51 protein-coding genes and 1 tRNA gene (1 of these 52 running past the window's edge) are annotated in these 57,671 nt (G+C 47.1%); 23 read left to right on the forward strand and 29 right to left on the reverse strand.

The annotated features are described in order from the left end of the window. Window positions 1-146: 146 nt before the first annotated feature. A complete protein-coding gene (locus M2137_RS12130) occupies window positions 147-467 on the reverse strand; it encodes a heavy metal-binding domain-containing protein (RefSeq protein WP_280766713.1) in 321 nt (106 codons plus the stop codon). A 173-nt stretch (window positions 468-640) separates the two neighbouring features. Between M2137_RS12130 and rpoN the strand changes: the two genes are divergently transcribed. The 9 genes from rpoN (at window position 641) to M2137_RS12175 (ending at window position 9,912) form a co-directional block, all read left to right on the forward strand. Next, window positions 641-2,080 (forward strand): RNA polymerase factor sigma-54, encoded by a 1,440-nt coding sequence (gene rpoN / locus M2137_RS12135; RefSeq protein WP_280766714.1) that lies wholly within the window; start codon window positions 641-643, stop codon window positions 2,078-2,080. 12 nt (window positions 2,081-2,092) lie between these two features. Next, entirely contained in the window at window positions 2,093-2,716 is a 624-nt protein-coding gene (locus M2137_RS12140; protein WP_280766715.1) for a hypothetical protein, read from the forward strand. A gap of 14 nt (window positions 2,717-2,730) precedes the next feature. Beyond that, on the forward strand, window positions 2,731-3,111 hold the full coding sequence (gene gcvH / locus M2137_RS12145; protein ID WP_280766716.1) for a glycine cleavage system protein GcvH: 381 nt from the start codon (window positions 2,731-2,733) through the stop codon (window positions 3,109-3,111). Then, window positions 3,108-3,614, forward strand: coding sequence for a 5-(carboxyamino)imidazole ribonucleotide mutase (purE, locus tag M2137_RS12150; RefSeq protein WP_280766717.1), 507 nt, complete (start codon window positions 3,108-3,110; stop codon window positions 3,612-3,614). Before gcvH ends, purE begins: the two co-directional genes overlap by 4 nt. Before the next feature lie 101 nt (window positions 3,615-3,715). Continuing rightward, the gene (locus M2137_RS12155; protein ID WP_280766718.1) at window positions 3,716-5,548 is read left to right on the forward strand and encodes a 4-hydroxy-3-methylbut-2-en-1-yl diphosphate synthase; all 1,833 of its coding nucleotides are present in this window, start codon (window positions 3,716-3,718) and stop codon (window positions 5,546-5,548) included. 66 nt (window positions 5,549-5,614) lie between these two features. Then, window positions 5,615-6,049, forward strand: a complete 435-nt coding sequence (dut, locus tag M2137_RS12160; RefSeq protein WP_280766719.1) for a dUTP diphosphatase — start codon at window positions 5,615-5,617, stop codon at window positions 6,047-6,049. A gap of 16 nt (window positions 6,050-6,065) precedes the next feature. Next, window positions 6,066-7,802, forward strand: a complete 1,737-nt coding sequence (locus M2137_RS12165; protein WP_280766720.1) for a tetratricopeptide repeat protein — start codon at window positions 6,066-6,068, stop codon at window positions 7,800-7,802. A 9-nt stretch (window positions 7,803-7,811) separates the two neighbouring features. Beyond that, on the forward strand, window positions 7,812-8,657 hold the full coding sequence (locus tag M2137_RS12170) for a DUF4292 domain-containing protein (protein ID WP_280766721.1): 846 nt from the start codon (window positions 7,812-7,814) through the stop codon (window positions 8,655-8,657). Between the two features lie 4 nt (window positions 8,658-8,661). Beyond that, on the forward strand, window positions 8,662-9,912 hold the full coding sequence (locus M2137_RS12175; protein ID WP_280766722.1) for a peptidoglycan DD-metalloendopeptidase family protein: 1,251 nt from the start codon (window positions 8,662-8,664) through the stop codon (window positions 9,910-9,912). 316 nt (window positions 9,913-10,228) lie between these two features. On the opposite strand, the gene M2137_RS12180 is transcribed toward M2137_RS12175, so the two are convergent. The 8 genes from M2137_RS12180 to purN form a co-directional block, all read right to left on the reverse strand. Further along, complete coding sequence (locus tag M2137_RS12180) at window positions 10,229-11,332, reverse strand: 6-bladed beta-propeller (RefSeq protein ID WP_280766723.1); 1,104 nt, start codon at window positions 11,330-11,332, stop codon at window positions 10,229-10,231. Continuing rightward, entirely contained in the window at window positions 11,322-12,524 is a 1,203-nt protein-coding gene (locus tag M2137_RS12185) for a 6-bladed beta-propeller (RefSeq protein WP_280766724.1), read from the reverse strand. The genes M2137_RS12180 and M2137_RS12185 overlap by 11 nt, the downstream gene beginning before the upstream one ends. 75 nt (window positions 12,525-12,599) lie before the next feature. Further along, complete coding sequence (locus M2137_RS12190) at window positions 12,600-13,817, reverse strand: 6-bladed beta-propeller (protein ID WP_280766725.1); 1,218 nt, start codon at window positions 13,815-13,817, stop codon at window positions 12,600-12,602. A 131-nt stretch (window positions 13,818-13,948) separates the two neighbouring features. Then, window positions 13,949-15,397 (reverse strand): family 43 glycosylhydrolase, encoded by a 1,449-nt coding sequence (locus tag M2137_RS12195; RefSeq protein WP_280766726.1) that lies wholly within the window; start codon window positions 15,395-15,397, stop codon window positions 13,949-13,951. Between the two features lie 8 nt (window positions 15,398-15,405). After that, window positions 15,406-16,152 (reverse strand): acetylxylan esterase, encoded by a 747-nt coding sequence (locus tag M2137_RS12200; protein ID WP_280766727.1) that lies wholly within the window; start codon window positions 16,150-16,152, stop codon window positions 15,406-15,408. Between the two features lie 29 nt (window positions 16,153-16,181). Continuing rightward, window positions 16,182-17,342, reverse strand: coding sequence for an alpha/beta hydrolase-fold protein (locus tag M2137_RS12205; RefSeq protein ID WP_280766728.1), 1,161 nt, complete (start codon window positions 17,340-17,342; stop codon window positions 16,182-16,184). 39 nt (window positions 17,343-17,381) lie between these two features. After that, window positions 17,382-18,509 carry an alpha/beta hydrolase-fold protein gene (locus M2137_RS12210; RefSeq protein ID WP_280766729.1) on the reverse strand — a complete coding sequence of 376 codons (1,128 nt, stop codon included), beginning with the start codon at window positions 18,507-18,509 and terminating at the stop codon, window positions 17,382-17,384. Window positions 18,510-18,729: 220 nt separating this feature from the next. After that, window positions 18,730-19,293: a phosphoribosylglycinamide formyltransferase gene (gene purN, locus M2137_RS12215; RefSeq protein WP_280766730.1), complete on the reverse strand. Its 564-nt coding sequence runs from the start codon at window positions 19,291-19,293 to the stop codon at window positions 18,730-18,732. Window positions 19,294-19,449: 156 nt separating this feature from the next. On the opposite strand from purN, the gene M2137_RS12220 reads away from it, so the two are divergent. Genes M2137_RS12220 through rnc form a run of 3 tightly spaced genes read left to right on the forward strand, consistent with a single transcriptional unit; the run spans window position 19,450 to window position 21,805 of the window. Then, on the forward strand, window positions 19,450-19,686 hold the full coding sequence (locus tag M2137_RS12220) for an acyl carrier protein (protein WP_009860668.1): 237 nt from the start codon (window positions 19,450-19,452) through the stop codon (window positions 19,684-19,686). 19 nt (window positions 19,687-19,705) lie between these two features. Next, window positions 19,706-20,962 (forward strand): beta-ketoacyl-ACP synthase II, encoded by a 1,257-nt coding sequence (gene fabF, locus M2137_RS12225; protein WP_280766731.1) that lies wholly within the window; start codon window positions 19,706-19,708, stop codon window positions 20,960-20,962. After that, window positions 20,963-21,805 (forward strand): ribonuclease III, encoded by an 843-nt coding sequence (gene rnc, locus M2137_RS12230; RefSeq protein WP_280766732.1) that lies wholly within the window; start codon window positions 20,963-20,965, stop codon window positions 21,803-21,805. A 41-nt stretch (window positions 21,806-21,846) separates the two neighbouring features. On the opposite strand, the gene zupT is transcribed toward rnc, so the two are convergent. From zupT to M2137_RS12250, 4 genes are all read right to left on the reverse strand, one after another. Beyond that, window positions 21,847-22,653, reverse strand: coding sequence for a zinc transporter ZupT (zupT, locus tag M2137_RS12235; RefSeq protein ID WP_280766733.1), 807 nt, complete (start codon window positions 22,651-22,653; stop codon window positions 21,847-21,849). A 42-nt stretch (window positions 22,654-22,695) separates the two neighbouring features. After that, window positions 22,696-23,286 (reverse strand): epoxyqueuosine reductase QueH, encoded by a 591-nt coding sequence (locus M2137_RS12240; protein WP_280766734.1) that lies wholly within the window; start codon window positions 23,284-23,286, stop codon window positions 22,696-22,698. 5 nt (window positions 23,287-23,291) lie between these two features. Further along, a complete protein-coding gene (locus M2137_RS12245; protein WP_280766735.1) occupies window positions 23,292-24,233 on the reverse strand; it encodes a cation diffusion facilitator family transporter in 942 nt (313 codons plus the stop codon). A gap of 163 nt (window positions 24,234-24,396) precedes the next feature. Continuing rightward, window positions 24,397-24,468, reverse strand: a tRNA-Arg gene (locus M2137_RS12250). Between the two features lie 195 nt (window positions 24,469-24,663). Between M2137_RS12250 and asnA the strand changes: the two genes are divergently transcribed. From asnA to M2137_RS12265, 3 genes are all read left to right on the forward strand, one after another. Next, window positions 24,664-25,701: an aspartate--ammonia ligase gene (gene asnA / locus M2137_RS12255; RefSeq protein ID WP_280766736.1), complete on the forward strand. Its 1,038-nt coding sequence runs from the start codon at window positions 24,664-24,666 to the stop codon at window positions 25,699-25,701. An 85-nt stretch (window positions 25,702-25,786) separates the two neighbouring features. After that, the gene (locus M2137_RS12260; RefSeq protein WP_280766737.1) at window positions 25,787-26,449 is read left to right on the forward strand and encodes a uracil-DNA glycosylase; all 663 of its coding nucleotides are present in this window, start codon (window positions 25,787-25,789) and stop codon (window positions 26,447-26,449) included. Window positions 26,450-26,559: 110 nt separating this feature from the next. Beyond that, on the forward strand, window positions 26,560-27,753 hold the full coding sequence (locus tag M2137_RS12265; RefSeq protein ID WP_280766738.1) for a 6-bladed beta-propeller: 1,194 nt from the start codon (window positions 26,560-26,562) through the stop codon (window positions 27,751-27,753). 241 nt (window positions 27,754-27,994) lie between these two features. On the opposite strand, the gene M2137_RS12270 is transcribed toward M2137_RS12265, so the two are convergent. The 16 genes from M2137_RS12270 to M2137_RS12345 form a co-directional block, all read right to left on the reverse strand. Further along, window positions 27,995-29,221 (reverse strand): MFS transporter, encoded by a 1,227-nt coding sequence (locus tag M2137_RS12270; protein WP_280766739.1) that lies wholly within the window; start codon window positions 29,219-29,221, stop codon window positions 27,995-27,997. 16 nt (window positions 29,222-29,237) lie between these two features. Then, window positions 29,238-30,014, reverse strand: coding sequence for a malonyl-ACP O-methyltransferase BioC (gene bioC, locus M2137_RS12275; protein ID WP_280766740.1), 777 nt, complete (start codon window positions 30,012-30,014; stop codon window positions 29,238-29,240). After that, a complete protein-coding gene (locus M2137_RS12280; protein WP_280766741.1) occupies window positions 30,011-30,679 on the reverse strand; it encodes a pimeloyl-ACP methyl esterase BioG family protein in 669 nt (222 codons plus the stop codon). Before M2137_RS12280 ends, bioC begins: the two co-directional genes overlap by 4 nt. 222 nt (window positions 30,680-30,901) lie before the next feature. Continuing rightward, the gene (locus M2137_RS12285; protein ID WP_280766742.1) at window positions 30,902-32,053 is read right to left on the reverse strand and encodes an 8-amino-7-oxononanoate synthase; all 1,152 of its coding nucleotides are present in this window, start codon (window positions 32,051-32,053) and stop codon (window positions 30,902-30,904) included. Then, on the reverse strand, window positions 32,050-33,336 hold the full coding sequence (gene bioA / locus M2137_RS12290) for an adenosylmethionine--8-amino-7-oxononanoate transaminase (protein ID WP_280766771.1): 1,287 nt from the start codon (window positions 33,334-33,336) through the stop codon (window positions 32,050-32,052). Before bioA ends, M2137_RS12285 begins: the two co-directional genes overlap by 4 nt. Then, window positions 33,336-34,316, reverse strand: coding sequence for a biotin synthase BioB (gene bioB, locus M2137_RS12295; protein ID WP_280766743.1), 981 nt, complete (start codon window positions 34,314-34,316; stop codon window positions 33,336-33,338). The genes bioA and bioB overlap by 1 nt, the downstream gene beginning before the upstream one ends. 5 nt (window positions 34,317-34,321) lie before the next feature. After that, window positions 34,322-34,714: a hypothetical protein gene (locus tag M2137_RS12300; protein WP_280766744.1), complete on the reverse strand. Its 393-nt coding sequence runs from the start codon at window positions 34,712-34,714 to the stop codon at window positions 34,322-34,324. An 11-nt stretch (window positions 34,715-34,725) separates the two neighbouring features. Beyond that, on the reverse strand, window positions 34,726-36,246 hold the full coding sequence (locus M2137_RS12305; protein ID WP_280766745.1) for a peptide MFS transporter: 1,521 nt from the start codon (window positions 36,244-36,246) through the stop codon (window positions 34,726-34,728). A 28-nt stretch (window positions 36,247-36,274) separates the two neighbouring features. Beyond that, window positions 36,275-37,342, reverse strand: a complete 1,068-nt coding sequence (locus M2137_RS12310) for a DUF4831 family protein (RefSeq protein WP_280766746.1) — start codon at window positions 37,340-37,342, stop codon at window positions 36,275-36,277. A 186-nt stretch (window positions 37,343-37,528) separates the two neighbouring features. After that, complete coding sequence (locus tag M2137_RS12315; RefSeq protein ID WP_280766747.1) at window positions 37,529-37,945, reverse strand: hypothetical protein; 417 nt, start codon at window positions 37,943-37,945, stop codon at window positions 37,529-37,531. A gap of 91 nt (window positions 37,946-38,036) precedes the next feature. Continuing rightward, a complete protein-coding gene (locus M2137_RS12320) occupies window positions 38,037-39,548 on the reverse strand; it encodes an NAD(P)H-hydrate dehydratase (RefSeq protein WP_280766748.1) in 1,512 nt (503 codons plus the stop codon). A 107-nt stretch (window positions 39,549-39,655) separates the two neighbouring features. After that, entirely contained in the window at window positions 39,656-40,672 is a 1,017-nt protein-coding gene (locus tag M2137_RS12325) for a S41 family peptidase (protein ID WP_280766749.1), read from the reverse strand. 4 nt (window positions 40,673-40,676) lie between these two features. Then, complete coding sequence (locus tag M2137_RS12330) at window positions 40,677-41,534, reverse strand: DUF3316 domain-containing protein (protein WP_280766750.1); 858 nt, start codon at window positions 41,532-41,534, stop codon at window positions 40,677-40,679. Window positions 41,535-41,539: 5 nt separating this feature from the next. Beyond that, window positions 41,540-44,263 (reverse strand): DNA gyrase/topoisomerase IV subunit A, encoded by a 2,724-nt coding sequence (locus tag M2137_RS12335; RefSeq protein WP_280766751.1) that lies wholly within the window; start codon window positions 44,261-44,263, stop codon window positions 41,540-41,542. Between the two features lie 164 nt (window positions 44,264-44,427). Continuing rightward, window positions 44,428-45,345, reverse strand: coding sequence for a helix-turn-helix domain-containing protein (locus tag M2137_RS12340; RefSeq protein ID WP_280766752.1), 918 nt, complete (start codon window positions 45,343-45,345; stop codon window positions 44,428-44,430). 13 nt (window positions 45,346-45,358) lie between these two features. Then, entirely contained in the window at window positions 45,359-45,958 is a 600-nt protein-coding gene (locus tag M2137_RS12345; RefSeq protein ID WP_280766753.1) for a TetR/AcrR family transcriptional regulator, read from the reverse strand. A gap of 689 nt (window positions 45,959-46,647) precedes the next feature. Here M2137_RS12345 and pckA point away from each other — a divergent pair. The 8 genes from pckA to M2137_RS12385 all read left to right on the forward strand — a co-directional run. Next, window positions 46,648-48,255 (forward strand): phosphoenolpyruvate carboxykinase (ATP), encoded by a 1,608-nt coding sequence (gene pckA / locus M2137_RS12350; protein WP_280766754.1) that lies wholly within the window; start codon window positions 46,648-46,650, stop codon window positions 48,253-48,255. A 138-nt stretch (window positions 48,256-48,393) separates the two neighbouring features. Further along, window positions 48,394-49,104 (forward strand): DUF5020 family protein, encoded by a 711-nt coding sequence (locus M2137_RS12355; protein ID WP_280766755.1) that lies wholly within the window; start codon window positions 48,394-48,396, stop codon window positions 49,102-49,104. 14 nt (window positions 49,105-49,118) lie between these two features. Further along, the gene (locus M2137_RS12360) at window positions 49,119-50,441 is read left to right on the forward strand and encodes an NCS2 family permease (RefSeq protein ID WP_280766756.1); all 1,323 of its coding nucleotides are present in this window, start codon (window positions 49,119-49,121) and stop codon (window positions 50,439-50,441) included. Between the two features lie 94 nt (window positions 50,442-50,535). Then, window positions 50,536-51,657: a TlpA disulfide reductase family protein gene (locus M2137_RS12365; protein ID WP_280766757.1), complete on the forward strand. Its 1,122-nt coding sequence runs from the start codon at window positions 50,536-50,538 to the stop codon at window positions 51,655-51,657. A gap of 78 nt (window positions 51,658-51,735) precedes the next feature. Further along, the gene (locus M2137_RS12370; protein ID WP_280766758.1) at window positions 51,736-53,274 is read left to right on the forward strand and encodes a YifB family Mg chelatase-like AAA ATPase; all 1,539 of its coding nucleotides are present in this window, start codon (window positions 51,736-51,738) and stop codon (window positions 53,272-53,274) included. 397 nt (window positions 53,275-53,671) lie between these two features. Then, complete coding sequence (locus M2137_RS12375; RefSeq protein ID WP_280766759.1) at window positions 53,672-54,973, forward strand: phenylacetate--CoA ligase; 1,302 nt, start codon at window positions 53,672-53,674, stop codon at window positions 54,971-54,973. Window positions 54,974-55,068: 95 nt separating this feature from the next. Further along, window positions 55,069-55,494 (forward strand): amino acid-binding protein, encoded by a 426-nt coding sequence (locus M2137_RS12380; RefSeq protein WP_280766760.1) that lies wholly within the window; start codon window positions 55,069-55,071, stop codon window positions 55,492-55,494. Window positions 55,495-55,749: 255 nt separating this feature from the next. After that, a protein-coding gene (locus tag M2137_RS12385) for a TonB-dependent receptor (RefSeq protein ID WP_280766761.1) crosses the window boundary here: on the forward strand, window positions 55,750-57,671 show its 5' portion. Its footprint extends 460 nt past the window's final position; only the first 1,922 of its 2,382 coding nucleotides appear in the window; the start codon lies at window positions 55,750-55,752; its stop codon lies off the right edge, out of view.

The raw sequence follows: 57,671 nt of genomic DNA on the forward strand, positions 1-57,671 counted from the left end.
CACCACGCCGATGGTACTGCTCACAAGGTGGGAGAGTAGGTAGCTGCCGATTTAAAGTGAAAAGAGCTTGTTCTTAATTGAACAGGCTCTTTTTTGGTTTAAAGGGGCTTTAAAGGCTTAAAGGTTCTTATTTTCTTTAGCTCCTTTTAGCGATAACGTACGGCAGTGCCGGCAGCGGTAACCATCAGCATGGAGTTGCCGGAGCCTACTGTTTCATAATCGAGATCAATGCCGATAACCGCATTCGCTCCCAGACGTGCTGCCTGATCGCTCATCTCTTGTAAAGCGGCATCTTTTGCCTGCTTTAATACTTTTTCGTATGCGCCCGACCGGCCTCCGACAATATCCGTAATACCGGCGAAGAAGTCTTTCACAATGTTGGCTCCGATGATGGTCTCACCGGATACAATCCCGAAATATTCAATAATCTCTTTCCCATCCAGGGTGTTTGTGGTTGTCAGTAACATGTTTGTTTTATTTATTTAGTGAATATGATTTAGAACCTCTTCTTCAAAGATAGATAAAAACTCCTGACATCAGAACTATTTTCATATCTTGTCTACAAATAAAAAGGTAAACACCTATATTTGCATTCCAAAGCTAATGAGGAAGAGACTCCTGTAAAACGTGTTTTGTTTTTATGTTAAAACAACAATTACAACAAAAACTCCAGCAAAAACTTTCTCCGCAACAGATCCAGTTGATCCGGTTGTTGGAGTTGCCTACTATTGAGTTGGAGGAACGGGTCAAGCACGAGCTGGAGGAGAATCCTGCCTTGGAAGAGGGGAAAGAGGCGGAGGAGTTTGAAGGCATGGAAGCGGAGGATACCAATGAAGACTCGGCGGTGGATATTTCTTTAGGCGATTATCTGACGGAAGATGATATTCCCGATTACAAATTGCGTGAGATGAGTGAGCGTTCGGAGCGCAAGGAGGATGTGCCTTTCTCTATAGGCGAGTCTTTGCAGGAGGCACTTTTGCAACAATTGGGATTGCGTGAGCTGGATGAAACACAAATGAAAATAGCTGAATACATCATTGGAAATCTGGATGATGACGGCTATTTGCGCCGGGATCTGGCGGCTATTGCCGACGATCTGGTCTTCCAGGCTGGGCAAGATGTTGATGAAAAAGGAATCGAATCGATCCTGTATGTCATTCAGGATTTTGAACCGGCAGGCATCGGTGCCCGCAATCTGCAGGAATGTCTCTTATTGCAATTAGACAGGAGGACGAAAACACCTGCTGTTACATTAGCCATTCGCCTGCTCTCCGATTATTTCGATGACTTCACGCGAAAGCATTACGACAAGATATTACGTGGATTGTCCGTAGACGAGTCTGCCTTGAAAGCGGCTATTCAGGAAATCACTTCGTTGAATCCCAAGCCAGGAAGTAGTTGGGGCAGCTCGTTGGAGACGGCGATGAACCTGGTTATCCCGGATTTTATCGTAGAGGCACATAATGGTGAGCTGATATTAAGCATGAATAGTCGGGGAGTGCCCGACCTGCATATCAACCGCGAATATGCGGAGATGTTTCAGGATTATGTTGGCAATAAGGCCAACCAGACCTCCGAAATGCGTGATGCGGTGCAGTTTGTCAAACAAAAATTAGACTCTGCCCAGTGGTTTATCGAAGCGATCAAACAGCGACAGGAGACATTGCGGCGTACGATGGAGGTGATTATCCTGTTGCAACAGGAATTTTTCTTTACGGGCGACGATGCCAGCCTGCGTCCGATGATACTGAAAGATGTTGCGGAGAAGACAGGTTATGATATCTCTACCATCTCACGTGTGAGCAATAGCAAATATGTGCAGACCAATTTCGGTGTTTACCCTCTTAAATATTTCTTTTCGGAATCCATGCAAACCGATACGGGCGAAGAGATTTCTACCCGTGAAGTGAAGAAGATTATGAAGGAACATATAGAGGCGGAAGATAAGCGTAAGCCGCTGACAGACGAGGAGCTGGCAAAGATACTGAAAGAAAAGGGGTATATCATCGCCCGGCGGACTGTTGCAAAATATCGCGAACAATTAGGGATACCGGTTGCCCGCCTCAGAAAAGAAATATAACTTTGTAACCTGATGAAGATACTATCGAATATAATCTCAATTCTTTTCCATCCGTTACTGGTTGTCACGTATGGAGTCCTTCTTGCATTGACGCAGACCTATCTGGCGGAATACCCTACTTCAGTCAAGTTGGCAATCCTGGGTGGCACCTTTCTGACCACGGCACTGATCCCGGGTCTTTTTATTTTACTGTTGATCTACAACGGTGCCGCAACAGATGCCGAATTGACCGATCGGAAAGAACGAGCCGTTCCTTATCTTATTATCATTATATCTATGTTGTCCTGCTTATACTATCTCTATCGGATGCGCATGCCTTTCTGGCTGATAGCGATTGTAGTCGGAGGCTGCATTGCATTGGTGTTAGCACTTTGTATCAATTTCGTCTGGAAGATAAGCGCTCATTCGTTGGGTATGGGAGGATTGCTGGGCGGAGTGATGGGCGTCTGCCGCATTCACATGATGAATCCGTATGTCGGATTTATCATTCTGATTATAGGGGCGGGGCTACTGGCTATGTCACGTATCTATCTTAAACGTCATACCCCCATGCAGACCTACGCCGGCTTTGCCTTGGGATTTGTATCTGTTTTCTCGGCTGTTTCTATGAGTTATCTACATTTATTTATCAAATAAAAACACGAAAAATTATGAATTTTCCTGCAGATTTAAAGTACACAAAGGATCATGAGTGGATCCGTGTAGAAGGTAATGATGCTTTTATCGGTATCACAGATTATGCACAAAGTGAATTAGGTGAAATCGTTTTCGTAGACATCACTACAGAAGGTGAAACCTTAGACCAAGAAGAGGTATTCGGAACAATTGAAGCTGTTAAAACGGTATCTGATCTCTTTATGCCTGTGAGCGGTAAGGTAGTAGAAGTAAACGCTGAACTGGAAGACCAACCGGAACTGGTAAATGAAGACGCTTACGGCAAAGGCTGGCTGGTGAAGGTTACTCTTTCCGACTTGTCAGAGGTAGACGCATTGCTGTCGGCCAGCGACTATGAAGCATTGATAGCGAAATGAAACCAATAGTTAGTATCATCATGGGCAGCACTTCGGATCTGCCCGTGATGGAAAAAGCCGCTGCGTTTCTCGACGAGATGGAGATTCCGTTCGAGATGCACGCACTTTCTGCCCACCGTACACCTGCCGAGGTGGAGGCTTTTGCCAAAGGAGCTAAGGAGCGGGGCATAAAGGTTATTATCGCGGCAGCCGGCATGGCCGCGCATCTGTGCGGCGTGATTGCTTCCATGACAACACTCCCGGTGATCGGCGTACCTATTAATTCGACATTGGACGGGATGGATGCCCTGTTGGCCATTGTGCAAATGCCTCCCGGCATTCCTGTGGCAACCGTAGGTATCAACGGCGCGTTGAACGCCGGTATTCTTGCCGTACAGATGTTGTCTGTAGGCGACGAAGCATTACAGGACAAACTGGCTGCCTACAAAGAAGACCTGAAGAAAAAAATCGTAAAGGCGAATGCCGAATTAGCACAAGTAAGCTATAAACACAAGACAAATTGATAATGGATAATTGATAATGGATAGTTGCTCTCACCACCCCAGAAGGAAACTGAGATAGTAATTATCAATTATCAATTATCAATTATCCATTAAATAGAGCCATGTTTAATTACACCCGCCGTACATCTTCCGAAGTACAGATAGGCACTACTCCGATGGGAGGCGTGCGTCCGATCCGCATACAATCGATGGCGAATGTGTCGACGATGGATACGGAGGCGGCTGTCGACCAGGCGGTACGCCTAATCGAAGCAGGGGCGGAATATGTTCGTTTCACAGCTCAAGGCGAGCGCGAAGCCCTTAACCTGGGAGAGATACGGAAACGATTGAACGACTTGGGTTATACGACTCCGCTGGTAGCCGATATCCATTTCAATCCGAAAGCCGCCGATGTGGCGGCCTATCAGATTGAAAAGGTGCGTATTAATCCGGGCAATTATGTGGATAGGGTGAAGACTTTCAGTCAGATCGAATACACCGATGAAGAGTACGCGGCGGAAGTGGAGAAGATCCGGAAACGTTTCCTTCCTTTTTTGGCTATCTGTAAAGCAGAACACACCGCTATCCGCATCGGAGTGAACCATGGTTCGCTCTCGGATCGCATCATGAGCCGCTACGGAGATACGCCGCAAGGCATGGTTGCCTCCTGCATGGAGTTCCTGCGTATCTGCCGGGAGGAGGAGTTTCCGAATGTGGTGATCTCGATCAAAGCCTCCAACACGGTGGTGATGGTGCAAACGGTACGCCTGCTCGTGCAGACGATGGAAGCGGAAGATATGCACTACCCCCTTCATCTGGGCGTGACGGAAGCCGGCGACGGTGAAGACGGGCGCGTCAAGAGCGCGGTAGGCATCGGAACGCTCCTGTCGGATGGGATCGGGGATACGATTCGCGTCTCACTGAGTGAAGAGCCGGAAGCGGAAATGCCCGTTGCCCGTAAACTGGTCGATTATATCCGGGAGCGGGAGGGGCACGAACCGATCGAAGGAAAACTCTCCGCCGGTTATGACCCGATCTTTCCGACAAGGCGCCTAAGCCGCGCCATCCGCAACATAGGAGGAGGGCAGCCTCCCGTTGTTATTTCTGACCGCACCCAGGGTTCTTTCGAGATGAACCCATCGCTTCTTCCCGATTATTTCTACATAGGAAAGGAAGATCCTGATAACCTGCCCGACCATTTGCCCTTACTGGTCGATTCGCATTTCTGGAAGAAACGACCCGCTTGTTATCCCTGTTTTATTGCCTGTGAGGCGGAAGAGATGAAACATTTCGAGGCGGAGATCAAATTCTTGCGCATCAATAGCCTGGAACTGACCGATTCATTGATCCGACTGATCCATGCCGATCCGCGTGTGGTCGTGATCCTGAGCACGGTGCATCGCAACGGAGTCGGCGCTCAACGGGCTGCTATGCATCGCCTGATCGGTGCCGGATGCGACGCCCCTGTTGTGTTGCAACGCGACTATTACGAACCGGATCCCGAAGCGCTACAAGTTAAAGCCGGAGCCGATCTTGGCACGCTGTTGCTCGATGGTTTCGGCGATGGTGTTATGCTACATAATGAGACCGGAGACCCTGTCGCTTTGGACAACTGCATGTTTGGCATCCTGCAGGCCGCGCGGGTGAGGATCAGCAAAACAGAATATATCTCCTGTCCGGGATGCGGTCGCACCCTGTTTAATCTGCAAGATACCATTGCCCGTGTCAAAGAGGCTACTTCCCATCTGAAAGGCCTGAAGATCGGAATTATGGGCTGTATCGTCAACGGACCGGGCGAAATGGCTGATGCCGACTATGGTTATGTGGGGGCTGGACGCAACCGGATCAGCCTGTATAAAGGGAAAGAATGTGTGTTGAAAAATATTCCCGAAGAGGAAGCCGTAGAACGTTTAGTAGCGTTAATAAAAGAGAACGGAGACTGGCATAACGAATAAATAGCTATCTTCGTGCTTCAGAACGAAATAGTCAAATCCTGTTTGACTACTTTAACTACAAAGGACATGAAAGTAAAGATAGTAAACAAGTCTCATCATCCGCTTCCTGCTTACGCAACTCCTCTATCGGCAGGAATGGATATCCGTGCCAATTTGGACGAACCCGTCGTATTGAACCCGTTGGAGCGCAAGCTGATCCCAACGGGATTATTTATATCCCTGCTCGAAGGCTATGAAGCGCAGATGCGTCCACGCAGCGGATTAGCCATCAAACATGGCATCTCCCTGCTCAATACCCCGGGCACCATCGATGCCGACTACCGGGGAGAAATAGGCATTATCTTAGTCAATCTTTCCAACGAACCGTTTACGGTGAATGATGGCGAACGTATCTGCCAGATGGTGATAACGACCCATAGCCAGGTTGCCTGGGAACCCGTAGAAGAACTCGATGAGACCGAACGCGGAGCGGGCGGTTTCGGACATACCGGAAAGAAATAAGCAAAACAACATATATATGCGTATCCTTTATATATTTCTTCTTTTAACCGTTGCCGGATCTGCTTTTTCCCCCTTATCGGCAGAAAAGGGGAAGAAGGTTGCTTTGGCTACAGCTCTCTCTATTACCGACCAGCGTAAGTTTGATTATTACTATTATGAAGGGCTTAATCTGAAAGCAGCGGGAAAATACGACGCGGCTTTCGACGCGCTTTCGCATTGCTTGTCGATCGACTCGACCGCTGCGCCGGTTTTGTATGAGCTGTCGTTCTTCTATATGCAGCTCGACCGCCCGGAGAAAACAGTAGAATACCTGCGTCGTGCCGTTGAAAATAGCTCCGACAATTACACCTACCGGATGGCCTTGGCGTCGGTCAACCGATCGCTCGGCATGTTCGACGAAGCCGTAGAAGAATACCAGAAGCTGTCTAAGCAATATCCGGAGAAGATGGAATTGGTGTTTTATCTGGCGGAAGCCTTGACGCAGAAGGGTGATATCGCGGAGTCGATCGAAGCATACGACACTCTGGAGTCGGCAGTCGGTATGAATGAGGCGCTTTCCCAACAGAAGTTCCGTCTCTATATGCAAATTGAAGAGAAGGAGAAAGCCTACAAAGAAATAGAAAAGTTAGCCGATAAATTCCCAATGGAAGCGCGTTATCCACTTATGCTGGGCGATTTATACCTGGAGAACAAAGAGATGGACAAGGCCTTGCAAAATTATGAAAAGGCTCATAAGATAGATCCGAAGAATCCCTATTATATCGTTTCCATGTCGAACTATTACGAAGCAATAGGCGATAACACCGCTTCGGAATCCTTGATCCGGGATGCGTTGGTAAACGAAAAGCTTGATGTGGAAACCAAAGTCGGTATACTTTCCCGCTATATCATCCGCCTGCAGCAGACCGAGAAGGGCATGGAGGGGGCTAATGTCATCTTTGACGAATTGATTGAGCAACACCCGGAGGATATCGACCTGAAGCTAATGTATGGAAGCTTGCTTACGGCTCAAGAGAAAAAAGAAGAAGCCGAATTCCAGTTCCAATTGGTGACCGAAATGGAACCGGCCAATCCATCGGCCTGGCAGCAGTTGCTCAACCTCGCTATGCGCCATGAAGAATTAGACGAGGTGGTTCGTATTTGCACCACCTGCATGGACATATTCCCGGGTGCGCCGGAATATTATTTCTATTTGGGCATTGCCTATTACCAGCAGGACAAATACGAAGAGGCTTTGCAGGTTTACCGCGACGGTATTGCAATTATACCTGCGGAAAACGGACGCCTGAAATCGGACTTTTACGGACAGATGGGCGATATCTATTACCAGATGAAGCAGATGGATAAGACCTATGAAGCATACGATGAAGCACTGAAATATAATGCGAACAACGTAATGGTGCTCAACAACTATGCCTACTTCCTTGCTTTAGACAAGAAAGACTTAGACAAGGCTTTGCGCATGAGTTTGCAAACAATCAATATGGAGCCTGAGAATGCGACCTACCTCGACACATACGCCTGGATCCTCTTTGTGAAGGGAGAATACAAACTGGCGAAAATCTATATTGTGCGAGCCATTGAGCGGGATGATACGAACAGCTCCGAACTGGTAGACCACTACGGGGATATCCTCTATATGATCGGTGATAAAGAAAAAGCCGTCGAACAGTGGAAGAAGGCGAAAGAGCTGGGCAAAGAAGGGGAAGTCCTGGATCGTAAGATTGCGGAAGAGACCTATTTGGAAGAATAACACGTCGATATGAGAACAATCCGATACACACTACTTTGTTTGATCGCCGCTATCGCTGTTGTATGCCTCAGCGGATGTAAATCGACCCAGAAGGTGGCGACCGTAGCGGCAGGCGAAGCCAAAGCGCATTTCGATTTCTTTGAATCCATCCGTGAGCAATCCTTCCGGTTCGAAACACTGAACGCCCGGATGAATGTCGAAGTGAAGATGCCCGGCAAAGAGTTGAGCTCACGAGCCGAATTGAAGATGGTGCGTGATAGCGCTTTTGTGCTTTCCGTTCAACCGATCATGGGCATCGAGGTGATACGCCTGGAGATGGATCGTGACAGCATTCGTTTTATCGACCGGATGAATAAACGTTACCTGGCAGAAAACTATGCCCAAATGAAAGGGCAGACCCCAATTGTTTTCAACTACAACAACCTGCAATCACTTTTTGTCAATCACTTGTTTTTCCCCGGTGAAGAGAGCCTGACTCCGGCATTGTATAACCGCTTTTTGTTGAATCAGGAAGGGAGTAGTGCAGAGATCAAAGCAACCGACAAATCGGGACTATATTATACCTTCAAAGCGGATGGAGAAGAAAAATTACTCTCCACCTTCATCACCAACCGGGAAGAGACCATGGCGCTCGAGTGGTTGTATTCCGCTTTTGTATTGACCGAAGGACAGCCGTTTCCTACGGTGATGGATGTGAAACTATTAGATAAAGGAGAAACAAAAGGTGGCTTGAAGATTCAGTTTACCCGGATACAGACCGACATCCCGGTACAGGTGGCCGGTTCGATCCCGGATAAGTATCAACGAATCACGCTGGCAGACCTCATCAAAGCATTGCAAAAAAACAACGAATAAGTATATGCGTCTTTTCTGGATCACCCTATTGCTCTCATGCGTTTTGCAGGCGGCTTACAGTCAACAGAAGTCGCCTGAAGTGCAGCGTTTGGAACAACAACGCAAAGAGGCATTGGCTGAGATCGAAATGACCAACAAACTCCTTAAAGAGACGGAGAATACGACTAAGAACTACCTGAACCGACTCAATCTTTTAGGAAACCAGATCCTTCAGCGCAAGAAAGTGATCCGCCTGCTTATGCAGGAAACGGCCGCTATCGACCAGGAAATAACCGGTTTGCGCAATGAAATCAGCCAATTGGAGAAGGAGTTGAAACAGAAACAGGACAACTACAAGCAGTCGGCTCAACGTCTGCAACGACGTGCCAATTCGCAAGACAAATTGCTTTTCGTGCTTTCGGCTGAGAACTTTTCCCAGTCGATGCGTCGTATGCGCTATCTTCGGGAGTTTGCCTACTGGCAAAAGCAACAGGCGCAAACCATTGTTGAAAAACAAAAGGAGATAACCGCCAAGCAGGCAGCCTTGCAACAAACACGTGCCGAAAAGCAGGAGCTGTTGAATGAGCGCGAAACAGAAAACAAAAAACTGGTTACCGAAGAAAGCAATCAGAAGAAAGAGGTGCAGCAGCTCAATAAGCGCCAAAAGGAACTGCAAGCGCAATTGAAGCAAAAACAACAACGAGCGCAGGCCTTAAACCGACAAATCGAGAAATTGATCGCCGAAGAGATTGCCCGGGCAGAAGCCGCCTCGAAGATGCAACCGGGAGGAAAAGAACCGACTCGCGTGGCTGACAGTAAAGGCGGTTATGCGATGACCAAAGCCGAAAAACAACTCTCGGACGACTTTGCCAGCAACCGGGGACGACTACCCTTCCCCTTAGAAGGACAATATGCCATTGTAGGCACTTTTGGCGAGCAGCAACATGCCCAATTGAAATATGTGCGCATGAATAACAGCGGAATAGATATCCAGACCTCCCCCGGCACCGATGCCTGTGCTGTGTTCAACGGTGAGGTGACCCGCGTATTTGTGGTGCCCGGTTATAATAATTCGGTAATTGTTCGCCACGGGAATTACCTGACGGTGTATAGCAATCTCAGTCAGGTCTACGTGAAAGCCGGCGATAAGGTGAAAACCCGCCAGCCCATCGGACGCATATTCAGCGACAACGAAAACGCCAACGAAACCATCCTCCACTTCCAACTCTGGAAAGAAAAAACCAAACTAAACCCCTCGCCCTGGTTGGATAAGTAAATAGATCAACCGCAATCGCAGCATAGTTACGCTATTTAAATGGTGTAAACAAATGTTAATTTGCCTGTTTTTGGCGAAACCCCTAATTTACGATTTGTAATTTCGGCGGGACTTTGCGCGCAAAAAAGCAGGACTTCGGAGACAAACTCCCGGGAGAAACACTTTTTAACGTATGGATTTGTAAGTAAAACGTCCGTTTTGCTTACAATCGCTATTTTAACATTTGGGGAGGTGGGGTGCGAAAACGAACGGTGAGATCGTTAGATTGGAAAGGCAGCCTTCGATGCTGCCAGGCCGATCTTCTCTACTCTATACATCATTTTAATTTGTATTTTACAATGACCATATTGCCATCTTCTTCTAATGGGTGAATGGCGGAGGGGTTTAATGGGTATTGCCGATCTTCGCCCTCTAAAATAGAAGTGGGACTTAATGAAGAATAGAAATAACCATCATCGTAGGTTAGTATTTTTGGAAAATAATCTTGATAGTCGTTAAATACTTTTTCTCCTGTCTCCGTGTTAAACTTGAGGAAAGCGATTTTCCCTTTGTTTACAATAAAAGCCCATAATGTACTTTCAATAACATACGCCTCTAAGAAAAAGCTGTAATTCCGTTGGTTGTTTATAAATAATTGGGGGTTAGACCAGGCCTCTCCGGGTACCGCATCATTTAATTCAAAATGAAATGATTGAATTTCCTGAATAGCATTGTAAGGAAAAAGGGAAAGAGTTGAAGTAAAGTTGTCAAAATAGGCGATCTCTTTTTTGGTGTCGATAAGTGGATTCGTGATGAAAGGAAGAAATGCTATCTGCTCAGGGGGTAAAGAGATATTTTTCCCTTTTAGGTTGAATTCTTTATCGAATGAAAACAATTGAAAAGTATTTCCTTCTTCTGTAAATATCTTTTCGTTTGTTGAACAAACAAATCCCTCTGGCGAACTGCAAATGCTCCAAAACAGCGGATCTCCTATTTTCTTTGAATGCAGGAAGCTACCAGCCATATCATAGATATAGACTAATGACGGAGTTGTTAATAAAACAATTTGCTCATTTTCTTTGTCGATTGTGAAATCTTGTATGTTAATATACTCGCCGGGACCGCTGCCTATGGATCCGATAGAGTGACTGAAAGAGCCGTCAAAATTAAAAACAAACACTTTTTTTGTTGTTATTTTATCTAATATATAATATTTGTTTTGATAGACTTGCATTTTGTCAATATCACCCATAAGGCTTGTTGATGATGCTTCCATAGGGGTACAATCAACGATTTCGAAGAGTTCATCATGTGATGTTTCCCCTTGTACTTCTTTTAAAGAAATAGTGGACTGAACAGCTTTGTCTTGCTTTTCGGTGCAGGAAGATAGCGTAATGACAATCCATAGTAACACATAGATATTTTGTGTGTTATTTTTCATAATAAATCAGTATAGGATTAGAGTCTTCAGATATTGTTTCTAATGCTTCGTAGTTTTTTATGTTTTTATTTACATATCCATCCGTTATGAAGTTTTTAAATATAGGAATGGCGTATGACGAAATGTATCCATAAACTCCATTTTTGTCTGCGCATCCTATTTTTTCAAGGAAACCATTTTTACAATAAAGTAAATCGTTTTCAACCTCATTCGTGATATTTAAGTTGTTGTTTTTACAATCGTAAAATATATATGTTTGTTTGAAGTTGTTTCTGAATCCAAAAAAGATCAAATCGCCACATTCCATAAAGTTAAATATGTCGTATGATATTTTTTTCTGATGAATTTTCTCAAGTAGGAAGTCTTCTGGTGTGTCTTCTTTGATTTTTTCAACATCCGAAACCGTCACCCATTGATTGTCTTCGAGTGTAAGGAATGAAGAGATTCCATCCTCGTTTATCCCTATGACAGTATTCATGAATAGCCTGATATATTTAGGTTGCCTGCTGTTCCGTGAATAAAAAAAACTTTCATCTTTTGTCGCTAAAGATGACCAGTTTCTCTGGTGGGCATTTGCGTCTAAAAATGTTCCGACCTGTGTTCCTGTTTTAGGATCTATTTCTTGTAGTAGATATTTTTCCTTTTTGTTCATGTCATAGAAAAAAGCATCGGCATATAGTTTGTTGTCGAAATACTGAATATGCTTGGTATTTATATCATTTTCCCCCAATTTGATGGAACGGATAAACTGGCCTGTTTGATAGTTATATATGTTTATTTTATTTGATTCAGGATCCATTAAATAAATTTCTTCATTTTGGGGATCGATGGTAAAATCAGAAACATCAATATATTCTTCAGGTCCTTGTCCGTTGCTGCCTATTCTTCGTACAAACGTTCCGTCTTTCTTGAAAGCATAAAGACTGTTTGTCCGCAGTTTGTCCAGTATAAATATGAGGCTGTCAGTCACTTGAATCCCCGAAACATCTCCAATTATAGCGTCATCATGTGTCTCTAAAACGATAGCTGTGACTTTGCTGAAATAGTCAGAGAACAAAATCTTTTCCTTTTTTTCAACATTGTTTACATTGATCGTATGTGTGGAAACCTCGATATTTCCCCCTTGCTCTTTTTTTGCATTGCATGAAAGGAATATGATCGGAATGAAAAGTGTAATATAAAATTGCTTCATTGTTGTTTTTTTTAGTGACTGCAAATTGTTATTTGTTTGTCCTATTTCGGAGCTTTAATCCGGGTAGTAGTGGTGTTATTTATCTGTTGAATAGAAAAATATTATTGGATTAGAATCTTCTTTTAAATTGGATAGAAAGTTCTCTTCTTGTATACTTTTTGACAAAAATCCATTTTGAGCTATTTCATAAAACTCATGCATTTTATGTGGATGAATATATGCATACAATCCTTTTGAGTCCGAGCAGATGAAGTTATGAAATAAGACTGCTTTTTCTGGATTTGCATATACCATATCGTCCATAATTATATCAAAAAGCATGACGGATCGATCGTTTTTATAGAATAAAATGGTATTGCCTGTAAGCCCTTCTAAGAATTGAAAGTATATGTATTGATCAGTTTCTAAGTAGTTACTTATTCTGTATATTTTATTCTTTTCATATATTTTATCCCACGCATCATTGTCATGTTTGAAGTCTAAACCTTTTAGATCATCCTTGGATATGAATTTACTACTTTTTAATACCGCGTATGGAGTCACAGAGTCGGCATTTAATGAAAGGATAGTATTCCCCCAAAAAGAGATGTATTTAGGGCTTCCATATGTTCTGGAATAAAAAGAGTCATTTGTGAGTATAATTCCACTGAAACCTTTGTTGTAATCTGTGGATTTTAAAATTTGGTGTTCTTTTTCCGGGTTGTTTAAATAGATATAATTCATCAAATATGAACCCTCGTCAAGATCTTCTTCCGAATAGTTATCCATATATAATATGTTTTCAACATACTGTATGTTAAACCGGGTTAGTCCTTCCCCGCTTACAGGTATAGACCGAATATAATCGCCACTATTCATGTCGTAACATAATACCTTCATAGAGTGGTTGTCGAAGATAAGGATCTCATGGTCGTCTTTGTTTATGGTGAAATCAGATATCGAAAGGTATTCGCCTGGTCCATGTCCTACATTCCCGTATTTCATAAAAAAAGAACCATTCTTATGAAATCCATACAACGATTCAGCATGTTTCTTGTCCAATACAAATATGTAGTCATCAGTGATTTGTATATTGCTTATTTCTCCAATCAAACAATTTTCTTTTGTCTCTAAAGGAATTGTAGTTACATCTTTGAATAAGGACGATGTTTTTATAATCCCCTCTTTTTTTACATTATCTATATCTATAATGTAGGTGTCGTTATTCGACTCCACTGTCTCAACTTCATTTTTTTTATTATTTAAAACGCATGATGACAGAACTATAAGCGCAAGTAAAATTATCTTTTTCATAAGTAAGACAAATATAACGACCATCCGGAGTATTCCAATATGTAAATCGTTAAAATACTTTTTAATACATAAAATAATCCCCTCTCGGTCGCACGACCGGGAGGGGATTATATTTTAAAGACAGGCAACTCTTAGGGATTACGGAAATTCCATTTAGAGTTATCGCTGTTCATGTCGAATTTGCCGAGTGAAGGCGTGCTGTCGCCTGCAGAAATCAATACCAGTTCTTTATCGCTGCCCGGTACTTTTTTAGGCATAATCCGATAGGTGCCGTCTGTCAACTGATCGATTCTCCACAACTGCTCGGGTGCTCCCGTAAACGTAGGAACGGCTATTACCTCTGCATCCGCTGTGGCAGCTAATGCACGATTGGTGCCTTCGATCAGAATCTTGTAATAAGGACCTCCCAGGTATCCGCCGGCTTCAGGCACAGCGGTAATAGTCCACTTCTGATGGGGGCGGAACATATAGTCACCTATTCTTACATTGATATCTCCCTGTGGCCAGGTGCTGATCACATCATTCAATGTTTGCGACTTCACAGGAGGAAGCGGGGGATCATTTGGATCTCCACCACGACGTCTAACACTCTCCATGCGTACGAAATCGACAGCAAGCTCGAGAGCATACCCTCTGCGTTCAGACTCAATCTCGTAGGTTCCATCCTTAAAGGCTTCTCCGGCTACGGGCCATCCGTTTTTCCACACGATCGGGCGTATGGCCAATACAGAACGACCGCCCTGATCGAAGTCGGCTTCGTAATGGAAAGACATCTTCTCTACGCCCTCTTCCACGATGTAACGTCCGAAGTGTCCGGGGCCGGTCTTGCGGTTTTCAGCAGCAATAACCATCTTACCACCGCCTTCCAGCATGCTTCTGCCTACATTGTCTAAGTAGGGTCCCGTTACATTGCGTGAGCGGCCTACGACAATATTATAGGTAGAGTTCGGACCGTCACAGCAGGTGCCGTGCGTACCCAATAGGTAGTACCATCCGTCGCGATACATCAGGGTGGTGGCTTCACAGTCAATGGCGATATTTATCGCTTCGTTGCCTTCCACCCGTTTGCCGGTCTTGGGATCGAGTTCCACCATTCGGATAAAGCCGAAATAGGTTCCGTAAGTACACCACAGGCGACCGTCAGGGCCGAGCAATAATCCGGCATCAATCGCGTCGCAGTCTTCGTCATCGAGCGAAGAGGCTACTTCGATCGGTTCAGTGTAGGCGAAATCAGGTGAGTTGGGATCTAATGTTTTGTTCCACATGGTAAGTACCTTGCCGGCGTGTCCGCCGCCCAATCCACCACCGGTGGCGCTGTAAGCAATCAGGTAACGATCACCGATTTTTAGAGCATCCGGTGCAGCGCCCCCACCGGGACGTACTGCTCCGCCGTTCCATGTCCAGCCGTCTTCGGAAATCAATCCGCCGCCGCCCGTTCCGAACGTATAGTATTTACCGTCGCACTCCATGATGTTGGAGGGATCGTGAATATACGGAGTACCTATTTGTGCAGATGCTTTTTCGAATGTCAATGCAGACATCAGGGCTATTGTGCCCAATAATATAGTTTTTGTTTTCATTGTCATACTCATTGATAACTGATTGTAAAGTTCTTAACAGGCTTTCCGTCCTCATCTACAAAGCGAACGCAGAAGTCACTCATACCCGGGCCATTGATAACGGCTCCGCGCAAGATGTTCCGCCCTTTCTTCAGCGTCAGCCGGTGCGACTGACCGTCATCCACCACCATGCGGCGGTCACCTGAAAGAAGCAATACCTCCTCGCCGTTCAACCACCACATAGAGGCCGAATTGGAACCTGCCGAAAAGCGAACATTCTCGATGTCTTCTTCGCATTCGATCACAGTTACCGCCCAGAATAACAGGCCATACACCTGTTTCTTAAGGCCGGCAGCAAAACGATACAGTTTCACGTTGTAAAGTTTGCTGTCCAATGCATGCCAAGCCAGTTTCTGTTTGCCTACTTTCACTTTCTCTCCATCTTTGGGTAAGATAGTGAACTGATTTTTGAAGTAGAGCGTATCGAATGCCTGGCGCAGATAGCTGTCGGTAAAGACCGTATTGGTACGATTCGGTTTGTCGATCGGTTCCAGTATCATCCAGCGGCGGATGAAACCCTTTTCATCCGGTGAGACGACACCCTTGGTCGCTTCCGTGAAATAGTCGGACAGGTTGGTTGGCGTTTGAATCTTGTAGTTTTGTCTCGGCGGCGGGAAAGCTCCCGGTGCCGGTGTCGCGTTCTGTGCAAAAGCGGACACCCCGAGTAACACGGCAAAACATATCGCCAATCCTGTTTTTCGATGGAAAATATTCATCGTTATAGTATGTTATAGTGAGTTATACATTATTTCTTTTTAAACAACAGGGGGGCAAATTCATGCAGACATCTACGCCAGGTCAGGAACTCATGCGCTGTGCCCGGTGATTCGTAATATACATTGTTGATTCCTGCTGCTTTCAATCCTTCGCTGAGGTTGCGGGTTCTCTCCGGACGTTCTTCCGAACCGATACCCAGGAAGAATACATGTACCTTCTCATTAAAGGCTTTCTTGTCTTTGAATACACCGCCGTAGGCTTCGTCTAACTGATTCAGGTTGATAGAACCGGCACCGCTGAATCCACCAATGTGAGAGAATTTATCCAGGTTGTTCAACGTAATATTAAATGTTTGAAGTCCTCCCCAGGATAGTCCTGCCATAGCGCGGTTTTCGCGATCGGTCAGGGCACGGAAGTTCGATTCGATATGCGGAATGATCTCTTTCAACAGAATGTCGGGGAAGTCGGCACCGAACTTCTGACGAGCTTGGTTAGGATCTTCGCCCGGAGCGGTCTTAAACACTTCGATATTACCATTATCCATCACAACAATCATCGGAACCGCTTTGCCTTCGGCAATCAGGTTGTCCATAATGAAGTTCATATTACCCTGTTGCGACCAGCTGGTTTCGTTTTCACCCATACCATGTTGCAGATAAAGCACCGGGTATTTCTTGTTCGGCTCTTTGTCGTAACTCGGTGGAGTATATACAAAGCAATGACGCCATTCTTTGCGGATAGTTGAATAATACCAGCTTTCATTTACTCTTCCGTGAGGTACCGCTTTCGGTTTGTAGTAGTCGACTCCTTTTTCAGGTATCTCTATACCACTCACCCATTTACCCATACCAAAGAATGGTTTACCATTCGGGTCAGCTACGCTAACGCCATCGATAATAACCTGATAATAATGGAATCCTACCACTTCCGGTCCCTTTGATACGAGTGTCCAGTGGCCGTCGTCCTCTCTGGTCATCTCACCGCGGAAACTGATCTCTACCTTTTTAGCATCCGGGGCAAAAACCCTGAAATAGGTTCGTCCGTCTTCGCCAATACGGGGGTAATCGGCCCCGTTAATATTATGGATGTTCGGTTGTGTTCCCGGAGGGAATACATGGTTTTGCTGAGCATTTACAACCAGCGGTAAAGCCATTAAGAAAAACATGGCTACTTTTAATACATTTTTCATAACTTAGAATTTTTACTCATTAATACTATTATATACTTTTCATTTAAACAATAATGGAGCAAACCGGTAGAGACTCTCGCGCCACACAGGCCAGGTGTGCCCGCCGGGTGTTTCATAATAGGTGTACTTGATGCCAATCTCATCAAAGCGCTTCATCATCACCTGGCAGTTATTATAGGCAATATCCTCCTGTCCTCCCATGGAGATCCAGAACTGTTTGAAGCCTTTGTTATACTTGTCTTTGTTTTCTTTCAACAGGGTGTAATACTGTTCGGTCGTGTCATCATTGGCTAATCCCTGCGGAGCCCTTGCCCACCAACCGGAGCTGAACACACCGACATAAGAGAACATTTCCGGACGGGAGATGCTGGCATTCAGCGTTTGAATACCACCCATCGATAATCCTGCCAACGCCCGGTAGTCTTTTCCCTTTTTCACTTTGAAAGTCTTTTCTACAAACGGGATACAGTCGTTGAACAATTCGGCGTTGAAATCGCGGCTATTGCCATCGAGCATAGCGATTACCATCGGCACGGCCTCGCCTTTTGCGATCAGATTATCCAGGATAATATCCGTACGTCCCTGGCTCGACCAGCCACTTTCGTCTTCGCCACCGCCATGTTGCAGGTAAAGCACCGGATAGGTCTGATTGCTTTGGTCGTAACCGGGAGGGGTGTACACAAACATGCGTTTCCAATCGTTCGCCGTTTGTGAGAAATAATATTTTATGCGCACATCGCCGGTAGGCACATCCTGCCGGTAGAAGTGGTTGATGCCTTCCGCATAAGGGATTTCTATCCCGCTTGACATCATGCTGCATCCGTAAAAAGAACGGCTGGCCGGATCGGCAACCGAAACACCATCGATAATCAGGAAATAATAATGGAAACCGGGGCCTAACGGATCCGTCGTACATGTCCACTCGCCATTATCATGCCGTTGCATATCATACTTTTTCCCCAAGTCGATCTGTACCTTTTGGGCATCGGGGGCTTTCACCCGGAAGGTCGCCCGGTTGCCGGGCAAAATGCGCGGATAACCAGTCGGTCTTACATTGTAATCAGAAGGCTGACCCGGAAGATCAACAGGTCGCTGTTGTGCCGTTACGGCGCTTACTAAACAGACAAAAAATAGGCAGGAAACAAGACGTTTTACCATTTTACTCATATCAATTTATTTTAGTGAAAACAGGTGTGATTTTTACAAGCGCAAGTTACCCTCTTCCGCTTCAATCTAAGCGGATAATTCTTGCAAATGGGTGGATAAATGTTACTGTCCATGCGCCTCGACAGTACTGTCGAAGCGCATGGACAGTACTGTCGATGGGCATGGACAGTACTGTCGATGCCCATCGACGATAGAATTCTCCGTATTGTTTAAAAAATAATCAGGAAAGGATTTGTTCGATCACCCGTGGATAATGGGCGTATTCAAGGGCGTGTACTTTGTTGGCTACCTCCTCCGGTGAGTCCCCGGGAGCCACTTCGCATTTTGCCTGAAAAAGGGTTTCGCCTTCGTCGTAGTGTTCATCTATATAATGTATAGTGATGCCCGTCTCTTTTTCTCCGGCGGCCACCACCGCTTCGTGTACATGCATACCATACATGCCTTTGCCGCCATATTTCGGAAGAAGAGCCGGATGGATGTTGACAATCCGACCGGGGTATGCCTGCAGGATCGGATCGGATATCTTATTCATGAAACCGGCCAATACAATCAGGTCGGTTTTGTATTCCGCCAGCTTCTGAAGCACCGGGGTTGCCTCTTCAAACTCTTCCCGTGTGAAATGGAAAGAGGGCACGTTCAGGCTTTTCGCTCTTTCGTGTACTTTCACTTTGCGGTTGTTCGATAGAACAACGGCCACTTGAATCTCAGGGTTTCCTTGAAAGTATTTAATGATGTTTTCGGCATTCGTGCCTGAACCGGAAGCGAAGATAGCGACGTTTTTCATATATTTTACCTGCTTGAATTTGCACACGAAAAGAAATTATGTGCAGTTTTTCGTAATTTTAGCCAATTATATTTGCTTTGTTCGCAAAAAAATTCTTTCCTTTGCACTGCAAATTTAAGAAGTATATTCTAATTATTAATTTAAATTGAAAAAGTTATGTCTGAAGTTGCATCTAGAGTAAAGGCTATCATCGTTGACAAATTAAGTGTTGAAGAAACAGAAGTTACTAACGAAGCGAGCTTTACTAATGATTTAGGAGCAGACTCTCTTGACACCGTGGAACTGATCATGGAATTCGAAAAAGAATTCGGTATCTCTATTCCAGACGATCAAGCAGAAAAGATTACAACAGTTGGCGACGCTGTCGCTTATATCGAAGCTAACGCGAAGTAATCAACCCATTCATTAAAGTATGGAATTAAAAAGAGTTGTAGTAACAGGTCTTGGTGCTATTACTCCATTAGGTAATACCCTCTCAGAAACCTGGGAGGGTCTTATTAATGGAAAAAGTGGAGCAGGACCTATTACTCAGTTTGACGCATCTAAATTCAAGACACAATTTGCCTGCGAGGTAAGAGGGTTTGATCCGTTACAGATTATGGATCGCAAAGAAGCCCGTAAGTGTGACCGATATGCCCTGTTAGCGTTGAAAGCAGCCCAGGACGCCGTAGAAGATTCTAAGTTGGACGTAGAAAACGAAGACAAAGATCGCATCGGTGTTATTTTTGCTGCCGGTATCGGAGGGATCAAAACCTTCGAAGACGAGGTGATGGGGTATGATGCCGAGCGAGGTCCCCGCTTCAATCCGTTCTTTATCCCGAAGATGATCGCGGATATAGCAGCCGGACAAATATCCATGAAATATGGATTCCGCGGGCCTAACTTTGCGACGGTATCGGCTTGTGCCTCTTCCACCAATTCAATAGCGGACGCGTTCAATTACATTCGTTTGGGTAAAGCCAACGCCATTGTGACCGGAGGGGCGGAAGCCACGATCTCCATTGCTGCAATCGGCGGGTTTAATGCCATGAACGCCCTGTCGACCCGGAATGACGAACCTGAAACGGCCTCACGTCCGTTCAGCGCGAGCCGTGACGGATTTGTGATGGGTGAAGGCGCCGGTTGTCTTGTATTAGAAGAGATGGAACATGCTATTGCCCGTGGCGCTCACATCTATTGTGAAGTGGCCGGTGCGGGAATGTCGGCAGATGCTTATCACCTGACAGCCTCTCATCCGGAAGGATTAGGCGCGAAATTAGTGATGCGTAACGCGTTGTCTGATGCGGAAATGAGCCCCGAAGCGATTGATTATATCAACGTACACGGCACCTCTACTCCGGTAGGAGACATCTCGGAAGTAAAAGCCATCAAAGATGTATTTGGAGAACATGCCTACAAATTGAATATCAGTTCGACCAAATCGATGACAGGACACCTTTTAGGAGCCGCGGGCGCAGTCGAAGCTATTGCCTGTATCAAAGCGGTCGAAGAAGATATCGTGCCTCCAACGATCAATCATGTGGAAGGCGATAACGATCCTGAAATTGATTACAACCTGAATTATACATTCAACAAAGCACAGAAAAGAACGGTTAACGTAGCGCTTTCAAATACATTCGGATTTGGCGGGCACAACGCTTGTCTTATTGTAAAAAAGTTTGTAAAGTAAGTGTTTAGGCAATTAAATAATAAGTTAAGGCTCCTTAAGGTAAAAGATAAGGAGCCTTACCTGTCTATTTACAAAATAACCGGATACTATCCGAATAATGTCCAGTTGTATGAACAGGCCTTCCTGCATAAGTCTTCGTCGGTCGAGGCGGACGATGGCAGATGGCTCAACAACGAACGATTGGAGTTTCTGGGCGATGCCATCCTGGATTCGATCGTCGCAGACGTCGTCTACAAACATTTTCCTAACAAACGGGAAGGATTCCTGACCAACACACGCTCAAAGATTGTACAACGCGATACCCTGAACCGCGTAGCCGTGGAGCTTGGCCTCGACAAAATGGTGCGTTTCTCCGCCCGGATGAACTCACACAACAACCATGTGTATGGCAATGCACTGGAAGCCTTTATCGGCGCCGTTTACCTGGATCAGGGCTACCGGCGTTGCTTTCAGTTTGTGACCGAACGCATTATCAACAGATACATCGACCTGGATGTATTGGCCCGCAAAGAGGTCAATTTCAAATCGAGCCTGATCGAATGGAGCCAAAAGAATAAATTGGAGATCTCTTTCGACCTGATCGAAAACTTCACCGATAACGAAGGTAATCCAGTCTTCCAGACGGCGGCTTGCCTGGGCAACCGGCAAATGGGCATTGGGATCGGTTATTCCAAGAAGGAATCCCAACAGAACGCGGCTAAGATGGCTGTGAAAAAACTACGTACCGACAAAGAGTTTCAGCAATACGTATCAGACCTTAAAAACCTGAATAGCGCCAACAACGAAACGTCCACCTCGGAAGATGTTGCCAAAGAATTGGATGAATTGCCGGAAAGCGAATAGTTATGCTTTAAAGCCCCGGGCGACCTTACACTTTAACGCCCTTACGCCAGCAAAATCAAGCTGACCGCCATTATAGCCATTCCGGCTACCAATCCATAAATAGAAACATGATGTTCGCCATATTCACGGGCGGCAGGAAGCAACTCGTCTAAAGAGATGAAAACCATAATGCCGGCTACCCCGGCAAACACGCAGCCCATCATCACCGGCGACATAAAAGGCATCAGCAGCAACCAGGCTAACAGGGCGCCAACAGGCTCCGCGATACCGGAGAAAAGCGAATACAGAAAGGCCTTTTTTCGATCGCCCGTGGCATAATAAATAGGCACAGACACCGCTATCCCCTCCGGGATATTATGAATGGCAATCGCCACGGCAATCGCTATCCCCAAGGTCGGGCTTTCCACAGCCGCCATAAACGTCGCAATCCCCTCCGGAAAGTTATGGATCCCAATGGCCAGGGCGGTCATGATACCCATGCGTTTCAGTTTGGCATTCACCTGTTCCGGCCTTTGCCGCATATCCTCTACCGAACGAGCCTCGTGCGGGTTTTCGTACGAAGGAACCAATTTGTCGATCAGGGCAATCAAGCCGATCCCCAGAAAGAAGCAGACAACCGTCACCCACATCCCTTCGCGCGCGCCCAGTTCGGCCGACAGACTGTCTTCCGCGCTGCGAAGCAATTCCACGAACGAGACGTAGATCATCACCCCGGCGGATAGTCCCAGCGAGAAAGAGAGGAAGCGCTTATTGGTCTGTTTGGCAATAAAGGCAATCAAACTACCTATCCCGGTCGCCAGTCCGGCAAACAGGGTAAGCAAAAGAGGGAGTAAAATATTGGTATCCATACGATCTTAAAACAAAAGAGAGAGATAAAAAGTTGCAGGTATTTATTTTTGGCTGAACTCACATCCGCAATAGGTCTGATTATAGAAGTTGTGTTCGGCGATGATCGCTTTGCGCCGTTCGCTTAATCCGCCTTTGCGCCAGTTCTGTTCCCAGAAGAGGGTGCCCGGATGGCGCTCCATGGCATAACGCCCGGCCGCATGGATTTGCTCCAGGCTTTTCCAGCGCGATGAGGCGAGGGTAGTCGTGAAAACCTTCAAGCCTCTTTCTGCGGCATAACGGGCTGTTTCGAATAACCGCATCTGAAAACAGGAGAGGCAGCGGGAACCTCTTTCAGGTTCATGTTCCATGCCTTCCATATCGCTTCGCCAGGCAGCATGATCGTAGTCGCCATCGACAATCTCTAATCCAAGCGCCTTGGCGTAACGCGTACATTCCGCTTTGCGGATCTCATATTCTTCTAAGGGATAGATGTTGGGATTATAATAGAAAATGACCGGGCGGATCCCGTTTTCCAATAGACATTCAATAATGGCCGACGAACAAGGGGCACAACAGGTGTGCAATAAAACCTCCCGCTCTCCGCCGGGAACCTCCAGGGTGAGGTTCGTATGTCGCTGTTCGTTGGTGGTCATGCGTGTTAGTCTTTACTCAGTATCTCGCTACACTCCCCGTGGCAATGGGCGGTTGATAGCTCGAACTCCAGGGTTACATGTTGCACGCCTACGTGAAGCAGGGCGTGTTTGATCTCCTCTTTCACCTCCTCCATGTGGTCGGTATTTTCCACCACGATATGTACCGTCAGGGCTGTCTCCGTCGTACTGATACCCCATACATGCAGGTGATGCAGATCTTTCACCCCCGCCACCGAGCGGATGGTCTTTTCGATCTCTTTTACATTGGTTCCGGCCGGCACGCCGTCTAAGGAAAGACGCAGGCTGTCGCGCAAGAGCCCCCAGGTAGAGTAGACGATGACACCGGCAATCACGATGCCGATGATCGGATCGACAATATACCAGCCGGTATAGACAATGATAATGCCCGAAACAACGACTCCAACCGACACCAAGGCATCGGCCGCCATGTGCAGATAAGCGCCTTTCACATTCAGGTCTTTGTCTTTATCTTTCATGAACAGCCAGGCGGTAATGCCATTGATCACCACACCGATACCGGCCACCCAGGCGATGGCTCCCCCTTCCACCGGCTGCGGATGGAAGAATTTATCGATACTTTCGCTGATAATGATGCCCACGGCAATCAACAGGATAACGGCGTTCAACAAAGAGACTAAGATCGTACTCTTCTTCAATCCGTAGGTGTAGTTGGGCGTCGGGTTCACTTTAGCCAGCCGAAAAGCAAGCATCGCCAGTATCAGACTGGCTACATCGCTCAGGTTATGCCCGGCATCCGACAATAATCCTAAGGAATTATACCAGAATCCGGCAGCAAATTCCGCCAATACAAAGGCGATATTCAAAGAGATACCGATAATAAAAGCCCGGTTCAACGAAGTGATTTCGTGATGATGATGGTCGTGGTGATGGCCTTGTTCGTTACCATCTGCATGATGATGTCCCATAATGATTAAACATAAATTGGTTCAACATGTTCATTCTCACCACAAAGCTACGTCTTTTTTCTATCGTTTCCCATCCCCATATATAGGTATTTTGCCACGATATCCTCCCTAAAAAGAAAAAACGATAACCGATCTGTAATCAGTTACCGTTTTAACGTGTTTGTACACCCATGGGGAGTCGAACCCCAATCGCTGGAACCGGAATCCAGTATTCTATCCATTGAACTATGGGTGCGGATAAATGTTGGGCAAAAGTACATATATTCTCTTAGTTTCGCAAACGAAGAACTGAAATAATCGATTTTGATAAAATGTACGATTATTGGCCTTATTTGCTTTCGTTTTGCATTAAAAACGACCTCCTAACTTGCTGATTTGATATATATCACTATCTTTGCCAGCCATAAGCACACGACAAAGCGCAAAACAAATGAGCTATTTAATTAAACCTGCCGGATACAAAGCACTGCTTAATCTGTGTCAAACTGAGTTGGGTATAAAGAAGATCAAAGACATCTTTCAACAAAATCTCTCTTCCGAATTGCGGTTACGGCGCGTAACAGCACCTCTTTTTGTTTTAAAAGGATTAGGGATCAATGACGACTTAAACGGAACCGAACGTGCTGTAAGCTTCCCTATCAAAGACTTAGAAGATGCGAAGGCAGAGATTGTCCACTCCCTGGCTAAATGGAAAAGGCTTACCTTGGCCGATTATGCTGTGGAAGAGGGATACGGTATCTATACCGATATGAATGCGATCCGCTCGGACGAAGAGTTGGGCAATCTGCATTCCCTGTATGTCGACCAATGGGACTGGGAACGTGTTATGCGCCGGGAAGAACGCAATGTGGAGTTCCTGAAAGACATCGTACGCCGTATTTATGCCGCGATGGTGCGCACGGAATACTTAGTGTACGAGATGTTTCCCCGCATCAAACCGATCCTACCGAAGGATATCTATTTTATTCATGCTGAAGAATTGCTTCAGAAATACCCCAATTATTCTCCGAAAGAGCGCGAAGACGCCATCGCAAAAGCATACGGCGCCGTCTTTATCATAGGAATCGGTTGCTTGTTGAGCAATGGCGAAAAGCACGACGGACGTGCTCCCGACTACGACGACTGGTCGACTATCGGCGAAAACGGATTGGCGGGCTTGAATGGCGACCTTTTGGTATGGGATGAAATACTCGGACGTTCGCTCGAACTCTCCTCGATGGGTATCCGTGTCGACAAGGAGGCGCTTCTCCATCAATTAAAGATCACCGGAGCAGAAGACCGGAAAGAGCTCTATTTCCACCAACGCCTGTTGAACGATGAACTGCCCCTCAGCATAGGTGGTGGGATCGGACAAAGCCGTTTATGTATGTTCTACCTGCGCAAAGCCCATATCGGAGAGATCCAAGCCAGCATCTGGCCGGACGATATGCGACGGGAAGCAGCTGAGGCAGGAATGCCGTTGATATAATTGATAATGGATAATGGATATATTTTCTATCCATTATCCATTATCCATTATCCATTATCAACTGTCATTTTAACTTGTGTACGCCATGAATGTAAAGATCGAACAAAGCTGGAAGGAACGTTTAATGCCGGAGTTTGAAAAGGACTATTTCCGGCAATTGACTGATTTTGTACGAACAGAGTACAAGCAGACAACGATTTATCCTCCCGGTTCCGCCATATTCAACGCCTTTGCCCATTGCCCGTTCGACAAAGTAAAGGTCGTTATCCTGGGGCAAGACCCCTATCACGAGCCTCGACAGGCGCATGGACTCTGCTTTTCCGTGCAGGACGGCGTCTCTTTTCCCCCTTCTTTGGTGAATATATTCAAAGAATTACAGAGCGATCTGAACGTTTTGCCTCCCTCTACCGGCAACCTCACCCGCTGGGCCGACCAGGGAGTGCTTTTGTTGAATGCCACATTAACCGTACGTGCCCATCAGGCCGGTTCGCATCAGAACAGAGGATGGGAGACCTTTACGGATGCGGTGATCCACCGCTTAACGGAGGAACGCGATCATATCGTCTACATCCTTTGGGGTTCTTACGCCCAACGGAAAGGGGCTTTTATCGACACCACCCGCAACTTAGTGCTCAAATCAGCCCATCCCTCCCCCCTCTCTTCCTATCGCGGATTCTTTGGCAGCAAGCCCTTCTCCCGTACAAACGACTACCTGATTGCTACCGGACAGGAGCCTATTCGCTGGTAAACGATCGGGAATTAATTATTTACTATTTTATTTCAACTTTGATTTTCAATCAATTCTTTGCTTATATTTGAAAACTGTATTCAAGTATAATTAGTAAACGTGTGCCCCTAATGAAAAAAGTGTGTCTATCTCTATGTTGTTGTCTTCTATTCTTTTCTTGCGTAGAGCAGAAACCAAGCGATTCTTTACCGAAAAATGCCATTGTCCTAACGTATGATAAGGCAAAAACAATCGATTTTGACTATTCTTTCCTGTTCGACTCGGTCGAGATTGTGCTCTTAGATACGCTTCATGATACATTATTAGCAGATTATTTTAATGTAAAATATGCCTTCGATCGCTTTTTTGTGTCGGATAAGAGCCATCAGTTGTTTGTCTTTGACCGCACCGGTAAGCCTCTTTTGAAGATCGACGGCAGAGGAGCAGGCCCGCAGGAGTATGTCAATTTAAGAGGATTTGACCTCTCGCTTGAAGATTCGCTTATTTGTTTGTTTACCTATCCTCCGAAATTGATGTGGTATGATCTGAATGGAGAGTTCAAGCATCAAACAAATGTAGAAAGTCAAGGGTTTGAATTGGCTTTATTCGATGACAATGGGGCGGTTTATGCGAGAAATAGATTAGACAACGGGGAAGCTCAGTTGTTGAACTATGTAGATCTTTCAACCGGCAAAACGGAGACAAAAATGCTCGGCTATCCGTTTCTTAATGGCGTATTACTTCCGACCTATCAACGAAGCGAAGCCTTTACCCGAACCTCTTCGGGTGAGCTATTGTTTAACGACCCTCTGTCGAATTATATCTATGCGTTAGCGGATGACGGTGTGGAGGTGAAATATGTGTTGGACTTTGGTAAAAAGAACCCGCCTCAAACAGAGAACATCCCTTTGATGAATACTTCGGAGTCATCCATTGATTATATCCCCAAACACTTTCCGGTGTATGCTTACAACAACTGTTGGGAAAACGAACGCTACTTTTTTATCTCTATGAGAATAGATGAACAGAAAGAAGAGAGTTTGTTGTATGACAAACAAGAAAAGCAGCTATATGCCGGATACCTTCGGAATAATATGTTCGGAGGAAGTAATTCTTTTAATGTGATGGCTACCGACGAATGGCTATTAACCTATATTCCCCCGGAGCAAGTGGCAGAGCTTAAGTATTTTCTCGAAAGCCGGGAAACAGAAGTTGCAAAGCAGGGTTCTGTGATGGAATACATCGACAGATTAGATGAATCACATGGAAATCCGGTCATTTGCCTCTATCATTTTCGCACATCAACCCCGAAAATGTTAAAATAGCGATTGTAAGCAAAAAGACCATTTTGCTTATAAATCCATACGTTAAAAAGTGTTTCTCCCGGGAGTTTGTCTCCGAAGTCCCACTTTTTTGCGCGCAAAGTCCCGCCGAAATTACAAATCGTAAATTGGGGGTTTTGCCGGAAATGGGCGAATTAACATTAGTTCACGTTTTATTAAGCAATATTCGCTTAACGAGTGAAGCGCAGAGCAAGCAGAGATGAAGGCATTTTATATGATAATTCTATCCCTTCTTGATTCGTTGCGGTTTGATATTGGGCAGGAAGATAGCGACAAAACCCAAGAGGGGCATATAGGCACAGAACCGGTAGATGGCTTCGATGCCCTGGTGGTCGGCCACATAGCCCAGTACGGCAGCAGCAATACCGGCAATGCCGAAAGCCAAGCCAAAGAACAAGCCGGAAATCAACCCTACTTTGGTGGGCAGTAACTCCTGGGCATAGACCAGAATGGCCGAGAAGGCCGACGATAAGACAAAGCCGATGATAATGCTCAATACACAGGTCCAGAACAGGTTGGCGTAAGGCATCATCAGCGAGAAGGGCGCCGTGCCGAGGATAGAGAACCAGATCACATATTTCCGTCCGAAGCGGTCGCCCACCGGTCCCCCTATAAAGGTGCCTAAAGCCGAGGCAAAGAGGTAGGCGAAGAGGAAGAGCTGCGAGTGCTGCGTGGTCACATCGAACTTCTCGATCAGGTAGAAGGTATAATAATTGCTTAAGCTGGCGGTATAGACATACTTCGAGAAGATCAATATCAGGAGTATGCCTAAGGAATAATAGATCTGTTTCTTTCGGAGACGTACCCGATGGATCACCGTTTTCGACACCGTTTTCGACTGCATATCGGTGATGCGTCGACGGTTCCATTTCGAGATGGGGCGCTTCGTCAGGATGGAAAATACCGCGATGGCAGCAAATACCAGCATATATTCCTGCCCGTAGGGGGCAATAATCAACGCCGCCAACAGCGGTCCAATGGCGCTTCCGAAGTTGCCTCCTACCTGGAAGATCGACTGGGCCAATCCATGTCGGCCACCGGAGGCATAATGGGTCAGCCGCGAGGCTTCCGGATGGGTGATGGAAGAGCCTAATCCGACAAAGGCGACGGCAAGGATAACGGCGAAAATCGAGTGGGCGACGGCGAGGATCACCAGCCCTGTGGCGGTCGATATGATGGCTAAGGTCAGGTACCATGTCCTGGGTTTCTTATCGAAGAGGACGCCGAAAACCGGTTGAAAGACAGAGGCACAGACCTGATATACAAAGGCGATAAGTCCGATCTGTCCGAAGGTAAGTGCCAGGTTGTCGCGAATAACCGGGTAGCTTGCCGAAACGACCGACTGCAGCATATCGTTTGTTAAATGGGTCAGGCTCAGTGCCAAAAGAACCTTCAAATAGGTTTGAGGATAAGAGGGCGCCGCACGCTCTACCACTGCTTTACTTTTCATGCCGCAAAAGTAGGCTTTATTTGGGGGAATAAAAAGGGGGGTAGCTTTTTTGCTCCGCGACAATATAAAGCGGGCGGTAGGTCAGGGCTACCCCTTCGGGGCAAGAAAAGCGTTCGAGGTATTGATTTGTAAAGCGTTCCAGCTGTTTTCGCGTCCAGGGTGCGGAGTTGGTGGCGGTGACTCCTGTATATTTCAAATGCTTCAATACCTCGGTCGGATGCTGAAAGGTCAGTCTGTTTTCCTCTTCCTGCAGGTGGTGTATATGGAAATAGGGCGAAAGCCACGCCTGCCATTCGGCGAGGGTCGGGTAGGAGAGTCCCTGGCCTGTCAGTTCTCTGATCTCTTGTAGGTTGCCCGGGGCAAAGACATTGCCCAGAAAGAGGCCTTCGGGTTGCAGTAGGGAGGCAATCCGTTCAATAAACGCAGGCAGGTCTTCAATCCATTGCATAGCTGATGCCGAAGCGATCAGGTCGAATTTGCCCGGAAAATAAATCCGGGAAGCGTCGCCGGCGAGGAATTTCACCTCTTTCCCTTGCAGCAGGGTGCGGATGCCCGGTTCGCAGTCGGCACAGAGGTCGTTGATTACCCATTCATCAACTCGGTTATATTGGTGAAGAAGACGGGTGAAATAGCCGCTACCACAGCCTATTTCCAACAGGCGGGGGAATTCTTTCCGGCCCTGCTTATCCAATAAATGGATCAGGTGGTGGCAGATCTGTTGCTGCACAATGGCATGCCGGTCGTAGGTCGACAGGGCGCGGCTGAAGCGGTGTGCGATGTGTTGTTGCGTCATAAGGCGAGGATCTCTTTCCAGTGGGTGAACAAATGAAACGGATAATGGCTCCCTTCGATATGGATAACGGGTAGGCGGGGCTGCCACCAGGCCTCCTGGTTGCTCGTAGGGAAGATCAGGTCGTGGGAGGAGATTACCGCTTTATGCCAAGGGAAAACCGGGGTACTCCTCTCCTGACTGCCAAAAAGGATATATAGGGCAGCCAGTTCCTCCCTTACCTCCTCCAATGGGCGGGGTGGCACTGCCTCATACATGGCCAACACCGCGCGGCTTCCACACATACGGCGGTTGAACCGACGCAGCCCCTCTTCATTTAGATGATCGAGTGTGCCCCGGAAGATCGCTTCCGGGATGCCATAGCTGTCGTGTACCGGGAAAGGGGTGCCGTTGATCGCGGTAGCCGAAGTGAACGTTATCCCGGAGAATATCCCCCGGGCAAAGAGCTCTTCGACCACTCCAACCCCCATCGACCAGGCAAGGAGGTCGATCCTTTCATACCCCGCCAGCTTTCCTTCCCACTGCATATCGCGGTAATCAGACACAATCCATACATCCTGATCCGCTGCTGCCTGTATCGGTTCAAACAGCCGAGGCGATGCCGACCAACCCGAGAAGAAAAGCAATAGGGAATTGACTCCTTGATTTATCTGTTTGTTGATTTTCATTTGTTGTCTTTTAATAGTGAAAATAACTATCTCGGCTCCCCTTCTTAGAAAAGAAGGGGGGGACCATCGCTTGCGATGGTGGGGTAATTTGAATTCTTTATAAATGATTATTCGATACTCATCATATAAACGAAAGCTGATATGTATATTATAGATCAAACTACCCCACCGCTGCAAGCAGCGGTCCACCCCCTTCTTTTCTAAGAAGGGGAGCCGAGATAGTCAATTTCTTAAATCTTTAATAAGCTGTTTCAATTCTTTTACCTCCTCTTCTGTAATCCCCGCCGTCAGCGAGAAGCGGATGCGTGAGGTGCCTGGTGGCACCGTCGGCGGACGGATGGCTAAGGCGTAATAGCCACCCTCTTGCAGTTGGGAGGCAACCTCAATTGCTACCTGGCTATCACCCAATATATACGGGACGATATGGCTTTCGCTGATCTCCCCGCCTACACCAGATAAGGATTCACGCAGGTAGCGGCTGATTGTTGCCAGCTGCTCGCGTTCTTTTTGGAACTCAGGGAGCTTTTCGAAGATGAACTCGGTCCAGGCAATCTGCAGTGGTGGCAAGGCCGTGCTGAAGATAAGCGGGCGCATGGTGTTCACCAAATAGTCGCGGATCACCCGGTCGCACACTAAGTAGGCACCCATCGAGGCCAATGCCTTGCCGAAGGTGCCGACCAATAGGTCGATCTCCGCGATGCAACCGGACTCTTCTGCCACACCCAAGCCTGTTTCACCGAAGACACCGACAGCATGTGCCTCGTCGACATACAATAATAGATTCGGATAACGCTTCTTTATCGCTGTCAGGCGGCGCAAGTCGGCTTTGTCACCATCCATACTGAAAACGCTTTCAGTCACCACGATCACCTGTTCATACGCTGTTGCCTCTTTCGCCAACAGACCTTCTAACTGCTCATAGTCGTTATGCCGAAAGCGACGAAACGGTGCCCCGCTCAGGCGTATCCCATCGATCAGGCTGGCATGCACCAGTTTGTCGGCTACGATCAATGTCTTTTTGTCGGCCAGGGCGGGCAGGATACCGATATTCGCATGATAACCGCTGTTGAACAGCAGCGCCGCTTCGCGTTCAAAGCGTTCGGCTAATAATTTCTCCAAGGAGGAGTAAACGCTGTAGTTGCCTGTCAACAGACGTGACGAGGTAGAAGAAAAAGGATATTCTTTACCCCGTTCCTCCATAAACTCCCCACGCAATTCCTCCCGGGCAGCCAAGCCCAGGTAATCATTGGAGGAGAGGTTCAGCATACGCTTGCCATCCCGCTCGATATGTTTCCCGTTATGGTGGATATCGGGCAGGCTTCGCAGGTTACCCGTGGCTTTCAGTTGAGCCAGTTCGTGTTGATAATCTTTCATTTTTCGATTGTTTGTAGGACGCGTAATAATCCTCCGGTCAGGATGGATAATTCGTCGGGCGTGATAATAAACGGAGGCATGAGGTAGACCATTCGCCCGAAGGGGCGCACCCAGATGCCTTCCCGTACGAAAAGGCGCTGCATAACGGCCATATCGACCGGCTCTTTCATCTCCACCACACCGATGGCGCCCAGGACGCGTACCTCAGCTACCGACACGAGGTCGCGGGCAGGGGCTAACTCGTCTATCAGTTGTTTCTCTATTCTCTTTACCTTTTCCTGCCAGCCGCTATCTAACAGGAGCGACAGAGAGGCCGAGCCTACGGCACAGGCCAATGGATTGCCCATAAAGGTCGGGCCGTGCATAAAGCAACCCGCCTCACCGGAACAGATGGTGTTGGCCACAGCAGTCGTTGTCAGGGTAGCCGAAAGGGTCATATAGCCTCCCGTCAATGCCTTGCCGATGCACATAATATCGGGCACCACCCCGGCATGTTCCCAGGCAAAGAGCTTGCCTGTCCGCCCGAATCCGGTGGCGATCTCGTCGAAGATCAGGAGAATATCATATTTATCGCAGAGTTTGCGTGCTTCGATCAGGTATTGAGGCGCGTAGAAATACATACCACCCGCACCTTGTACGATGGGTTCCAGGATCAATGCGGTGATCTCATCGCCTTTCTCTTCAAACAGCTGCTGCAAGGGACGGATCGCCTCCTCGTTCCACTCCTCCTGGAAACGAACCGAAGGCTGAGGAACAAAGTAATGAACCGGCAGGTTTCCACCGAAAAGGCCGTGCATGCCGGTGACCGGATCGCATACCGACATGGCATGCCAGGTGTCACCGTGGTAGCCATTTCGGATGGTGGCCAGCTTCTTTTTCTTGTTTTGTCCGCGCGATTGGCGGTATTGCAATGCCATCTTCAGGGCCACCTCCACGGCAACCGAACCGCTATCGGCATAAAAGAGTTTGTTTAGTGAAGGAGGCAATAATGGGAGCAATTTCGATGCTAATTCAACAGCCGGCTCATGTGTAAAGCCACCGAACATGATATGGCTCATCTTACCCAACTGACGCTCTACGGCAGCGTTCAATACCGGATGGTTATAGCCATGGACGGCTGCCCACCACGACGACATACCATCCACTAAGCGGGTTCCGTCTTTCAAGGTGATAACTACGCCATCGGCCCGTTCCACCGGGTAGACCGGCAGGGGATCGATGGTCGAGGTATAGGGATGCCAGAGGTGCTCCCGATCGAAATGTAAGAGTTCTTCGGTCGTCATCATCCTTTCCAATCGGTGTTTTCGGTGAGTGAATAGTCCATGGCGGCGAATAAGCGCTTATCCTCCTCCGCCCGGCTGCCGAGCGTCGTCAGCAGGTCGCCGGTAATGGCGGCATTCACGCCAATGTAGAGGGCTTTTTGTTGCACTTCCGGCGACAATAAAGCCCGTCCGCCCGAGAAGCGCAGGTAGGCTTCGGGGTTGATAAAGCGGAAAAGGGCAATGGTGGTCAGGATCTCCTCCTCGCTGAGCGGTGGCGTATCGGCCAATGGCGTACCGGGAATGGGCTGCAGGAGGTTGAGCGGAATGGAATGTACCGAAGCGTTTCGCAGGAAGAGTGCCATCTCGATCCGTTGCTCCATCGTCTCACCCATGCCGATAATACCGCCCGAACAGATGCGGAAACCTATTTCGCGTGCTGCCTGGATGGTACGCATCTTGTCTTCGATCGTGTGCGTGGTGCATAAGGTGCCGAAGTAGGAAGGTGCCGTTTCGATATTGCAATGGTAGTTTTCCACACCGCTATCGAACAGGATCTGTAACTCTTCCTTCTCCAGAAGGCCCATCGATGCGCAACATTTAATATCAGAGGCACTGCGGATGGCCCGTACGGTCGTAGCCAGGGCGTTTACCTCCCGGCGCGATAAGCGTTTGCCGCTGGTGACCAGTCCGAAACGTCCGATGCCCTGTCGGCGGTTATAGACTGCCTGCTGCACACATTCCTCTGTGGGAAGAAGGGGGTAGCAGGTCACTTTCGTCGCATGATGCCCCGACTGGGCGCACCATTTACAATCCTCACTGCAATTGCCGCTTTTGGCGTTTACGATCGAGCAGGTGTCGAACCGGTTGCCCATCATGGAGCGGGTAATCACATGCGCTGCTTCGTAGAGCGCCTCTTTGTCAGGCGATGTCGCCAATGCCATGGCCTGTTCGGGTGAGAGCGTCTCGCCATGCAAGACGAGTTGTTTACAGGTTTCTATCATATTTGTTACATGAAAAAAGCGGAGAAGTTCCCTATAAGGATCTTCTCCGCTTTCTTATTATTAATTGAAAACGAATCAAATGAAATGATCGATGAAACAGCTATCGGCTGAACCGCCGGCTTTCCAATCAACCAAAGAAGTAATTCCTGCCAGAGAAACTCCGGGCTATCGGTTCCTTCCTGGTTATTCTCTTCCGCAACTCCTATCGAAGCGGATATTTCTGTAAGGAGCGTATGCAGACAGCCTTGCTTCACTTGCAAGCGATCCGCCAGCCGTGAAGCCAGCCTGCCGATATTCACCGTATGGTGCAGGCTAACAAAAGCAGCATACCCCTTCCGGCTCCATCGTCTGAAGCGGAGTGCGTGATGCGCGGAAGGTGTATATTGCTTTTGCTGCATATTGTTTCGTTTTATTTCGCTACTCTTTCAAGCCATTTCAGCATGCCGAGCATCATAAACATAGAGATGAGGCAAGCGGCCACGAAGATACACCAGGTAGCCCAAACAGGAATAGAGTTGTAGAAGATAACGCCGATGAAGAGCAACTGGTTACCCAAAGCGGTAGCCGAGAGCCATCCTCCCTGCATGATTCCCTGGTATTTGGGAGGAGCCACTTTGGAAACGAACGCGATACCCAGCGGGCTGATAAAGAGTTCAGCGATGGTCAGGATCAGGTAGGTGCCGATCAACAACCAGGGAGTTACACGCATAGAATCATCTAAGCCACCCATAGCCGTTCTGGTAGCCGCGTCGGGCAAACCAACAGAACCCAATGCCATCACGGCAAATGCCAAGGCTGCAATACCCATACCGATCGCGATTTTCTTAGGAGTAGATATATCGATGCCACGGGCTTTAAACCAACCGAACAATCCCATCACTACCGGAGTAAGGAATACCACGAAGAAAGGATTGAATGTTTGGAATACCTCCGCGCCTTCGAGGGTCGTGAAGCCCAGGTTGATCTTTATCAGGCGGGTATATTCGTCGGCAAAGAGTGTCAGGGTCTGTCCGTTCTGGTGGAAAGAGAACCAGAAGAAGATAACAACAGCGAATACAGCAAACAGGGCGTAGATGCGTTGTCTTACCTCTTTCACATCCATCTCAACGACAGCAGCCGATTGTTGCGTTGCTGTTTTCATGCCTGGATCAGGCAATTTGTTTTTATTGTTGAGGAAGATCACTACTGAGATCAGCATAGCAATGATGGCAATACCGAAAGAGTAGTGGTAGCCTGTCATAAATACATTTAGGTATTCGTGGGCAAAAGCCATCAGGTCGCCTGATACGTGTCCTGCTTCGGCAGCCAGTTCGCTAAAACGGGCAGAGGCTTCTGCTGTGATATCGCCGCTGATAAACTGGTTACATAATTTGGGCAGGTCGGCATTGAAGCTGAAACCGTTGCTTTGTACATACCAGTTACGCAGACCAACAGCCATCAGCGGAGCAAACATAGCACCGATATTGATAAACATATAGAAAATCTGGAAGCCTGTCTCGCGCTTATCGGCATATTCCGGGTTGTCATACAATTGTCCGACAACGGCCTGCAGGTTGCCTTTGAAGAGTCCGTTACCAAACGCGATCGCCAACAGTCCGAAGCAGGTGATCGTCAGGATCAACGGCATATTCTCTACCGGAGTAGGCGTCGGAATGGCCAGTAAGAGATAACCGACCGACATCAGTATGAGTCCGCTAAGGATAGTTGATTTGTACTTTTTCGTTTTGTCGGCAATAAGCCCGCCTACCAGCGCTAAGACGTAGATCAAAGCATAGAAGACAGAGTAAATAATGGAACCTTCCGCGCCCGTAAACCCGAATTTATTATTCAGGAAAAGCAACAGGATGGCCATCATAATGTAGAACCCGAAGCGTTCGCCCATATTGGAAAGAGCCGCTCCGATTAAACCTTTGGGATGATTTTTGAACATGTGTTTTAAGTATTAAATTAGTATTTAGTTATTGAATGATTTGCTTAATAGCGCCTGTTTCCGGATAGAACAACACCTTCACCGGTGCTTTTTTATCCTCAAACATGACAGAAGCCAGGCTTTCTATGCTGCCAAACTGAGTGACCTGTACTTCGGCTTTTAATAGGGTTTTCTGGTTGGTTAAAATCTCTACACTGGCTTTGCCCGGCAGGTTGTAGATGACCCCTTTTCCGTTTTTGAGTTTCTTTTCCGCCTCCTTCGGATCCATCTGTGGGATACGCTCGGTGGCCTTCAGGTTCATATAGACCGGAGCGCCGCCCAGGTCGTCGGCATCGACAATGCCCAGCTTCTCAGAGAAACGGAAAAGCACCTCTTTGTTCAGATTGTCGTAGGGCACGACGGTTACTTCATACAGTTCGGTGGAACGGGTGATCACGCCGGTAAACAAGTTCGACAAGGCTTTCTCGCGCTCTTCCAACTGATCGATCACAATCTGCATCGCCGTTCCGTCGGGAGGCAGGTTGTCGGCTTCACCGGTCAGGATATTCAAACGGCTTTCGCGGATGCGGTAGATGTCTTTGGCGGCGATCTCTGCCTGACGCGCAGTCGATCCGGCCATCAGTAGCTCTTCGGAGAAGACCGAGGCATTCACCACCCCGACAGGCTCCGCTTTTTTCTTACGTAGTATCTCCAGCTCCGATTCTTCCGCCACATAGTCGGCGTTGATGGCACACAATAGTCCCTCTTCCGTCAGGTAGGCATAGGGGGCTACCGTACCTGCCTTGAACTCCAACAGGTAATTCTTTTCCGGATCAGGCACACCCACATTCGAGAGGTTGACCTTCCCCAATTCATAATAGACCCTGTCTTCCGTGATGACATCTTTTACCCCCAGGTATTTTTCCGCATACTGATAGTAGGGACCCGCTTTACAGGTCGTTTTAATCACCTCGGCAGTTATGACCAGATTGGTTTGAGGCAAAGAATAGGTGATGCCGTAATTGTTGGCTTTTACAGCATTTTTCTTAACAAGCTTGGTTTGCGACATAACAGAAAGGGGTAACAACAAGCTTATTATGATCAGTATATTTTTCATATGTATTCCTCTTTTGGGCTATGACTAATGCACAAAACTAAATATTATTTTGTTAGCAACCAACCACAAAAGCACAAATTACAGGGCAAAAGCTTTTAAGCGATGTAAAACAAATCACATAATAAGAGCCGAAAATGGACTGTTGATAGCTATCGACGGTCAGATTATCAATGGACGTCGATTTAATCAATAGTCTATATCCGCGACGATGTCCAACACTTTGGTATTTAGCATATATGTATACAACGTATAAACAGGGGTGGCCACTGAGGAGGTGAATACATATTCCCGTCCGACTTCAGGAATGATCAAAGGAAAGGCTTCCAATTCGGCATAAACAATCTCTCCGGGATCGATATAGATTGTTGCCGAATGAGTCACTTCCATTTTTACTACCAGCATATGGAAACGGTTTTCTTTTACTCCATGGACAGGTGTCATTTTCCCTACATCCAATACCTTTCCTCCCCATTGGTGTTCATGATCGGAGGCTGTTTTGCCCCATGTTGACTTTGTGGAAGGAAATTCATTCTGCCCGGAACATGAACATCCGCCCATGACCAATAGAAATACTGTTGCGTATAACAAAATAAATTTTTCCATTTTCTTCCTGTTTTATAGACGAGATAACCTATTCTATCATTCTTATTTATAGAACAGTAATGGAAGAACTATTGTTTCAAGGCAAGTTATTTCACTTCAATTGCTTGAAGGCTTTTCCCAGCATTTCGGTGATGTCTCCGGCAATCATGCTTTCTTCGGAAAGGAGAGTAGCTGCGAGATCGCCTGCTACGCCATGTAAATAAACACCTAAGAGAGATGCTTCTTTCGGAGTGTAGCCTTGGGACAATAGGGACAATAGGATACCTGTTAATACATCTCCGCTTCCGGCTGTTGCCATGCCCGGGTTGCCGCTCGGGTTGAAAAAGATCTCTCCTTCGGGCGTACAAATGGCGGTGTAGGCTCCTTTGAGTACGATATAGATCTGCCGGTTACGGGCAAAAGCGGATGCTTTGTGCAGGCGTTCGTATCCTCCCAGGTTCTCTCCGGTCAACCGATCGAATTCTTTCGGATGGGGAGTCAGGATGCTGTTGGCAGGAATCTTATGGAAGAGATCGTGGTTGGCTGATAAGAGATTGAGCGCATCGGCATCGATCACCATCGGTTTGCCTGCTCTGTCCATGGTGCGTTCGAAGGCTGCTGCTGTTTCAATGCTGTGTCCGATGCCCGGGCCAATGCCGATGGCGGCATAATTGTTCAGGTCGGGCACGTTGGTGAAGCGTTCCTGGTGCGTGTCGAAGCTAAGCATCGCCTCAGGCAGAGCCGTTTGGAATATCTGCTCGCCTCGTTGAGGAACATGTACCGTAAGCAAACCGGCACCTCCTCGTAGGCAGGCACGGGCGGCCAACAAGGCGGCTCCCATCTTACCCCGGCTACCGGCAATCAACAGCGCATGTCCGAAGGTGCCTTTATGGGCAAAGCGATCGCGTGGCTTGAGCAGTTTCGAAATCTCCTCTTCCGTAACCATTTGATAAGGTGTTTGCATCTGCTCGATGGCCGTTGGATGCAGGCCGATATCCAATACCTTCCAGCTGCCTGTATAGGTTCCATTCTCCGGTAGAAAGAATGCCAATTTGGGGAAACCAAACGTAAAGGTATGATTGGCTCGGATAATCGTCTCCGGGTTATTTGTCCGGTTGTCTTCGCCAAACAATCCGGAAGGAATATCGATCGAGACAACCGTTGCTTCGGATTGATTGATATACTTCACCACCGCAGCAAACCCACCGGTTAGCGGGCGATTGAGTCCCGAACCGAATAATCCGTCGATCACGATATCGCGCCGTGTCAACAGCGGCGGGACAAATTCCCCGGTGATCTCGTTGAATTCAGCGTCACTATTATGGATCACTTCATGGCGGTTGTAGTCGCATTCCGCCGACAGATGTTTGTTGGGATTGAACAGATAGACCTCCACCTGATAAGATTCATTGGATAATAAACGGGCAACAGCCAGCGCATCGGCTCCGTTATTCCCCTGACCGGCAAAGACAATCACCCGCGACTGGCGGGAGAAAGAGCGACGAAATTCATTGACGAAAGCGGTGGAGGCACGTTCTACCAGGTCGATCGATGCGATCGGTTCCTGTTCGATTGTATATTGATCTAATTCTTTTACCTGCTGTGTGGTAAATATCTTTATCATGACTGTTGTTTTTTGATGCGATTGGTTTCTGTTTACAAACGTACAAAAAAATGAAGAACGAAAAAACCAAACCTCTTGTTTTCACTAAGAAAGGAAGGATTTCATCCCTATTCCCCGGACGACAACAAGTGAAGGATGGCCGTTTCTATCAGTGTATCCCTGCCTTGCTGGCTGTCTTTTAAAGTCATCTGTACAAGCCGGTCGGGGTCTATCCCAAATTCGGTATGCTCTTTGTTCTCGTCGAGCATCGGGCAGGCAGAGAAGCGTATACTCCAGCCATTGGGCAGTTCCGAATGAAAAGGAAACCCACTGCCTCCGCCGGTACGATCGCCCATAATGGTCACTTGCGGCATTTGGCTCATTTTCTGTACAAAGTTATTGGCTGCGCTATAGCAGCGTCGGTTGGTCAATACCACCACCGGGCTTGTCCAGTGGATACGCTCTGAAGGATTCAGATAAACAGGGTAAGGCTCGGAGAACTGGGCATGTCCTTTTCCGGTCTTGTGTTGTATGTATCCGACGAGGGTCTTTTCGCTCAGAAAGCGGGAAGCTATGCGGTCGGAGTTCGAGAGAGTGCCGCCTCCGTTTTCACGGATGTCGATGATCAGTCCATGGCAGTCTTTGAAATAGTGGAAGATATAATCCAGTTGGCTATCACCAATGCCGGTAGCAAAGCTGCCGTAATAGATATATCCGATCGTTCCCTCGTTCAACGTGCGGTATTTAATGCCTCCTACCTGCATGTATTCGTTGGATTTCCCGAGGTAGTTGTTGAGAATATCGCTCGAGAAGTTAGCCGGATAATCTTCATACCATGCCCAGTAGCGGGAGGTATTGAAAGAGGAGATCAGGTTGGTATGCCCATCCTGTAGCTCCGACAGCATCTCGCCCAACACATCAAACAGCTCGTACTGATCCATCGATTCATGAACTTGTGGACTGTAACGGTCGTACACCTCTTGCCAATCGATCTGTTTGTATTCGAAGAAGCAATAATATTCATCCATTATTTTCCACAAGGCCTCGAAATTCTCCCGGGGAGAGTAGAGATCGGTCTCTTCCGTTTCGCAGGCTGTCAGTAACAGACCCATCAGGAGCAGTATGTAATATCCCGCTTTGCGCATGGACTTAGTAGTAGGCGCTCCTGTAGCGCTCTTTTTCTTTCAGGCGTTTGCCCCCGAAAGAGATAAATTCTTTCACCACCCCGATCATAAAAGAATGGGAACGGATATGCGTTTGTATATCATTCACATCCGTGTAGTAGTAGCTATACAGGTAGCCCGCCCGGACGGTGAATATCTTGGCTGAGAAGTCGACCGTCAGGTAGTTCTTGATGGCGAACTTATTATGAAAGGAGTTGAAACGGACGATGCCGTCGTAATTCTTCAGGTTGAATATCTCGTAATAGGACTGTCCGAAATGGGGAGAGAACATCACCCCGCCCACCGGCATCTCCAGTTGATAACGCAAGGTCAATGGATAATTGTGCAAGCGCAGGTGGTAGATAGCCAACAGCGAGAGGTTCAGGTCGATATCCACCTTGGCAGAAGCCGGGTTGTTGCCATTGCGCGTATTGTAAATAAACCCGGCCATGCCCCGGGCAGCGGCGCCTGTCAGGATTTTCAGGTCGGGCAAGGGGTGCAGGTGGTAGTGATAGCCCAGGCTGTAATCGATGAAGCCGGCGAAATCGGTCGCTGACTCAGCCGGATTATCTGTCTTGGCTACGTCGATATTGAGGATCTGTTGGCGGGAAAAGCGGTAATCGACCCAACGAACCATCTTCATCCGTTCGTTCAGGATACGCAATCCCCAGCCCGAGTAATCGACCTCCTTGCCGGGAGTCAGGTAGGTGTCCTTAAGCGTATAGCCTCCAGCCCCTATCAGGGTCGCCTCGTTGACCGACCACGGCTCATCTTCCCCATCCGATTGTGCTTGCGAAGGCAAAACCAAACAAAAAAGGAAAGCTATGAGGAGGAGGCGGTTCATGGTGTCTAATCGTCGAATAGTTTCATCTGTCCGGTGATCTCGTCGATGATATCGGTATCGCTTTTACGCACCTCTTCGGGTTCCTCTTCCTCGTCGGTTTCTACCGTTTGCGACTCTTCCGTCGGCGCCGTCGGATCGGGGAAGCGGGTGGGTTCTAATTCGTTGATCGTCTTTACCTCGAAGGTGGTGAGGCGTTTCCCTTTCGCCTTGAAGCCTTTCACGCCGATAAACTCTTCAGCATCGATAATCAGCGGCTCGCGGAAGTCATCATTGCCACCGAAGATCACCTCAATGCGCGGATAGACCTCGTCGGTCAATAGGAACAGACGACTTTCCGGATTCTCACCGATGAAATTCTGTTTGCGTGGCGTCGCCTCCAGTTGGAAACGCTTGAGGTAACGGAAGCCCTGGTCGGCATCGTAGAGGGCACAGGTCCACACCTTATGCGCATCATATTTCTCGATGACCAGGATATTGTCTTCGTAGTGATTGCTTACATCGAAGTTGGAGATATAGAAATCGCCGTTGCGCAAGATCACCAAGATACGGTCGTCGCTCTGGAACTCGCCCAGGTGATCGCCGCGCCCGTCGTAGTTGAGGCGCAACACATCCCAGTCGAACCATACCTCGCGGCCGCCCAGCGTAGATCCTCCTTTCTGTTTGAGGGAGATCTTATGTATTTCGAACTTCGTCAGGATATTTCCCATCGAAGCGCGCCCTTTGATCAGTATCTCACTGAAGTCTTTTTCATACTGTAGTGTTTTCAGGCGTGGTTTGGGTTTAAGGATATATTTCACCGTCTCTGCCTCCCCGTTCGGATTGGCGCTGAAATAGAGGATGCGTGACCCCTTGGTTCCCTGGGTGATGTCATATTCCTTGTCACGGCTTACGCCCGTCACGAAGAAACGCTTGATATAGTTGAATCCCTCTTTGCCGTCGCGGTAGATCACATTGTAGATCGTGCGTTTGTCGTTTTTCTTGAATACATCGACAAAGAGTACGTCTTTCCCGACAAACATCTTGTCGCTCACCTTGACAATTTTATACACACCACTGCGGTAGAAGATGATAATATCGTCGATCGTCGAGCAGTTGCAGATCAATTCATCCTTTTTCAACGACATCCCGATAAAGCCTTCCGCCCGGTTGATATACAGTTTTTCGGTGGCTTCCACCACTTTGGTAGCTTCGATGGTGTCGAAGTTGCGAATCTCCGTATGCCGTGGATAGTTCTTGCCGTACTTCTCTTTCAGCATGGTGAACCAGTCGATGGTGTACTGCACGATATGTTCCAGGTTGAAGTCGATCTTTTTGATCTCTTCCAGGATCTGGGCAATCTGCTCTTCGTTCTTTTTCGCATTGAATTTGAGGATGCGAGCCATCCTGATCTCCATCAGATGCAGGATATCGTCGCGGGTGACCTCCCGAATCAGTTTGGGCTTGAACGGTTCCAGGCGCGAATCGATATGACGGATCGCTTCGTCCATATCCTTGGCATTCTCGAATTCCTTGTCTTTATAGATCCTTTCTTCAATGAAGATCTGCTCCAGCGAGGCGAGAAACAATGATTCTTCCAATTCGGCCTTCTGGATCTCCAACTCGGAGCGCAACAGCCCCAATGTATGGTCGGCCGAGTTGCGCAACACATCGCTGACGGTCAGGAAGTAGGGTTTATTGTCGCGGATCACGCAACAGTTGGGTGATATGCTGGTTTCGCAGTCGGTGAACGCATACAATGCGTCGATTGTTTTGTCGGAGGAGACGCCGGGCGCCAGATGCACCAGGATCTCTACGTTCTGCGCCGTGTTGTCGTCGACTTTGCGGATCTTGATCTTATTCTTTTCATTGGCTTTCAGGATCGATTCGATCAGGGTCGAGGTAGTCTTACCGAAAGGAATCTCCGTAATGACCAATGTTTTGTTGTCGAGCTTGCTGATTTTAGCACGTACCTTGACCGAGCCGCCCCGTTCGCCGTCGTTGTATTTGGATACGTCGATCTGCCCTCCGGTCAGGAAGTCCGGATAGAGGGTAAACTCCTCCTCTTTGAGGTAAGCGACGCAGGCGTCGAGTAGTTCGTTGAAGTTATGCGGCAGTATTTTCGAGGAGAGCCCTACGGCAATCCCCTCTACACCTTGTGCCAGCAGCAACGGGAATTTCACCGGAAGGGTGATCGGTTCTTTGTTACGCCCGTCATACGAGCTTTGCCAGGCGGTGGTTTTGGGGTTGAATACGGTTTCCAAGGCGAACTTAGTCAAGCGCGCTTCGATATAACGCGGAGCAGCCGCCCCGTCGCCCGTCAGGATGTTTCCCCAGTTTCCCTGGCAGTCGACCAATAGGTCTTTTTGTCCCAGCTGCACCAGGGCGTCACCGATCGACGCGTCGCCATGGGGATGAAACTGCATGGTATGCCCTACGATGTTGGCCACTTTGTTGTAGCGCCCGTCGTCTAAGCGTTTCATCGAATGCAGGATACGCCGCTGCACGGGCTTCAACCCGTCGTTGATATGCGGCACGGCACGCTCCAGGATTACATACGAGGCGTAATCCAGAAACCAATTCTGATACATCCCCGACAGGAGATGCGCCGTCCGGCTCGGCTTATCGGGCAATTTATAATCGGAATGTCCCTGTTCGTCTGTCGTTTCGGATCCTTGCGGATCCTGGTTCTCATCTACAGGATTTTCATTTTCATTTAGTTCTTCCCTATCGTCCATATCCTCTTCTCTCATATTGATCGTCTTCTTTCTGCTCTTTGTAATTAACTATGGTATCACGAAATTGGCTGTAAATATACAGAATTGTCGTGAAAAAACCTACAGGCGAAGGGAGAACAAATGGATAAGGAATGATTTGTTTAAAGATCATATAGGATTCCCCAAGTAGTTAGAAGCAGTCAGACAACCCGCGCCTGTGTTCTTCTGTATTCGATCGGGGAGATGCCGTGGTGTTTTTTGAAAAACTTTCCAAAGGTCGACTGGTCGGAGAAGTTGAGTTCGTCGGCTATCTGTTGTACGGTTGCTCCCGTTGTCTTCAATAGCTTCCGAGCCTCCAAGATCAGGTTCTCGTCGATCCAACGGTTGACGGTCTTGCCCGTAAGCTCCTTGATGATCAGGGTGAGGTATTGCGAAGTGATGAATAAGCGGTTGGCATAGAAGGCTACCTCATGCTGCTCTTTGTAGTTCTCCATCAGCAGGTTCAGGAATTTATTGAATATTTCCTCTTTGCGCGTCGACGGATGCAGGAATGAATTCTTAGATCTGTTGTCTAAACTGTGGAAGAGATCCAACAAGAGGGAGAAGAAACTGACTGACACCTGCTCTTTATAGTAGGAGTGGTTGGGCGACTCAATTTTCTTTTTCAGATTGATAAAGTCCATTTCTAACAGGGTGATATCTTCGGTGGTCAGGCTGATCTGCAAGGCGCGCTTGATCAACAACTGATAGAAGAAAGAGAGGATCTGCTTGTTGCTGATACATTCATCTAAGTAATTTTTCTCCGCGATAATCATCTGCGCCTTGAAATCGGGGCTGACCGATAAAAACCGGAAAGAATTTCCCGAGAGCATCAGAAGGAAATCTTTGCTGTCGAGCGAATAATGGATGCCTTCCATCCGGATCGAGCATTCGCCCGTCAATACCCATAACATCATCCGTTTGTCGGAGTCGAACGGAAAACGGTAAGTCGCCTCTTCCGTTTGCCCGTTTATGCTGGAGGCATCTAAGGAGGCCAGGCCTAACACATTATCGTAGAGGGTAAACAGGCCATTGAACCTGTCAAGGTCACGAATCTCTTCCATATTGTTCCATTCCATAACCGTAGCGTTTTTAATGTTTGTCAGTTGTTCTGATAAATATATCTTTCAAGTATTCACGGAAACTGTAGAGCATCTCATCTGGAAATTGCTCCGGACAAAATACATATTGCAGCGAAAAACCTTTCATGACAGCCCCCAGATGGATCATGACAAGCGAGGCGTTCTCCGGGAATTTGCGGGAGAAATAATCGGTATACATACCTATTATATTCTCTGTCTGCGGCACATGAAATCCCTGTAGCGATTGCATCACCTCCGGCTGCATAGAGAGTTGATGATATAATTTCAACTCCTCTCTCCGGGTGCGGAAAAACTCGAAGACAAAATCGATAAAATGTAACAGTTCATCGTCTTCCAGCATCCCGTCGTGATTCGGATCGAGCATATCGAGCATCTCTTCCATTAGCTGCATCAGAATGGTGCGAAGCAATGTCTCTTTGCTTTCGAAGTAGTTATACATTAATCCCTTGGATATACCGGCTTTCTCCGCGATCAATTTGATCGACGTGGCTGCGTATCCCTGATTGGCAAATAGTTCCAGAGCGGTATCTAAGATTATTTTCTTCTTTTCTTCGCGTATCTTTTCGAATTGTTCCGGGGTGCGTGGCATCGTTTGTTTTTTAATGTATTCAGGTTGTCGACAGTCTCGCTATTTGTTTTTGACTGAACGACCGGTCAAATATAAAAACTATATTTTATACTACCAACAACTCGAATAAGATTTATTTATTTTTATCTAATTTATTTGAATGGGAGAGGAGCGGATAGAAGAAATGTTAAAATAGCGATTGTAAGCAAAACGGCCGTTTTACTTACAAATCCATACGTTAAAAAGTGTTTCTCCCGGGAGTTTGTCTCCGAACTCCCGCTTTTTTGCGCGCAAAGTCGCGCGGAAATTACAAATCGTAAAATGGGGGTTTCGCCGAAAATGGGCAAATTAACATTTGTTAATCTTTTCGGTATATTAAACAAAGCAACGTTCACTTCCCGAAGGGGAGATCATATCATTTTATGAAAAGGGCAACGTATAGAAAGTGAGGGTATAGAAGAGTAAAATGGCGCTAATTGCCAACTCCAGTGAGCAATTTGTACACTCAAAATGTTAATAGCATGGAAAAGTGGCAGGAATACTGAAAAATTTCCTTAATGCGGGTTTTCCAATCGAAATTTATATTACTTTTGTATCCGGTTTACAAGGCATTTTTTAAGCGTAAGCTCAAAACAGGGAGCCTCCCTGTTATTTTTTGCGTAGAAGTGAGATAAAAGTAATATAAACCAAACAATTAAATTATTAACAAAATGGCTAATTTAGATTTAAGCAAGTACGGAATTACCGGTGTAACTGACATCGTTTACAATCCGTCTTATGATCAGTTGTTCGAAGAAGAAACGAAACCAGGTTTGGAAGGTTTTGAAAAAGGTCAGACGACCGAATTGGGTGCTGTGAACGTGATGACAGGTGTTTACACCGGACGTTCTCCTAAGGACAAATTCTTCGTAATGGACGAAACAAGCAAGGATACCGTATGGTGGACTTCTGATGAATATAAAAACGACAACAAACCGGTAGATGCTAAATGTTGGGCTGCCGTAAAAGACCTGGCTACCAAACAGCTTTCTGGCAAACGTTTGTTCGTGGTTGACGCATTCTGCGGTGCCAACGAAAACAGCCGCTTGAAACTGCGCTTCATCATGGAAGTAGCATGGCAGGCACATTTCGTGAAAAACATGTTCATCCGTCCGACAGAAGCTGAACTGGCTAACTTCGGTGAACCTGATTTCGTGATCATGAACGCTTCAAAAGCAAAAGTTGAAAACTATGCAGAACTGGGCTTGAACTCTGAAACGGCTGTAGTATTCAACCTGACTGAGAAGATCCAGGTAATCCTGAACACATGGTACGGTGGTGAAATGAAAAAAGGTATGTTCTCTTATATGAACTATCTGTTGCCGCTGCAAGGTATGGCTTCTATGCACTGCTCTGCCAACACAGATATGGAAGGCAAGAACACAGCTGTATTCTTCGGTCTGTCCGGAACAGGTAAGACTACCTTGTCAACCGACCCAAAACGTCTGTTGATCGGTGACGACGAACACGGATGGGATGACGAAGGCGTATTCAACTTCGAAGGTGGTTGCTATGCAAAAGTTATCAACCTGGATATCGAAAGCGAACCAGACATCTTCAACGCAATCCGCAAAGATGCTTTGTTGGAAAACGTAACGGTTGACGCGAACGGCAAAATCGACTTCAACGACAAATCGGTAACAGAAAACACCCGTGTTTCTTATCCGATCGATCATATCACCAACATCGTAAAACCGGTGTCTAAGGCAGGTCCTGCTGAAAAAGTAATCTTCCTGTCGGCTGACGCATTTGGCGTATTGCCTCCGGTATCTATCCTGAGCCCGGAACAGACTCAGTACTACTTCCTTTCTGGATTTACTGCAAAACTGGCAGGTACAGAACGTGGTATCACTGAACCGACTCCTACTTTCTCTGCTTGTTTCGGTGCTGCTTTCTTGTCATTGCACCCAACAAAATATGGTGAAGAACTGGTGAAGAAAATGCAGAAATCAGGTGCTAAGGCTTACTTGGTGAACACAGGTTGGAACGGAACCGGCAAACGTATCTCTATCAAAGATACACGCGGTATCATCGACGCTATCCTGGACGGTTCTATCGACAAAGCTCCGACCAAGACTATTCCTTACTTTGATTTCGTTGTTCCGACTGCATTGCCGGGTGTTGATCCTAACATCCTGGATCCGCGCGACACCTACGCAGATGCTGCACAGTGGACAACCAAAGCGGAAGACCTGGCTGGACGTTTCATCAAGAACTTCACGAAGTTCACCGGAAACGACCTGGGTAAATCACTGGTTAACGCCGGTCCGAAATTGTAATCATTTACAATATTATATGACTAAAAAAGAGGTGCCTCCTTCGAGGTGCCTCTTTTTTTGATTATTTTTGCGGCTTATTCCTTAAAGACCTCAAGGACTTTAAAGAAAACAACACTCTATCTATTAAAAAATAACAACATGAAAAAATTCTTTATTATCTGTTCGCTGTTTCTCATCTCTTTTGTGATGTATTCCCAAAACCTGCAATTGCATTTCGATCCGCGGCATGGTATTCATGGCGACAAGATCTCCGACACCAATTTTTTTACGGCTACCTTCGAGATGTTTAAACCTGACAAATGGGGCTCTACTTTCCTCTTTGTCGACCTCGATTTCAACCAGAGCCGGGGGAATATCGGAACCGCCTATATGGAGATAGCCCGGGATTTCAGCTTAGGCAAATGTCCAATCATGGCACATATCGAATTCAACGGCGGGGTGGGCAATGCCAATAGCTTCGGATTCAGCATTGAGAATGCTTATCTGGTGGGGGTGTCGTATGCCACAAACCTGAAAGGGGCAAACCTCAGCACCTATCTTGCTTACAAATACAACGCCTTTGAAAAGGTAAGCAACGACATTCAATGGACAGCTACCTGGGGTATCAACTTCCTGAACGACAAACTCACCTTTGCCGGATTCCTCGATATCTGGACGCAAAACAAAAACAAAACACACGCGCCGGGCGAAAGCGGCAAAGAGATCGTATTGTTGACCGAACCGCAATTGTGGTATAACCTGACAGAGCATCTTGCCTTGGGTACAGAAATCGAAATCAGCAACAATTTCCTACTGCGGAAAGACAAAGCCTACATCAATCCAACGATCGGGGCTAAGTGGAACTTCTAAAACAACACAATATAATGAAACACCTATTTGAGAAAACGTTCCGTTTGACAGAGAATAAAACAACCGTTCGCCGGGAGGTTATGGCGGGGCTGACCACCTTCCTGACCATGTCGTATATCCTGATTGTAAACCCGAGTATCCTCTCGACCACCGGGATGGATCGGGAGGCCTTGTTTACGGCAACGGTTCTTTCGACAGTGTTGGCTACGCTAGTGATGGCCTTTTATGCCAAACTGCCGATAGCTTTGGCGCCGAGTATGGGCTTGAATGCCTTTTTCGCTTTTACGATCTGCGGGGTGATGGGCTATTCATGGCGATTTGGCTTGACTGCCGTACTGTTGGAAGGGATTCTGTTTATTATTATCTCTTTTTTCAAGATACGAGAGATCATCGTTAAGAGCATTCCGAAAGTATTGAAAGATGCCATACCGGTCGGGATCGGATTGTTTATCACCCTGATCGGGATGAAGAACGCCGGTATTGTTGTGTTACATCCGGATACGCTTGTTACTCTGGGTGATTTCTCGCAGCATAGCGTCTGGATTGCCATGGTGGGGTTGATTGTTGCGGGCATTTTATTGTCGAGAAATGTGAATGGTGCTATCCTGATCGGGATTGTGGTGGCTACCCTTTTCGGGTTGCTACTGGGAGATGTGACATTCCCCGATTCAAGTATCATCAGTGCTCCCCCATCCATTGCTCCGGTTTTTGCTCAGTTTGAATGGGAACATGCCTTTTCATTGGATATGCTGATCGTGGTATTTACCCTCTTGTTTGTGAATCTGTTCGATACGGCGGGTACCCTTCTCGGTGTAGTTTCCAAGGCGGGACTGGCAGATGAGAATGGCGATTTCCCCCAAATGAAGAAAGCGTTGCTTTCAGACGCGATCGGGTCGACCATCGGAGGTATATTGGGAACCAGCACGGTGACCTCGTATGTGGAAAGCGCTTCGGGCGTGGCAGCAGGAGGGCGAACCGGATTGACGTCGGTGAGTACAGCTTTGTTTTTTGCTCTGGCTCTGTTTCTGGCACCTCTGTTTCTGATGGTTCCGGCGGCGGCTACCTCTCCGGCGCTTATTGTTGTCGGTTTGTTTATGATCTCGTCGGTAGCTAAAATCAATTTCCATGAGATAAGCGACGGTCTTCCGGCCTTTCTGACGATCATCTTTATGCCATTCACCTATAGCATTGCCAATGGGATTGTATTCGGGATGTTGAGTTATGCGCTGATCAAACTTTGCTCAGGCAAATCGAAAGAGGTCTCGACAACGGTATATGTGCTGGCCGTCTTGTTCTTATTGAAATTAGTCTTGGATGCATTACACATAACGGGATGAGCTTTTTTAGATTTTTAATAGAAAATTAAAGGATTTTTAAATTATATTATTATCTTTACCACATCTTTTGGTTATGATGGGAAATTGTATAATAATGAAAAGCAAAATAGCCGTATTCATAGGGATCATACTGTGCTTGTCGTCATGTGGCAAGGACTATGTTTACCGGATTGATGGGAAACTAACCAATCTGGAGAATCAGATTGTGTATGCTGTTTTTGAAAATGAAGATTACCGACAAGTCGATACGATAGAGTGTACGAAATCAGGACAATTTAAGATTCTTCAGCAAACGGAAGGATTCAATAGCGTTACGATCTATTTCGAAAATCGTAGCCGTTGGATCACTGCCTACTTGAAGTCGGGAGATAAGATTTCTATATCGGGAGATGCACGATATCCGCTTTTGTTACAGGTGAAAGGCGGACGCATCAATGATCAGCTTACGGATGTCCGGAAACGATTATCCCCGCTATTGAAAGAATACACAGACCTTACGAATCAGCTGAATAACGGAAGTAATAACTCGTCGGAGGAGACCGATATGGTAGCTCGTCTTTCGAATATTAATATCCAGCTTCAGGAAGAGGTTATCAATCATATCAAAGAATTCCCGGACGAAGAGGCTTCGGTGGTGTTGATCGAGATGTTTTTTGCCGAACCCGACGATACGCGGCGCATGGATGAGTTGTTGGCGCTGCTCGATCCTCAATTAAAAGAGTTCTACCTGGCACGCGATCTGGAGCAGTTCAGTATTCGTGCGAAGCGTACGGAATTGGGAGCTGAAGCGCCTGATTTCCTTTTAAAGAATATCTATGGCGATCAGGTTAGCCTGAATTATTTCCCTGATAAGTATTTATTGCTTGCCTTTACGGCTCCCTGGTGTGATATGTGCCAGACCGAAGATCTGTTTTTAGATCAGGTAGTCACCAAATATCCGCAGGATAAGGTGGATGTTTTATTGGTTAGCCTGGATTCGAACCCAGAAGAGGTACGTACTTTCCTGAAAGAGGACAGCATCTCCTGGAACCTGGTGACCGATTCTGCCGGACAGGCGACGATGATGATTGATTTGTATAATGTAAGTGCTATACCTCGCTGTTTTCTGATCGACGAGGAGGGGAAAATCCTATTGAAGACAGATAACGGAATCGAGATTAAGCAAACACTGGAAAAGCTGCTCGAAGAAGAGGAGGAAGAAGAAAATGAAGAATGAGGAATAAAGAATTGGAGCGAAGCGATCTTCGATTCATAATTCATAATTCATAATTACATATTTAACCATTGCCTTACCATGTTAGTCAAAACCTATGCCGCGGCGGTTCAAGGCATTTCCGCTATTTCTGTTTCGATAGAGGTAAACACCTCCAAAGGGATTCAATTCTTCTTGGTTGGCTTGGCTGATGCCGCTGTGCGGGAGAGCCACGAACGTATCATTTCCGCCTTGCAGGTGTGTGGATACAAGATTCCCCGTAACCGTATCGTAATCAATATGGCTCCCGCGGACATCCGCAAGGAGGGATCGGCATACGATCTGCCGCTTTCGATTGGTATATTGGCCGCCACGGAGCAGGTCGATGCTGCGCGGTTGGATCAATATGTCTTGATGGGTGAATTATCACTCGACGGCAGTTTGAAACCGGTCAGAGGGGTGTTACCCATTGCCTTGCAGGCAAAAGCGGATGGCTTTAAGGGTTTTATTCTTCCATTGCAAAACGCCAAAGAGGCGGCTATCGTACAAGGATTGGAGGTGTATGGGGTAGAGAATCTATTGGATGTGATTCTTTTCTTCGATGGAAAGAAGCCATTAACCCCCATGACTGTTGACACACAAAAGGAATTTTACGGCAAACAGCAGGCCTTCGAGATGGATTTCTCGGAGGTGAAAGGGCAGGAAAATGTCAAACGAGCCCTTGAAGTAGCTGCCAGTGGCGGACATAACCTGATTATGGTTGGTCCACCGGGCAGCGGCAAATCAATGATGGCGAAGCGTTTGCCGTCTATTCTCCCGCCTTTTACCCTGGAAGAGTCATTGGAAACAACGAAAATACATTCGGTAGCCGGCAAGATAAACGGTAACAGTTCCCTGATGCCACAACGACCTTTCCGGTCGCCACATCATACTATATCGGATGTTGCCATGGTTGGCGGTGGCGCTTATCCGCAGCCCGGCGAGATCAGTCTGGCGCATAATGGGGTGCTTTTTCTGGATGAACTCCCTGAGTTCAATCGATCTGTGCTTGAGGTTATGCGGCAGCCGTTGGAAGATCGTATGATCAATGTGTCGCGGGCGCGGTTTACGGTGGATTATCCCGCCGGCTTTATGCTGGTTGCCTCTATGAATCCCTGCCCCTGCGGGTATTACAATCACCCGGAACGCCCCTGTTTTTGCAGCTCCGGGGCGGTGCAGAAGTACATGAACCGCATCTCCGGTCCCCTACTCGACCGAATCGATATACAGATAGAAATTGTGCCTGTCCCCTTCGATAAGATATCCGAACGCCAGCCATCGGAAAATAGCCAGGCCATCCGCGAAAGAGTGATCCGCGCCCGCCATATCCAAGAACAGCGGTTTGCAGATCATCCCGGTATCTACTGCAATGCCCAAATGACGACAAAGCTATTGCATCAATATGCCGTGCCGGATGCCAAAGGATTGGAACGTCTGAAAAACGCCATGGAGCGCCTAAGCCTTTCTGCCCGTGCTTACGACCGGATACTGAAGGTCTCCCGCACTATTGCCGACCTCGAAGGAGAGCATGATATCCAGGCGAGCCACTTGGCTGAAGCCATCAACTACCGCAACTTAGACCGTGAAAGCTGGGGGATGTAAACAGAAACATAATGAATGCGTGTGTGTAAAATCGGAATGAGGTAGGTACAAAAAATTAAAGGCTGTCTCACGACAACCCCTAATCAAACTTTGTTAACCTTAAATCTAATACTATTATGAAAAAACCACGATACAAAAATAGAGGGTTTGTATGTGTATGCCTAATAATTTCCACTAAAGAATGTTATTCGATTTATAATAAAATTTAAAAGCACCTGTATTTTCTATTGTTGTCAAAAATAATCAAACCCATTATCGGGTGAAAGCATCGCGAGAAAAATACAATGCTTTACGTAAAACGTATGAATTTGAAAAAAAAGTTGTTTCTTTGCGCTAATTAAAAACAATTTGAAAGAAAACAGACGGATTTACTAACTAAAAGAAACGTATACTGGTCATGATGTGGAATGAGATGATTGAGGGCATGAGTAGGGAGGAGATGCGCAAACTTCAAAGCTATCGTCTGAAAAATCTGGTAGAACATGCTTATCACAATTCACCTTTTTATCGGAAAAAAATGCAGGAGATGGATATTACCCCGAGTGATATTCAGTCGATCGATGATATTGTCAAATTGCCTTTTACTGTCAAGCAGGATTTGCGTGATAACTATCCTTTTGGGTTGATGGCTGTGCCTATGTCGGAGATCGTGCGTTTGCATGCTTCGTCGGGCACGACAGGCAAACCGATCGTGGTGGGCTATACCCGCAAAGACCTCTCGATGTGGTCGGAGGTGGTGTCGCGTTGCCTGATTGCCTATGGGGCGACTAAAAACGATATTGCCCAGGTATCCTATGGGTATGGGCTGTTTACCGGTGGCTTGGGTGCTCATTCGGGTATCGAGTCGATCGGGGGGACAGTGATTCCCATGAGTAGCGGGAATACGGAAAAGCAGATCTCCCTGATGCACGACTTTGGTGCCAATATTCTGTGCTGCACGCCTTCGTATGCCCTGTATTTGGCCGAAACGATCCATGCCTCTGATATTCCGCTGGAAGAATTCAAACTGCGCATCGGAGTGTTCGGCGCGGAGCCCTGGACAGAGAATATGCGTAAGGAGTTGGAAGACAAATTGCATATTAAGGCGTATGATATTTATGGCTTGACAGAGATATGTGGACCGGGTGTCGGCGGGGAATGCCAGTGTCAGAACGGCACCCATATCTGGGAGGATCATTTCTTTCCGGAGATTGTCGATCCGGTGACCTTGCAACCGGTAGCGCCGGGTGAACAGGGCGAATTGGTGTTTACCACCCTGACCAAGGAGGGTATGCCGATGATCCGTTACCGCACGCGCGATCTGACATCGCTTCATTATGAGACATGCGACTGCGGACGCACGGCAGTGCGTATGGGTCGTATCCTGGGACGTTCGGACGATATGCTGATTATCCGTGGTGTGAATGTGTTTCCGTCGCAGGTGGAGTCTGTTTTGTTGGAAATGTCCGAGTTCGAACCGCACTATTTTATTGTGGTCGATCGTGTCAATAATACGGATACATTCCAGGTGCAGGTCGAATTACGTCCGGAATTTTATTCGGATGAAATGAATAAAATGTTAACTTTGAGGAAAAAGATCGCCGCGCGTATGCAAAGCGTGATCGGTATTCAACCGGAGATCAAAATCATGGAGCCGCGGAGTATCGAGCGCAGCATGGGTAAGGCAAAACATGTAGAAGACAGGAGAAAACTTTATTAATGGAGAATTGATAATTAATAATTGATAAATTTATTCTTCATTGCTTTACGCCTTCGGCTAAGCGATTTACAATTCATCATTCTTAATTTAAAAATATGATCGCAAAACAATTATCTATCTTTCTGGAAAACAAGAAGGGACGATTTACGGAAGTGGCAAAGATCTTGGGTGAGTCGGGTATTAATATGACCGCTTTTACGGTGGCGGAGAACTCCGATTTCGGGATTTTGCGGCTGATCGTTTCGGATACGGACAAGGCCATTGCGGTATTACGCGAAAGGCTGTATGGCGTGAGTGTGACGGATGTGGTTTGCCTTCGTTGCCCCAATGTGGCGGGATCGCTGGGAAAAGCGATGGATATCATCACGAAAGCCGGGATTTTTGTGGAATATATGTATGCTTTTTCGGAAGGCGAGACAGCTAATGTCATTATCCGTCCCGACAACCTGGAGAAATGTGTCGAAGTATTACAGGCTAATAAGCTGGAGCTTTTAGCCGCCAGCGATTTGTATAAGTTGTAATATTACCCCATAATATAACTGACAGAAAAGCCTGCTCTTGATCAAGGAGCAGGCTTTTTTATTTCATTTCCCCCAATCTTCCTCTTTTTTGCTTCTTGCTCTTTGATAGGCAGATAATGAAAATACCTTTTTATTAGTAGTAAAGAGGGGGAAAATACCTAAAACGGGTGATTTTCTGTCGCTCGGCTAACCTCTACCTTTGCGGTCGATTTAAGGAATCAAACATAACAAACTATTCTATTAAAGACTTATTGGATGAAAAAAGCAATCTATATTCCTATTCTGTTATTCTTCTTTTTCTTTTCGACGGTGTATGCGCAGGAGCGTGTCACTCTTTCCGGTAAGGTGACCTCTACGGAGGAAGAGGTATTGAGCTACGGCACCGTCTTGTTGAAAGGCACCTCTTATGGAGGGACGACCGATATCGACGGAGCCTATTCCTTTCAGGCGCCGGCAGGAGAATATACCCTGGTGGCCTCTTTTCTGGGCTATGAAACGTTTGAGAAACGGGTAAAGCTGGTAGCCGGGAAAAATGAAACATGGGATATTGTGATTGCGCCCAAAGCAGCTGAATTGGGTGAGGTGGTCGTGGTCAGCAGCAACATCAAGCGGGTCAGGGAGTCGGCCTTCAATGTGCTTGCGCTGGATGTGAAAGAATTGCGTAACTCGGCCGCCGAGATCAAAGATGTATTGGCTAAGGCGCCGGGCATAAAGGTACGCGAATCGGGAGGTGTAGGTTCGGATGTGAATTTCTCGTTAGACGGGTTCAGCGGGCGTCACGTACAGTTTTTCCTCGACGGGGTGCCGTTGGATACGCGGAACTCCTCCTTTAATATCAGTAATATCCCGGTTAATTTCGCCGAGCGTATCGAGATCTACAAAGGGGTGGTGCCGGTCGAGTTTGGCGCTGATGCGTTGGGAGGCGTGGTCAATATCGTGACAGGCGGGAACCGCGAGCGCACGCTGGTCGATGCCTCTTATTCGTATGGCTCGTTTAATACCCACAAAACATCGGCTTTGGTGAATCATACCACCAAACAGGGAGTGACCATGGAATTGAATGTCTACCAGAATTATTCCGACAATAACTACTATGTCTATACACCGGTGGAAGATCTGGAAAACGGGCAGATCAATAATAGCAAGGTGGAAAAGGTGAGGCGTTTCCATGACACCTACCACAATGAGGCGGTGATTGCCAAGGTGGGCTTGGTGGGCAAATCGTTTGCCGATCGTTTGTTGCTGGGCATCAATCTCTCGCAAAGCGATAAAGAGATACAAAACGGAGTGCGCCAGGAGATCGTTTTCGGACAACGGCGCCGCAAGGCAAAGTCTTTCATGCCCTCTCTGGAATACCGCAAACGGAATCTTTTCACCAAAGGATTGAATGCCTCTTTGACGGCCAACTACAATTACAGCCAGACATATCTGTTGGATACGGCTACCTATAAATATAACTGGCGCGGCGAGTCGGTTTATAACGGCGGAAAGCTGGGCGAGCAGAGCTATCAGAACACGAAAAACGATAACCGAAACTGGAATGTTACGGCCAACCTGAACTACCGCATCGGGGAAGCGCATAAGATCGTATTGAACCATGTATTGACCGCCTTCGACCGCAAGAACAACAGCCGTTCGGAAACGCAAACACAAAACGGGATTGCTAACCGGTCGCGCAAAAACATCACCGGACTTTCCTATCAATACAACCATTCGAACCTTTGGAACGTTTCGCTTTTGGGAAAATACTACAATCAATACAACTCGGGTCCTCAGAACTCTTCCTCCGATCCGACCCGGTTCGACTATGTGAAATCCAGCCAAAGTACGGATGCTTTTGGCTACGGGGCGGTGGCCTCCTATTTCCTGTTGAAGGATATCCAGTTGAAGCTGTCGTATGAAAAGACGCTTCGTCTGCCGACCAACAGCGAATTGTTTGGCGACGAAGACCTGGAAGTCGGTAAATTGGAGCTGAAGCCGGAACGCAGTGACAATGTAAATTTCAACCTGAATTATGAATATACGATCGCAAAACACAACGTATACCTGGAGGGTGGCCTGATCTATCGCAATACAACCGATTATATCCGACGCGTGACCAACCGCTATTCCGGAGGGCTTTATTATGGCGCTTATGAGAATCATGGCAACGTAGTCACCAAAGGAGCCAGCGCGGA

It is taken from the genome of Parabacteroides sp. PFB2-10 (assembly GCF_029893085.1).
Taxonomy (GTDB): Bacteria; Bacteroidota; Bacteroidia; order Bacteroidales; family Tannerellaceae; genus QVMG01.

Bases quoted from the DNA above. Each gene is read 5' to 3' on its own strand.
- M2137_RS12380 (WP_280766760.1), top strand. From the start codon at position 55,069: ATGATCGCAAAACAATTATCTATCTTTCTGGAAAACAAGAAGGGACGA.
- M2137_RS12270 (WP_280766739.1), bottom strand. From the start codon at position 29,221: ATGAAAAGTAAAGCAGTGGTAGAGCGTGCGGCGCCCTCTTATCCTCAA.
- M2137_RS12305 (WP_280766745.1), bottom strand. From the start codon at position 36,246: ATGTTCAAAAATCATCCCAAAGGTTTAATCGGAGCGGCTCTTTCCAAT.
- bioB (WP_280766743.1), bottom strand. From the start codon at position 34,316: ATGATAGAAACCTGTAAACAACTCGTCTTGCATGGCGAGACGCTCTCA.
- M2137_RS12340 (WP_280766752.1), bottom strand. From the start codon at position 45,345: ATGGAATGGAACAATATGGAAGAGATTCGTGACCTTGACAGGTTCAAT.
- M2137_RS12335 (WP_280766751.1), bottom strand. From the start codon at position 44,263: ATGAGAGAAGAGGATATGGACGATAGGGAAGAACTAAATGAAAATGAA.
- purN (WP_280766730.1), bottom strand. From the start codon at position 19,293: ATGAAAAACGTCGCTATCTTCGCTTCCGGTTCAGGCACGAATGCCGAA.
- M2137_RS12220 (WP_009860668.1), top strand. From the start codon at position 19,450: ATGTCTGAAGTTGCATCTAGAGTAAAGGCTATCATCGTTGACAAATTA.
- M2137_RS12140 (WP_280766715.1), top strand. From the start codon at position 2,093: ATGAAGATACTATCGAATATAATCTCAATTCTTTTCCATCCGTTACTG.
- M2137_RS12210 (WP_280766729.1), bottom strand. From the start codon at position 18,509: ATGAGTAAAATGGTAAAACGTCTTGTTTCCTGCCTATTTTTTGTCTGT.
- M2137_RS12310 (WP_280766746.1), bottom strand. From the start codon at position 37,342: ATGAAAAATATACTGATCATAATAAGCTTGTTGTTACCCCTTTCTGTT.
- M2137_RS12320 (WP_280766748.1), bottom strand. From the start codon at position 39,548: ATGATAAAGATATTTACCACACAGCAGGTAAAAGAATTAGATCAATAT.
- purE (WP_280766717.1), top strand. From the start codon at position 3,108: ATGAAACCAATAGTTAGTATCATCATGGGCAGCACTTCGGATCTGCCC.
- M2137_RS12185 (WP_280766724.1), bottom strand. From the start codon at position 12,524: ATGAAGCAATTTTATATTACACTTTTCATTCCGATCATATTCCTTTCA.
- M2137_RS12200 (WP_280766727.1), bottom strand. From the start codon at position 16,152: ATGAATATTTTCCATCGAAAAACAGGATTGGCGATATGTTTTGCCGTG.
- M2137_RS12370 (WP_280766758.1), top strand. From the start codon at position 51,736: ATGTTAGTCAAAACCTATGCCGCGGCGGTTCAAGGCATTTCCGCTATT.
- pckA (WP_280766754.1), top strand. From the start codon at position 46,648: ATGGCTAATTTAGATTTAAGCAAGTACGGAATTACCGGTGTAACTGAC.
- M2137_RS12345 (WP_280766753.1), bottom strand. From the start codon at position 45,958: ATGCCACGCACCCCGGAACAATTCGAAAAGATACGCGAAGAAAAGAAG.
- M2137_RS12130 (WP_280766713.1), bottom strand. From the start codon at position 467: ATGTTACTGACAACCACAAACACCCTGGATGGGAAAGAGATTATTGAA.
- M2137_RS12175 (WP_280766722.1), top strand. From the start codon at position 8,662: ATGCGTCTTTTCTGGATCACCCTATTGCTCTCATGCGTTTTGCAGGCG.
- M2137_RS12330 (WP_280766750.1), bottom strand. From the start codon at position 41,534: ATGAACCGCCTCCTCCTCATAGCTTTCCTTTTTTGTTTGGTTTTGCCT.
- M2137_RS12325 (WP_280766749.1), bottom strand. From the start codon at position 40,672: ATGCGCAAAGCGGGATATTACATACTGCTCCTGATGGGTCTGTTACTG.
- M2137_RS12245 (WP_280766735.1), bottom strand. From the start codon at position 24,233: ATGGGACATCATCATGCAGATGGTAACGAACAAGGCCATCACCACGAC.
- M2137_RS12365 (WP_280766757.1), top strand. From the start codon at position 50,536: ATGAAAAGCAAAATAGCCGTATTCATAGGGATCATACTGTGCTTGTCG.
- gcvH (WP_280766716.1), top strand. From the start codon at position 2,731: ATGAATTTTCCTGCAGATTTAAAGTACACAAAGGATCATGAGTGGATC.
- M2137_RS12195 (WP_280766726.1), bottom strand. From the start codon at position 15,397: ATGAAAACAAAAACTATATTATTGGGCACAATAGCCCTGATGTCTGCA.
- M2137_RS12375 (WP_280766759.1), top strand. From the start codon at position 53,672: ATGATGTGGAATGAGATGATTGAGGGCATGAGTAGGGAGGAGATGCGC.
- M2137_RS12205 (WP_280766728.1), bottom strand. From the start codon at position 17,342: ATGAAAAATGTATTAAAAGTAGCCATGTTTTTCTTAATGGCTTTACCG.
- M2137_RS12260 (WP_280766737.1), top strand. From the start codon at position 25,787: ATGAATGTAAAGATCGAACAAAGCTGGAAGGAACGTTTAATGCCGGAG.
- M2137_RS12170 (WP_280766721.1), top strand. From the start codon at position 7,812: ATGAGAACAATCCGATACACACTACTTTGTTTGATCGCCGCTATCGCT.
- dut (WP_280766719.1), top strand. From the start codon at position 5,615: ATGAAAGTAAAGATAGTAAACAAGTCTCATCATCCGCTTCCTGCTTAC.
- M2137_RS12300 (WP_280766744.1), bottom strand. From the start codon at position 34,714: ATGCAGCAAAAGCAATATACACCTTCCGCGCATCACGCACTCCGCTTC.
- rpoN (WP_280766714.1), top strand. From the start codon at position 641: ATGTTAAAACAACAATTACAACAAAAACTCCAGCAAAAACTTTCTCCG.
- M2137_RS12155 (WP_280766718.1), top strand. From the start codon at position 3,716: ATGTTTAATTACACCCGCCGTACATCTTCCGAAGTACAGATAGGCACT.
- fabF (WP_280766731.1), top strand. From the start codon at position 19,706: ATGGAATTAAAAAGAGTTGTAGTAACAGGTCTTGGTGCTATTACTCCA.
- asnA (WP_280766736.1), top strand. From the start codon at position 24,664: ATGAGCTATTTAATTAAACCTGCCGGATACAAAGCACTGCTTAATCTG.
- M2137_RS12165 (WP_280766720.1), top strand. From the start codon at position 6,066: ATGCGTATCCTTTATATATTTCTTCTTTTAACCGTTGCCGGATCTGCT.
- M2137_RS12285 (WP_280766742.1), bottom strand. From the start codon at position 32,053: ATGAAAGATTATCAACACGAACTGGCTCAACTGAAAGCCACGGGTAAC.
- bioA (WP_280766771.1), bottom strand. From the start codon at position 33,336: ATGACGACCGAAGAACTCTTACATTTCGATCGGGAGCACCTCTGGCAT.
- M2137_RS12240 (WP_280766734.1), bottom strand. From the start codon at position 23,286: ATGACCACCAACGAACAGCGACATACGAACCTCACCCTGGAGGTTCCC.
- bioC (WP_280766740.1), bottom strand. From the start codon at position 30,014: ATGACGCAACAACACATCGCACACCGCTTCAGCCGCGCCCTGTCGACC.
- M2137_RS12265 (WP_280766738.1), top strand. From the start codon at position 26,560: ATGAAAAAAGTGTGTCTATCTCTATGTTGTTGTCTTCTATTCTTTTCT.
- zupT (WP_280766733.1), bottom strand. From the start codon at position 22,653: ATGGATACCAATATTTTACTCCCTCTTTTGCTTACCCTGTTTGCCGGA.
- M2137_RS12280 (WP_280766741.1), bottom strand. From the start codon at position 30,679: ATGAAAATCAACAAACAGATAAATCAAGGAGTCAATTCCCTATTGCTT.
- M2137_RS12355 (WP_280766755.1), top strand. From the start codon at position 48,394: ATGAAAAAATTCTTTATTATCTGTTCGCTGTTTCTCATCTCTTTTGTG.
- M2137_RS12360 (WP_280766756.1), top strand. From the start codon at position 49,119: ATGAAACACCTATTTGAGAAAACGTTCCGTTTGACAGAGAATAAAACA.
- M2137_RS12180 (WP_280766723.1), bottom strand. From the start codon at position 11,332: ATGAAAAATAACACACAAAATATCTATGTGTTACTATGGATTGTCATT.
- M2137_RS12315 (WP_280766747.1), bottom strand. From the start codon at position 37,945: ATGGAAAAATTTATTTTGTTATACGCAACAGTATTTCTATTGGTCATG.
- M2137_RS12190 (WP_280766725.1), bottom strand. From the start codon at position 13,817: ATGAAAAAGATAATTTTACTTGCGCTTATAGTTCTGTCATCATGCGTT.